Source organism: Arthrobacter gandavensis (assembly GCF_015355785.1).
GTDB lineage: Bacteria > Actinomycetota > Actinomycetes > Actinomycetales > Micrococcaceae > Arthrobacter_B > Arthrobacter_B gandavensis_A.
Map to the genome: position 1 here is coordinate 57672 of NZ_JADKYW010000006.1, position 57671 is coordinate 115342.

Sequence of the window (57671 nt, forward strand, 5' to 3'; positions counted from 1 at the left end):
CCGCCCACGTGGATTTCCTCTCCCGTGTCCGCAACCCGATCGGTGTGAAGCTTGGCCCCAACAGCACGGCCGAGGATGCGCTGGCGCTGATCGACAGGCTGGATCCGGAGCGTGAACCGGGGCGCCTGACTTTTATCACCCGCATGGGTGCGAAAAATATTCGAGAGAAGCTCCCGCCCCTCGTGGAGAAGGTCACTGCATCAGGCGCACAGGTGCTCTGGGTGACTGATCCGATGCACGGGAACACGGTAACGTCCCCTAACGGATACAAGACCCGGAACTTCGACGACGTCATGGATGAGGTCCGCGGCTTCTTCGAAGTCCACAACGAACTGGGGACCTTCCCCGGCGGCCTGCACGTGGAGATGACGGGCGATGACGTTTCCGAGTGCCTGGGCGGTGCGGACCCGGTGGACCAGGAGGCGTTCGTGGACGGCTACGAATCGGTCTGCGACCCCCGCCTGAACCACATGCAGTCCCTTGAGATGGCCTTCCTGGTAGCGGGAGCCCTCGCGGAGAAGAGCTAAACGCACCGGGACGGGGACTGCGCTGCGCCTCCCCGTCCCGGTGCCCGCGGTGCCTACACCACGGTCAGCCTGATAACCGAACCCTCCGGTGCCGTGCCGCCGGACGGGTCCTGGGCCCTGACTGTTCCGAAGAAGCCGCCGAGGATCTCGTTTACCTCGACGCGGAAGCCCAGCTGTTCAAGTTCCCGGCGTGCGGTGTCCGCCTGCTTGCCCACAAAGCTGGGCACCTGGACCATGCGGGGTCCGTCAGAAATGGTCAGCGTTACGGTTCCGCCCCGCTCCAGGAGCCCGGAGGACGGTGTCTGCACTGCCACTGATCCGCTGGGAACATCGGTGCTGTTGACGCGCTCGGGGGAGACAGCGGCTGCCAGTCCGGCTTCCTGGATCAGCCGCACGGCTTCCTGCTCGGTCTTCCCGGTCACCACAGGCACCTCTACCGGTGCCGGCCCCTTGGAGACGGTCAGGTCCACGGGGGTGCCGCGGCGGAGGTCTGCGTCAGCTGATGGGACCTGGGCGAGGACCTGCCCTGCAGGAACGTCCTCACTGAACTCTTCGGTGACGGAGCCGGCGGTTAGTCCGGCCTCAGTGATCTTCTCCTCGGCATCTGCCAGGGAACGCTGAATGACGTTGGGGACGCTGAACAGTTCCGGTCCCCGGGACACCAGCAGCGTCACCGGCTGGAACCGGCGGACCTGCTGGGCTGCCGCCGGATCGGTTCCGACGACCATTCCGGCCGCAATCACCTCGTCATACACCTCGCTGGTGGTGTAACGGAGCCCCTCCTCGCCAAGCCTGCCGCCCGCTGCCTCAACCGAGGTGTTCGACACCTCCGGGATTGACACGAGGGCTCCGGGGCCGGCTCCGAAGAACCAGCCCGCAAAGGCCGCGGCAGCGACAAGCAGGGTGAGCAGGAGCGCCACCAGGACGCCCCTCCTGCGCGGACGGCCCGGGCGCAGGGATACCTCCGGGCGCTGCGCGGCGCGGCTGGCCTCTTTCTGGCTGGCCTTGAAATCCTTCCGGGCCAGTCGCCGGCCGGCACGTGAGGACAGATCGGTATGGTCGCCGCCGTCTTCTGCGGGTCCGTCATAACCGTCGTCGTCCCGGTAGCCGTCCCCGGCCGGGGGATTCCCGAGGACGGTTGTGGCGTTGTCGGTGCGCTGCAGGACTTCCGTGGCGTTTGGCTGCGCCTGGCTGATTACTTCCGTGGCACCCGGGGGCGGGGGCGGGACCGCACTGGTCCGTGCGTCCTGGGCGGGAAGCTGCGCCGGGGGACCGCCCGGTGCGTGGAAGTCCAGCTGTTCATCGGTCAGCGACGTACGGATGTGGCGCAGCTCCCCGAGCAGGGCGCCCCCGTCCACCGGACGGTCTTCCGGGTCCTGCGAGGTGCACCAGAGAACCAGCTCGTCCAGGTCCTCGGCAAGCCCGGGGCAGGCAGCGGAGGGTGCAGGGACGGACGAGTGAACGTGGGCGAATGCCACCTGGATCGGCACTTCGCCGGTGAAGGGCTGGGATCCCGTGAGCATCTCGTAGAGCATGATGCCGGCCGAATAGATGTCGCTGCGTGCGTCAGCGCCGGCTCCCGTGACAAGTTCAGGTGCCAGGTAGGCAACCGTTCCAACCAGCGTTCCGGTGTTGGTGCTGGTGGTCACGGCCCGGGCGAGGCCGAAGTCCGCAATCTTAATGGCTCCGCTGCTTGCCAGCAAGACGTTCTCGGGTTTCACGTCGCGGTGTACCAGGCCGGCTTCGTGTGCGGCGGCGAGGCCGTCCACCACGGCATCCATCATGGCAAGGGCCAGGCGCGGGGAGAGCCTGCGCCGCTCAGTGAGGACGTCACGCAGCGTGCGGCCGGGAACGTATTCCATGACCAGGTAGGACAGAGTGTCCGTCACGCCCTGGTCCAGGACGCCGACGACGTGCGGATGGGACAGGCGCGCTGCCGACTTCGCTTCACGTTCAAACCGGTCGAGGAAGCCCCGGTCCGCCGCGAGGTGGGGGTACAGCACTTTCAGGGCGACATCGCGGTCCAGCCGGGTATCCATGGCCAGGTAGACAGTGGACATTCCGCCGCGCGCAATGCGGGAACGGACCAGGTAGCGGTTGTCTACCAAGGTGTCCAAAAGAGGGTCACTCACGGGATCATGCACCCTTTGATCCTATAAGCGGAAGGAGCCGGGAGGCGGATCGACACCCGATCCGCCTCCCGGCTCCAGTCCGCTGGCGTGCTAGAAGCCGGCCCGGTGGGCCAGGACGGATGCCACGTATGCCTTGGTATCCGCGTACATCCCCTGCGTGGTCACCGAGTACTGACCCTGGTAGTAGGACGCAATGGCCACCTCCAGGCTGGGGCTGGTGCGGACCAGTGCGCGGATGATGGCCACGCCGGCGGTGACGTTGTCCTGCGGATCCAGCAGGTTCAGCTCACGGCCCACCAGCCCGGACGCCCACTCGCCGGAGGAAGGGATGACCTGCATGGTGCCGATGGCGTTTGCCGGGGACACAGCACGCTGGTCAAAGCCGGACTCCTGCAGGGCGAAAGCCTGTGCCAGTGCCGGATCAACTCCCATGGAAGCGGCGGTGTCAGCAACCATCTGCTGCATCTGTGCCCGTGACGGCACGGCCACGGAGTTCAGTGCCTGTTTGTTCAGGTTGGCGTTGGCAACAACATGCTGCGGATAGGTGTAGTGCAGGAAAGTGCTCGGCACCAGGTCCGTGGGTGCGGCCGCGGGAGCAGCCGGCGCCGAGGAAGCCGTGGTGACGGTTGATCCGCCGGACAGGGAGATCTTCTGGCCCGGGCGGATGATGGAGTTCATGCTGAGGTTGTTGCCGTCCAGCACCGATTTCAGGCTGACGCCGTGCTTGGCGGCAATGGCACCCAGGGTGTCGCCCGGGACCACGGTGTACGTCCCGGCCGACGGAGCGGCGGGCGCGGGGGCTGCCGGAGCGGGAGCCGGAGCGGGAGCGGCGGATGAAGGGACGGTCACCGAGGTGGGGGCGCCTGCTCCAAGGGTGATCTTGTCCCCGGGGTAGATCACGGTGGTCATGCTCAGGTTGTTGGCCTGGAGGATGGAGGCCAGGCTCACGCCGTGCCTGGCAGCGATGGCGCTCAGGGTATCCCCGGCGGCCACGGTGTACGTTCCGGCGGCCTGGGCCGGTGCCTGGGCCGCGGGAGCAGCCTGGGCCGGTGCGGACCCGGTCAGCTTGAGTTCTCTGCCTGCGTAAATGATCGACGACGGTGCAAGGTTGTTGATGCGCAGCAGTTCGTTCATGTCCAGGCCGTACCGGGCGGCGATGGCGCTGACCGTGTCTCCCGGAACAATCCGGTGGGTCGCCGGAACCGAGGATTCGGCGGCCACCGTAGCCGGGACCTGTGCGGCGAGCTGGCCTGCAGGAATGACGGCGGACGGAAGGGTCTTCTTTGCCTGCAGCGGAAGCTGGGGGAACAGTGCCTTGGCCGGAGACTGGGGAGCCAGGGCATGGGCCGGTTCCGCAAGAGCCAATGAGGACATCATGACAGCCGGGATCGCTGCCGTGGTTACAGCAACGCTCAGTTTGCGGGGCAAGGCAGCGGTACGCGGCCTGGCATTGGGCTGCACTGTCATAACGGGTCGTTTCCTCATCTGTTGGCGGGCGGCCTTCTACCGCAATCCGCGGGACAAAAATAAGTAGTGATACGGGTGTTACGGGTGTGATTACTGTGACTAATGCGAATTTACACGAGAATTGCCGCATTGCGATACCCGCCGGGAAAAGTTATGCGCGCGTACCGAACGGGTGAAAGTGGCTCCGACTGGCCGGGATTGCTGCCGCCATGGCAATCTTGGAAACGTGAATGAACTCGAGGAACTGGTTTCCGACTGGCTGACCCTGCCCGATGTGGCTGAACAACTAGACGTAACAATCAGCAAGGTGCACAGCCTTGTGGAAGAACGGGCCCTGCTGGCGGTGCGGCTCGGGGAACGCAAAATCCGCAGCGTGCCCGCCGCCTTCATCAGCGACGGCGCGGTTTTGGATAGCCTAAAGGGGACTATTTCGGTCCTCGCCGACGCGGGTTTCTCTGACGAAGAGATGCTCCGCTGGCTCTTCACCGCGGACGACACCCTTCCCGGACGTCCCGTCGATGCCCTGAAGGAAGGCCGCAAGACCGAAATCCGCCGCCGGGCGCAGGCCCTGGCCTGGTAGGGCTGCCTTAGGCAGTCCGGGTCACGGCCGCATGGGCCAGTAACTCAAGCGCCGAGCGGGTCTGCTCATCCACAGCCAGTGCTGCAAGGGTGGTGAAGGCCTGCTCGGTGTGCTCGGCGATAAGCGCCTCGGTCGTGGCCAGCGCCCCGCTCTCTTCGATGGCATCCCGCAGGGAGGACACGGCGTCGTCATCCAGGTCCGGCCGGCCCAGCTTGTCCGTGATTTCCCTGCGGACAGCCGCGGATCCGGTGCTCAGCGCGTAGGCGATCAGTACCGTCCGCTTGCCCTCACGCAGGTCGTCCCCGGCCGGCTTCCCGGTCAGCTCCGGGTCACCGAAGACTCCCAGCACATCGTCCCGCAGCTGGAAGGCTTCGCCCAGCGGCAGCGCGAACTTCGAGTATGCTGCCAGCAGCTCGTCTCCGGCGCCTGCCAGCGCCCCGCCGATGGCAAGGGGATGCTCAATGCTGTACTTCGCGGATTTGTAGCGGAGGATGTTCCGGGCGCGTACAACCGCGCGTTCGGGCTCATGACCGGGTCCAACCACTTCTTCAAGAATGTCCAGGTACTGCCCGGCCATCACTTCGGTGCGCATGCGGTTGAACAGCGCCCGTGCCCGGGTGTTGTAGGCGGCACGTTCACCCACGGAGGTGAACGCCTCTTCGCTGAGGGCAAGGCAGAGGTCACCGGCGAGGATCGCCGCCGATGAACCGAAGTGCTGTCCGTCCAGGAACCATTTGGCTTCGGCATGCCGGTTGCTGAAGTGCCGGTGCACGCTCGGCGCTCCGCGGCGGGTATCGGAGCGGTCAATGATGTCGTCGTGGATCAACGCCGCACTCTGGAACAGCTCCAGCGCAACGCCCGCCCGGATGGCGGGAGCCGCAAGCTCGTCTCCGCCAGCGCCGCGCCAGCCCCAGTAGTTCAGCAGGGCACGCAGCCGCTTGCCGCCTTTCGCCAGCGAGTGGACGGCGCCAAGCAGTGGAACCGACTCGCTGGATACATCCTCCAGGACCCCGCGCTGGTAGCTGAGGAACTGCTCCAGGTCAGCTGCCAGGGAGCGGCGGTACGCCGTCTGTTCCTGCGCCGCATTCCCGGGTGTCTGTCCGGGTTCCATGTTCGCTTCCGATGCGGCGGGGGCCCGGCTCACGGAGTGTCCTGTCCAGCGGACTCGACGGTAGCGGGAAGCACGTTCGCCCCCACGGTGTAGATGGAGCTGCCGTTCCGGGTGATGACCGAAACGTTTACCGTCTCGGTCTCGGTGTCAGCAGTGCGGGCGAAGTCCTTCGCCGGGGTTGAATCCACCGCGTCGCCATCCAGGGCCGTGAAGCCAAGCTCCTCGAAGTGGGCGGTGTAGAAAGCGAGAATCTCGTCAGCGTCCGCAGAGGAGGAAGCCGTCATGGACGCAGTAACCAGTCCCGCTTCAGATTCGTAGCTGGAAGCGGCGGGCTGGGATCCCGCGAAGACGGGAACGAGCGCTTCCGGGAATCCTGCCGCGATGGCGGACGTAGGCGAGGGGGACGACATCGGGCCGGCCTCCGTGGCCGAAGGCGATGCGGGCGCCGCCGAGGTGGTGGGGGATGCGGAAGCATCGGGGGAGCTGGTCTCGGAACTGCAGCCGGCTACGGCGGCCAGGATGGCTGCGCTGCAGGCAACGGCGAGGATTTTCTTCATGGGGATCCGCATCGACGAAGGGTCAGGGCCTGCAATCCAGTCTAGGCGAGCGTAGGAGTGTCTGCTGGCTGCCTAGTATGGGGACGTGGGTACAGAAACGCAGGCGCCGGCCGAAAACCGGGACTGCACCATCATGCACGTGGACATGGATGCCTTCTATGTCGCAGTCGAGCTGCTCCGCCGTCCCGAACTGGTTGGCAGGCCGGTAATCGTCGGGGGCCTGGGCGGCAGGTCCGTTGTCCTCTCGGCGTCCTATGAGGCCCGGCGGTTTGGGGTGCGCTCCGCCATGCCCATGGCCAGTGCGCGCAGGCTGTGTCCCCAGGCGGAGATCCTGGAACCTCATCAGGGAGTGTACCGGCAGGTATCCGGGCGGCTTATGGGCATCTTCGAGTCGATAACGCCCCTGGTGGAGCCGCTGAGCGTGGATGAGGCGTTCCTGGATATTGCCGGTTCAATGCGCAGGCTTGGCCCGCCGCGGAGGATCGGGGAACTGATCCGCCGCCGGGTGTCGCAGGAACTGGGGATCACGGCGAGCGTGGGCATCGCATCCACCAAGTTCGTCGCGAAAATCGCGTCGACCCGCTCTAAGCCGAACGGGCTGCTGCTGGTCCCTAAGGAGGAGACCATTGCCTTCCTCCATACCCTGGACGTGTCCGCGCTCTGGGGGGTGGGAGCAAAAACCCGGGAGGCCCTTTCCCGGGTAGGGATCAACACTGTCTTCGATGTGGCCCATACGCCGCCCGCCGTCCTGCAGCGCCTCCTCGGCGCTACCGGAAGGCACGTCTACGACCTGTCCTGGGGCAGGGACCCGCGTGCCGTCACTCCGGTACGGGTGGAGAAGAGCCTTGGCGCGGAGGAGACGTTCGCCCGGGACGTCGATGAGGATGAGGTACTGGAGACGGAACTGCTGAGGCTGGCGCACCGAACCGCGGCCCGGCTGCGGGCGGCAGGCCTCCAGAGCCGTTCCGTGTCGCTCAAACTCCGGTACGCCGATTTTTCGACCCTGACGCGTTCCCGCACGCTCACCGAGCCGGTGGACAGTGCCCAGCTGTTGTATGAAGCTGTGCGCGGCCTGCTTGCCGGCCTGGGCAGGCGGCCCATGAGCGTCCGGCTGATCGGACTGCGGGCAGAAAAGCTTGAAACAGCCGACGGCGCCGCCCAGCAGCTGACCCTTGACGGCCGGGACGACAACTGGCGCTCGGCCGAGGATGCACTGGACCGGATTAACCGCAGGTTCGGGGAATCGGGCATCATGCCGGCACGGCTTCTTGCGCGGGACCGGAACAAGCCGCAGGGCGGGCTAGGCTGAGCTTTACCTGAGAGGTTCGGGCTGGGCCCGGCAGCCGCTTTCGCCGGACCCGATTGCAAACTATCCTTGGAACTAGTTGCAGATCAGCGTCGACACCTCCGCGGGAACAACCACCACGCCGGTTTCGTTGCTTGGATTACAGGGCACATTTGGACCGCAAGGAGACAGTAATGGCACTCTCAGAACACGAGCAGCGCTTGCTTGATCAGCTGGAGCAGCAATTACACGCTGAGGACCCGAAGTTCGCCAATTCCATGGCTTCATCGGCGGGCCGCGGCATGTCCACCCGGCGGATCGTGCTGGGCGCGCTCGTGGCAGTTGCCGGAATAGCAGTCCTCATTCTGGGGATCACCCTGGACAGTCCGCTGAACATCCTGGTGGGGATCGTCGGCTTTACGGTCATGGGCGCCGGGATGTACTACGCGACCACCAAGGGCAAGCAGGCGGAGACACGGATCCCTGCCGGCCGCAAGGAGCGTGCAGCTGCGCCCCGCGGGTTTATGTCCAACCTCGAAAATAAATGGGACGAGCGCAAGCGGGGCCAGCCCTAGCTCCGCCAGGCTCCACTCTCCTCCCCGGCGCTGCCCCGGGAGGCCGGAAAGACCCGCTAAGGCGGGTCTTCTCCTCTTTAAGGGCTCCAATCCGCCTGGAGCTTCCCCGCGGACCGTTTTTCCCTCCACCCTTCACCCCGGGCCGCCTTCCCTTGCCCGCATTGGGAAGAAGCCCAGCGACGCGCCGGAAAACGTTATCGAATTGCGTTGACTGTGGAGGGAAGTGGAGTAAAGTGGGGGGCGTAAGAGGGTAGGGCGGTGCAGGAGGGGTGTAACTCCCATATCTGACAGGTGGTGGCGATGTTCCTTGGAACTCACTCGCCGCGCCTTGACGAAAAGGGCAGGCTCATTCTTCCCGCCAAGTTCCGCGACGAACTGGCCGAAGGGCTGGTTCTGACCCGGGGCCAGGAACGCTGCATCTACGTCTTCAGCCAGAAGGAATTCGAGAAAGTCCACGAGCAGATGAGGCAGGCTCCGCTGTCTTCACGCCAGGCCCGTGACTACATTCGTGTGTTTCTGTCCGGAGCCTCTGATGAAGTCCCGGACAAGCAGGGCCGCGTCACCATTCCGCCGGCACTGCGCTCATATGCCGGGCTCGGACGTGAACTCGCCGTTATCGGTGCGGGCACCCGGGCTGAGATCTGGGATGCCGCGGCATGGCAGGAATACCTGGAAGAACAGGAAAACGCGTTTTCGGAGACTGACGAAGACACGATGCCCGGCATCTTCTAGCCGTTGCAAAGCAGGCAGTACAGCAGTATCCAGAGGAATTCGAAACCGGAAAACGGCGGGATCTTGAACGAGATCTCCAGCCGCCCCATGGAATTCACCTGGCTCACCTTCCCCGGAGCCAGGCGTACCGTGAGGCGCGGATGGGGATCTGGTCCAAGAAACCGCTGAACCGGTCAGCAGCGGAGGGAGAGACCAATGAACGAAGACCGTCCAACTGAGGACCGGCATGTACCCGTGCTGCGGGACCGCTGCATCAACCTGCTGGCGCCGGCCATCGAGGCAGCGGAGGCAGCCGGCCGGACAGCCGTCGTCGTAGACGCCACGCTTGGCATGGGCGGACATACCCAGGCCATGCTTGAGCGCTTCCCGAAGCTGCACGTCATCGGGATCGACCGCGACACCCAGGCCCTCGCCCTGGCGGGGGAGCGGCTTGCAGCCTTCGAGAACCGCACTGACCTGGTGCACGCCGTGTACGACGAAATTGCGGACGTAGTCCAGGACCTCGGATTCGAGTCCATCGACGGTGCCCTGTTCGATCTCGGTGTCTCCTCCATGCAGCTCGATGAGCGGGACCGCGGCTTCGCATACTCCTACGACGCGCCGCTGGACATGCGCATGGATACCAGCCGGGGGCGCACTGCCGCGGAAATCGTCAACAGCTATGACGAGGCCGAGCTGGTCTCCATCATCCGCCGCTGGGGCGAAGAGAAGTTCGCCGGCCGGATCGCAACGTCAATCGTTTCCACCCGTGCGCGCAAGCCGTTCACCACTACGGGCGAGCTGGTCGAAGCCATCCGCGCCGTGGTACCGGCCGCGGCGGCCCGCACGGGCGGACATCCGGCAAAGCGCACCTTCCAGGCACTGCGCATCGAAGTCAACGAGGAGCTCGATGTGCTGGAACGTGCCATTCCCTCCGCCCTTTCGGTCCTTGGCGTGGGTGGACGGATCGTCGTCATGTCCTACCACAGCCTGGAGGACCGGATCGTGAAGGATATCTTCGCGGCCGGTTCCAGGTCCTCGGCGCCCAAGGGTTTCCCGGTGGAACTGGAAGAACACAAGGCGCAGCTTAGGCGGCTGACCAAGGGAACCGAAGTTCCCACCGAGCAGGAAATCGCAGAAAACCCGCGCGCGGCATCGGCCAAGCTGCGGGCGGTCGAACGGATTCGCGCAACCATGGATGGGGCACGTCGATGACTGAACAATCACCCCGGCGCCGGCCGCAGGCGCCGCTGCGGGCCGCCCAGTCAGTCCAGGGCAACCTGGCACGGGCCCTGCCCCGGGAGGCTCCGGAACAGCCCGCACCGCGGCGCCGGACACCGCTTGCGCTGGTTCCGGCAGCAGCACGGAAGCGGCGAGTGCCCGCGACGGTTTTGTGTTTCGCCGTGCTTGCCGCCGGCCTGGCGGCCGTCCTGGGCCTGAACATCTCAGTGTCAAGCGGCCAGTACCAGCTCGTTGAGCTGCAGAATCAGCGGACCCAGCTGGTCCAGCAAAACGAGGCATTGACCCAGCAGGTGGAGCACAACCTGGCTCCCCAGGTCCTTGCCGGCGCAGCGGCTGAACTGGGCATGGTTGTTTCGCCCACGTTCGGTACGATCGACCTGCAGACCCTGGCGGTCACAGGTGAGCCTGAACCCGCCAAGGAAGGCGCAGGTCCCGGATCCCTTATTGAACTGCCCCAGGTCCTGACACAGCCGGTAACACCGGCACAGCCTGCCGCAGCGGAACCGGCTGAAAACGCACGGGCCGCACAGCAGGAGGACGCCTCTGCCGGCGCGGAACCGGAACCGGCTCCCGTTCCGGCCCCCGCCCCGGCGGAACCCGATTTGAACGGCGGCACGATTCCGGCTCCCGGCCAGAGAAGCGGCCAGTAAACCAACCAGCACCGGCGAGGACACGTTGTGGCAAAAGCAGGACAGGCTCCGGTACCGGAGGACCACAGGGTAAACCTCGTGACCGGCCGGCTGCGTGCCGGGATGCTCATTGTCCTGGTGCTCCTCACCGTCCTGGGCGTCCGGCTGTTCCAGGTGCAGGCCGTAGATCCGGAAGGGATGGCGGACGCGGCCGTGGCCAACAGGCTGGTGACCGTCAATGTTCCGGCTCTTCGCGGCGGCATCCTGGACAACGAGGGCAACTACCTGGCCCGCAGCGTAGAGCGCTTCGACATCGTCGTTGACCAGCGGCTTTCGGCGGCCTACGACGAAGATGAATACCAGCGGCGCAACGCCGAAGGCGACCTTGAGACCGTGACCTTCGATGCCGCGCTGCAGGAACTTTCCGCGGTCCTTGGCCAGGACATCCAGACGCTCCGCGGGTCGGTCCTGGGCGATAAGGGATTCAACTTTGTGGCAAAGACAGTCACACCCGAAATCCGGGACAAGGTCCTGGCCGTCAAATTCCCAGGCGTCTATGCGGACCGCACCACGCTTCGCACCTATCCTTCCGGGCCGGTTGCCGGATCCATTGTCGGTTTCCTTGGAACGGAAGGCGCACAGGAAGGCCTGGAACTGACCCAGGATTCGATCCTGGCAGGTGAAGCCGGCAGCAAGACTTATGAAATCGGCGGCGACGGCATCCGCATTCCGTACGCCACCAACGAAGACGTACCGGTGCAGGACGGCGACTCCATCCGGCTGACCATCGACCAGGACCTGCAGTGGTTTGCCCAGCAGACAATCGCCGACCAGGTCCAGGAATACAACGCGGACTGGGGCAACGTCGTCGTTGTCGAGGTGGAGACCGGCAACGTCATTGCCATGGCTGAATCCACCACTGTGGACCCGAACAACCCAGGTGCCACTGAGGCGGATTCGCGCAAGGCCCGCTCGGTGACAGACTCCTTCGAGCCGGGCTCGACCACCAAGGTCATCACCATGGCTGCTGCCATCGAAGAGGGGATCATCACCCCCACCTCCCAGTTCCAGATCGACAACACCTACTCGATTGACGGACAGACGTTCAAGGACGCGTTCGACCACGGCACGGTCCGCATGACGGCCTCCGGAGTGCTCGCAAAATCAATGAATACCGGAACGGTCATGGTTGGCCAGCAGCTCAGCCCCCAGCAGCGCTACGACTGGCTGCGGAAGTTCGGCATCGGGACTGAGCTGGGAACGGGTCTCAACGGCGAGACATCCGGGCTGCTGGCTCCGCCGGAAAACTGGGATACCAGACAGCAGTACACGGTGCTCTTTGGCCAGGGCCTGACCCAGACAGCGCTGCACACCGCCATGGTTTTCCAGACCATCGCGAACGACGGCCTGCGCCTGCAGCCGAGGCTGGTGGATGCAAGGATCGATGCCCAGGGCGTAGAGCACGCGGCCGAGCAGGAACCCGGCACCCGGGTTGTGTCCGAAAAGACTGCACTGGAAGTACAGCACATGCTGGAGACCACCACGGTTGAGGGATCAGGTGCATCGGGAGCGCTCGAGAAGTACCGTGTGGGATCCAAGACCGGCACTGCGGAGGCGCCCGGCCCCAACGGCGGGTACGACGGGTACACCGTCTCCTATGCTGGTATAGCGCCCATGGATGATCCCAAGTACGTCGCTGTGGTGACCCTTCAGCGGCCCAAGGGAGACCTCTACTACATAGAACCCGGGAAGGCCTTCCAGAAAGTCATGGAACAGGTCCTGACCACCAACAACGTAGCCCCCTCCGAAGGGGAGCCGGTTACGTACCCCATCGAGTACTAAAGCTGGAGCAGTGCAGTGCCACATACCAACCATCAGCGTGCCCAGAGCAGCATGCGCCCCGAACGGGTGCAGCCGGTCAGCGTGGCCGACGCCGCGGCATCGCTGCCCAAGGAATCTCCGGCCATCGCGGCGGCACCCGGAACCGGTGCAGGCGGCTGGGCTGTCGAGGTCACGGGGGTAAGCATTAACTCCCGCCAGGTCCTGCCCGGGGACCTCTACCTGGCGCTGCCCGGAGCACGGCACCACGGAGCAGGGTTCGCCTCTGACGCCGCGGCCGCCGGAGCCGCTGCCGTCCTGACCGATGCCGCCGGACTGGACCAGCTTCCGGACACCGGCCTGCCGGTATTCGTGGCCGAGGACATCCGCAGACTGGTGGGTCCGCTCTCTGCGGCCGTGTTCAACAGCCAGCCGCAGGACGGCAGCGCCCCGCAGCTCTTCGGTGTTACGGGAACCAACGGCAAAACCACCACCACCTACTTCATCACCTCGCTTCTTCAGGCCCTTGGCCGCACGACCGGGCTGATTGGAACAATCGAGATCCTGGCCGGCGCGGAAGCGATTCCCAGCGTGCTGACCACTCCCGAATCTCCGCAGGTGCACGGCCTGCTGGCGCTGATGCGCGAGCGTGCCCTGGACGCGGCCGCCATGGAGGTCTCCTCCCACGCCATTTCCTACCGGAGGGTGGACGGCGTGGTCTTCGACGTCGCCGGCTTCACCAACCTCACGCAGGACCACCTGGACCTGCACGGTTCCATGGAGGAATACTTCGCTGCCAAGGCAGACTTGTTCCGGCCGGACCGCAGCCGGCGCGCCGTGATCACCGTGGACGACGAGTGGGGGCGCCGCATGGCCGACGTGGCCGGTGCCCGCGGTGTCACGCTCTCCACCTCGGGTGAGTCTTCCGACGCCGACTGGCAGGTCCGATCCGTGCGCCGGGAGGGGCTTGGCCACGGCTTCGAGCTCCATGGGCCCCAGGGCGGGCGCCTCAAGGTACGGACCGGCCTCCCGGGCACCTTCAACGTGTCCAACGCAGCACTGGCACTGGCCATGGTCCTGGAATCAGGCGTAGACCCTGCCCTGGTGCAGGACGCGCTCGACCGGCAGGACCCGTTTACCGTCGAGGTTCCCGGCCGGATGCAGCTGGTCTGCGAGGCTCCGGCCGCAATCGTGGACTTCGCCCATAATCCGGACGCGCTGCAGCGCACCCTCGAGTCGGTCCGCCGTCCCGAGGGACGGGTGATCGTAGTGTTCGGTGCCACAGGAGAGCGCGACCAGACCAAGCGGCCCCTAATGGGGCAGATCGCGGCGCGCCTGGCGGACGTCGTGATTGTCACAGACGACGATCCGCACGACGAGGACGACGCCGCCATCCGGGCCGACGTGCTTCGGGGGGCCCGCAGCGTCGCAGGGGAGGACGGGAACGGTCCGCTGGTCCTGGAAGTGGCGCCGCGCGCAGCCGCGATCTACCGCGCCGCTGAACTGGCCGGACCCGGGGACACGGTCCTGGTGGCCGGCCGCGGTCACGAGGTGTGGCAGGAGGTCAGGGGAGTCAACCATGCCCTCGATGACAGGGTTGAACTCCGCGCTGCGCTGGCCAAGGCCGGATTCACGATGCCTACTTACGACGGGGTAGAGTCCTAAATCGTCATGATTGAACTTAATGCAGCCGAAATTGCGGCAATCACGGGCGGTGAGCTGGTGGGGGCAGCAGCATCAGACCCGACCATTTCAGTGACATCGGCCACCACCGACTCCCGTGAAGCGGGACCGGCGGCCCTGTTCATTGCCAAGCCCGGCGAGTTTTCCGACGGCCATCTGTTCGTGGCCCGGGCCTTCGAAGCCGGTGCGGCGCTGGCCCTGACGGAGCGCCCGGTTGCCGGTGCAGACGTAACGGCATTCCCCGGCGTCGTGGTCCCGGACACCATAGCCGCCATGGGGCAGCTCGCCGCGGAGATCGTCCGCCGGCTCCGCGCCGAGGGCCCGCTGACCGTAATCGGCATCACCGGCTCGGCCGGCAAGACGACCACAAAGGACCTGCTGGCCGGCCTGCTGGGAGCACACGGGAACACCGTAGCTCCGGTCGGCTCGTACAACGGGGAAGTCGGAGTTCCGCTGACCATCTTCAGCGCCGGGCACGGAACCCGCTACCTCGTAGTCGAGATGGGAGCCACCGGCATTGGGCACATCACGTACCTCGCGGACATGGTGCGCCCGGACATCGGCGTCGTGCTCTGCGTTGGCAGCGCCCATGCCGGCGAGTTCGGCGGCGTAGAGAATATTGCCCGCGCCAAGGGCGAGATGGTTGAAGCGCTCTCCCCGGAAGGCACGGCCGTGCTCAACGGAGACGACATCCGTGTTGCCGCCATGGACAGGCGCACCACCGCCAACGTGCTGTCCTTCACGTCCTCCACCGACGTACTCCCCGGCAACCACGCCGCGCTGCGTGCCGTTGATGCCCGCACGGACGGGCAGGGACGGCCGGTCTTCACCCTTGAATTCCCGAACGGGGAACGCCACCCGGTCGAATCGGGCCTGATCGGAGCACATCACACGGCGAACCTGCTGGCCGCCGCAGGTGCCGCCCTCGCGGCGGGCCTTTCCCCGGCAGACATCGCTGCGGGTCTCTCCGGCCAGAAAGCCGCCAGCCGCTGGCGGATGGAACGCACCGACCGTGCTGACGGCATCACCGTCATCAACGATGCCTACAACGCCAACCCCGAATCGATGCGGGCTGCGCTGCGGACCCTTGCCGAACTCGGCAGGGGCCGGCGCACCTGGGCCGTGCTGGGCGAAATGCTTGAGCTTGGCGACGAAGCCGTCACCGAGCACGACGCCATTGGCCGCTACGTGGTCCGCCTGAACATTTCCAAGCTCATTGTGGTGGGAACCGGAGCCCGTGCCCTGCACACCGGCGCCGTGATGGAGGGTTCCTGGGGAGACGAGTCGACCTTCGTCGAGACTCCCGAGGATGCTCAGGCCATCCTCGAATCTTCGCTTGAACCCGGAGACATTGTCCTGTTCAAATCTTCCAACGGGGCCGGACTGCGGTTCCTTGGTGATCGGATCGCCGTGAATTCCCTTTCGCCTGCGGGCAGCACCCAGGACGATTCGAACCGGGGTGAGGCACTGTGATTTCGCTTCTGATCGGCTGTTCGCTCGGGCTGGTCCTCGCCTTGGTGCTGACGCCGCTGTTCATCCGTTTCCTCGTGAAAAAGGGCTACGGACAGTTTGTCCGCGATGACGGACCGACGTCGCACCACACCAAGCGCGGAACGCCCACCATGGGCGGCGCCGTCATCGTGGCTTCGGTGGTGGCGTCCTACTTCATCACCCACCTGATCTCCTACGCCATCAATCCCACCACCTTCGGGCCCTCAGCGTCCGGGCTGCTGGTGCTGTTCCTGATGGTCGGCATGGGTTTCGTGGGTTTCATTGACGACTACACCAAGATCTCCCGGCAGCGGTCCCTGGGCCTGAACGCCAAGGCCAAGATCATCCTGCAGGCGATCGTTGGCATAGTCTTCGCCATCCTCGCCCTGCAGTTCCCGAACAACGCCGGCCTGACCCCGGCGTCGACCAACGTCTCCTTCGTCCGGGACACCGCCATCGATCTGGCATTCGCCGGGACAATCATCGGCGCGATCCTGTTTATTCTCTGGTCCAGCGTGATCATCACCGCCGCGACCAACGGCGTGAACCTGGCGGACGGGCTCGATGGCCTGGCAGCCGGTGCCTCCATCCTGGTGTTCGGTGCGTATTTCCTGATTGGCATCTGGCAGTTCAACCAGTCCTGCCTGGCCAACCCGGGCGAAACCGGAGTCTGCTACGAAGTGCGCGACCCCATGGACCTGGCCCTGCTGGCCGGGGCCATGGCCGGCGCCCTGGTCGGCTTCCTCTGGTGGAACACCTCCCCGGCAAAGATTTTTATGGGTGACACCGGGTCGCTGGCCATCGGCGGCGCCATCGCAGCCTTCGCGATCCTCTCCCGCACCGAGATCCTGCTGGTCATCCTGGCCGGACTGTTCGTGATTATCTCCGCCTCGGTCATCATCCAGGTGGGCTACTTCAAGCTCAGCGGCGGCAAGCGCGTGTTCAAGATGGCGCCGCTGCAGCACCACTTCGAACTCAAGGGCTGGGCCGAAGTGACGGTGGTGGTCCGCTTCTGGATCATCGGCGGGCTCTGCGTCGCCCTCGGCCTGGGACTCTTCTACGCTGATTGGGTGGCCGGACAGTGAGCATTTCCTCCGCATCAAACGCTTCGAATCCCCGCCTTGACGAACTGACGACGTGGGATTCCAACTGGAAGGGCCTGCGGGTCCTGGTAGCGGGAATCGGCCTTTCCGGATTCTCCGCCGCAGACACGCTCATTGAGCTGGGTGCCCGCGTCGTCGTCGTGGACGGTGTCGACTCCGAGGAGAACCGGGGCAAGGCGGACACGCTGAAGATTGTCGGCGCTGCAGACGTCCACCTGGGTGCCCAAGCCATGACGGGGCTCTCTGCAGTCGACGGCGAACCGGCTGAACTGGTGGTCACGTCGCCGGGCCTGCGGCCCGCACATCCCGTCCTCGCGGCAGCGGCGGAAGCCGGGATTCCGGTCTGGGGCGACGTTGAGCTCGCCTGGCGGGTGCGCATCCGCGAAGGCCGCCCCACGGCGCCCTGGCTTGCCATTACCGGTACCAACGGCAAGACCACCACCGTGGGCATGACCGAGTCCATGCTGCGCGCAGCCGGACTCCGGGCCATTGCCGCGGGCAACGTCGGCACACCGATCCTGGACGCCATCCGGGACCCGCAGGGCTGGGACGCGATCGCCGTCGAACTCTCCAGCTTCCAGCTGCACTGGACCTATTCGATGTCGCCGCTGGCCAGCGTCTGCCTGAACATAGCCGAGGACCACGTGGACTGGCACGGCAGCTACGAGGCATACCGGTCTGACAAGGCGAAGGTCTACGCCAACACGCAGGTTGCCTGCATCTACAACGCCGAGCAGGCGGAGACCGAATGTATGGTCGAAGAGGCCGACGTGGTGGAGGGCTGCCGCGCGGTTGGCTTCACCACGGGCACACCGGCGATCAGCATGGTGGGAATCGTCGAGGGGCTCCTGGTGGACCGTGCCTTTATCGAGGAACGCCGCAACGCCGCCGCCGAATTGGCGTCCCTGGACGACCTGGGCGACAGCGCACCGCGCCACCTGGCCGCGGATGCCCTCGCCGCCGCAGCGCTGGTGCGCGCCCTTGGCGTTGAGCCGGTCGCCGTGCGGGACGGCCTGCGCGACTATGCCCCCGGAGGGCACCGGATCGAACCGTTAGCCAAGCTTAATGACGTCCTCTGGGTCAACGACTCAAAGGCCACCAACCCCCATGCCGCAGCAGCTTCGCTGGCGGCTTTTGGAAGCGTCGTCTGGATTGCCGGCGGCCTGTCCAAGGGCGTCACCTACGACGAGCTGGTGGCCGCCAACGCCGATCGGCTGCGTGCCGTGGTGCTGATTGGTGCAGATTCGTCGCAGCTGCGCTCCGCGTTGGCCCGACACGCTTCCGATGTGCCGGTAATTGAAGCCTCGCAGGCGGACACTGGAGAAGAAGGAACGCCCACCGGCGACGCCGTCATGGCCCAGGCCGTGGCCGCAGCTGCCGGCGTGGCACAGGCAGGGGACACGGTCCTCATGGCGCCGGCTTCGGCGTCCATGGACCAGTTCCGCTCCTACGCACACAGGGGCGAGGCCTTCATTGATGCTGTCCGCGGATACGTGGAAGGGCAGGAGCAGACCACCAAGGAGCCGTAGATGGTGACCACGTCCACGGGCAATGGCCGCAAGCCAACGGCGCGCAGGCGCCCTGCGGGCACACGGCCCGGACCGGCAGCTGCAGGACCGGCCGGCCGAGCCGGCACCGCCGGAGGTTCCGCCACCGTCGGATCGTCTGCCGGGGAGGCAGTTCCGCCGAGGAAACGGGGACTGCGGCTCGGGGAACGGTTCACCGCCTTCATGGTCCTGCTGGAGGGCAGCGGTGCCAAGGCCACCGGATCCAGTTACTACATGATCCTGGGCACCACGCTCGCGCTGACCGCTATCGGACTCATGATGGTGCTCTCGGCTTCCTCCGTTGAGGCCATCGCCGCCGTTGCGGGCACATCCGCCGGAGCCGCCAGCACCTTCGACCTGTTCATCAAGCAGCTCATGTTCGCAGCTGCGGGCGTCACCCTGATGCTTCTCCTGTCCCGTTTTGGTCCGCGTTTCTACCGGGCCATCGCGTGGCTGGCACTCGGTGCGGCAGTCGTCCTGCTGGTCCTGGTGCTCTTCATCGGCGTCGAGGTGAACGGCAACAAGAACTGGCTGGCGTTTGGTCCGGTCACGGGCCAGCCCTCGGAGGCCGCGAAGCTTGCCATGGCCATCTGGTTCGCCGCCGTCCTCTCCCGCAAGGGAGCCCTCATTGCTGACTGGAAACATGCCCTGATCCCCGTCCTCCCGGGCGGCGGCCTGCTCGTCGGGCTGGTGCTGCTTGGCCATGACCTCGGGACGGTAATCATCATGGGCCTGATCATGCTTGCGGCACTGTTCTTTGCCGGCGCCCGGCTGAAGCTGCTGGGCCTGCTCAGCCTGGCCGCGGCCGCTGCCGCGCTGATCTCCTCCGTCGCCAGCGGCAACCGGACCAGCCGGATCAGTGCCTGGCTGCAGCTGGACTGTTCGGCCGGCCTCTGCGACCAGGCCAACGCCGGCATGTACGCCCTGGCTTCCGGGGGCTGGTTCGGCGTCGGAATCGGCCAGAGCCGGCAGAAATGGAACTGGATCCCCGAGGCCCACAATGACTTCATCTTCGCCATCATCGGCGAAGAGTTCGGACTCCTCGGCACCCTGGTGGTGCTGGTGCTGTTCGGTATCCTTGCAGTGGCCACGGTACGGGTGACCATGCGCCACACCCAGCCGTTCATCCGGATTGTCTGCGGCTGCATCCTGGTCTGGATCATTGGCCAGGCCGCCGTGAACATCGCGATGGTCACCGGCCTGCTGCCGGTGATCGGCGTCCCGCTGCCATTCATCTCCTACGGCGGTTCGTCGCTGACGTTCACCCTGGCGGCCGTCGGCGTCCTTCTGTCCTTTGCACGCACCATCCCCGAAAGAGAACCAGCAGCTCCATGACGCAGTCCCCACTTTCAGTAGTACTCGCCGGCGGCGGCACAGCAGGGCACATCAGCCCGCTGCTTGCCATAGCGAACGCCGTGAGACAGCTGCGGCCCGACGCCCGCATCAAAGTGGTGGGCACCTCTGCCGGCATGGAAACCCGCCTGGTTCCGGCGGCGGGCTATGAGCTCGCCGTGATCGACCGGGTGCCCATGCCGCGCAGGCCCAGCGGTGACTTGGCCCGGCTTCCGGCGCGCCTGGCGCGTGCCGTGCGGCAGGCAGGGGACGTACTCGACGACGCCGCTGCCGACGTCGTCGTGGGAGTTGGCGGCTATGTTTCCACTCCCGTCTACCTGGCGGCCCGCAAGCGGCGGATCCCGGTGGTTGTGCACGAGGCCAATGCCCGCCCAGGGCTGGCCAACCGGGTAGGGGCAAAGAACGCGGCCGTCGTGGGTGTGGCGTTCGAGGAGACCAGGCTGCCCCGCGCGCGCTGGGTTGGAATGCCCATGCGCACAGAAATCTCCGGACTGAACCGGGAAGCGGCCCGGCATGACGCCCGGGCAGCCCTGGGCCTGAAACAGGACCTGCCCACCCTGGTGGTGACCGGAGGTTCCTCCGGAGCCGCGAGCATCAACGCCGCGGTTACCGCTGCCCTGCCCGAACTGGCTGCTGCCGGCATCCAGACCCTGCACGTCACCGGCCGCGGAAAAGCAGCCGCGGACGCCGAAGGGAAGGCCCTCACCGCCCCGCTGTACCGGCAGGTTGAGTACGTGGACGGCATGGAACTGGCCTACGCCGCTGCTGACCTGCTGCTGGCCCGTTCAGGTGCCGGAACGGTCTGCGAGATCTCCGCCGTCGGGCTTCCGGCCGTGCTGGTGCCGCTGCCCCACGGCAACGGTGAGCAGGCGCTGAACGCGGCCGGACTGGTCGAGGCCGGCGGGGCCCTGCTGGTGCGGGACTCACAGTTCACGCCGGAATGGATCAGCGCGAACATCATCCCGCTGCTGAAGGACCCACAGGCACTGAAGACCATGGCGGAGGCATCCGCCGGACGCGGCATCCGCGATGCGGATGCCCAAATGGCTGGACTCATTGTTGGGGCAGCGGAACGGAAAGACGCATGAGCGCCCTGTTGCTGGAAGACCTGGGCCGGGTCCACTTCATTGGCCTCGGCGGTGCCGGCATGTCCGCCGTCGCCCGCGTCATGCTCGGCCGCGGCATTCGGGTTTCGGGATCCGACGCCCGCGACTCGGCAGGCCTGCGGGCCCTCGAAGCGCTGGGAGCCCAGGTATACGTGGGCCACAGCGCAGCCAATATCGAGGGAGCGGGCACCGTGGTTGTTTCCACGGCCATCCGGGCCGACAACCCCGAACTCGCTGCGGCCGAAGCCGCCGGCCTGCGCGTGATCCACCGCTCTGAGGCATTGGCTGCGGCCATGGAGGGCCGCGACGTCGTTGCCGTTGCAGGTACCCACGGCAAAACCACCACGACGGCGATGATCACCGTGCTGCTGCGCGAGGCCGGACTGGATCCTTCCTTCGCGATCGGCGGTGACGTCGCGGCGCTCGGCGTCAACGCTGCCGCCGGTACGGGGCAGGTGTTCGTTGCCGAAGCCGACGAGTCGGACGGTTCGTTCCTGAACTACTCACCCCGCATCTCCGTCATCACCAACGTCGAAGCGGACCACCTGGACCATTACGGAACAGCCGAGGCGGTTTTTGCGTCGTTCGACCGGTTCGTTGAGCTGCTGCCTGCAGACGGCGTCCTGGTGGCCTGCGCGGATGATCCCGGCGTGCGCGACCTGCTGGCGCGAAACGGCGGATCGCCGGTTCGCACCTACGGGTACTCGGAGAATGCGGACGTCCGGATCTCCGAAACCGAGGCGGACGGCCGCCGGAGCACCAGTACACTGCACTTCCGGGACGATTCGGGGGACCGGCAGCAGCGCCTGCCGCTGCAGGTTCCCGGCCGGCACAACGTGCTAAACGCCGCTGCTGCCTTCACCGTGGCGCTGGCTCTTGGTGTGGGGCCGGAGACGGCGGCACACGGCCTGGGGACGTTCTCCGGAGCAGCGCGCCGCTTCGAACCCAAGGGCGAAGCCCGCGGCGTGCGGGTCTTCGACGACTATGCCCACCACCCGACCGAAGTGGCCGCCGCCCTGCAGGCGGCGCGTGCGGTCGCCGGCAGCAATGCCGTGCATGTGCTTTTCCAGCCGCATCTGTTCAGCCGCACCCGCAACTTCGCTGCAGAATTCGCGCAGGCACTGGATTTGGCAGATTCAGTCACCGTCCTGCCGATCTATCCCGCGCGGGAGGATCCCATTCCGGGTGTCACCTCGGAGCTGATTACGTCTCGCCTGAAGACGCCCTCAGCCGTGGCGGCGGACGCCGGCAGCGCCGTGATGGACATCTCCGCGCGGGCATCCTCAGGCGATATTGTCCTGACGGTCGGCGCGGGCGACGTGACCCAGTACGGTCCCGCACTGGTAGCGGCGCTGGCTGCGTCAGAGCCCGGCGGGAGCAGCGCGGATGCCGGGTAGGAAACCCCGCCGGCCGCCGGCGTCAGCCACCGGCCCCCGGGGCCCGGGTATGCACCCGGACCGGGCACAGCCTGTGCGGAGCACGGCCAACTCAGCCAAGGTTGAAGTCCTGGGCGCCCAGGACGCACAGATCCGTGAGATCCGTCCGGGTGCCGCGGCACCTTCGGACACAGTCATCTCGGCGACGCGGGATGCCGGCGGCCCCGGGGCCCTGGATTCGGACGCCGAAGGGGCGTCCGGCGGCGGTGCCGAACACCAGGACGCCAGAGTGCTGGCTTTTCCGGAACCTCCGGTCCGCCGGCGCAGGCGCTATGCCCTGGCAGGTACCGGAATCGCCGCGGCGCTGCTGGCGGTGTTGTTCTTTGTCGTGTTCTTTTCCCCGGCGCTGGTCCTGAAGAACCTCCGGGTGGAAGGCAACACGCTGATGACCACCCCGGAAGCCGAAGCGGCACTGGCCCCGCTGCTGGGAACGCCGCTGGCCCTTGTTTCGGACTCGGATGCCGGGGCGCTGCTGGCAGACCGTCCGGAAGTGGAGTCTGTAAAGGTGACGGCGGTGCCGCCGTCGGACCTGGTGGTCACGGTCACCGAGCGCGTCCCTGTAGCCGTGCTGCAGAACGGCAGCGAGTTCCTGCTCATCGACGAGGAGGGCCGCCAGCTCAAATCGGTGGGGGAGCGGGGCCAGGCGGCGCTGCCGCTGATAGACGGCGGCACCGAAGCGGTCAACAGTTCAGTCTTCCCGACCGTTACCGCCGTGCTGGCAGCCTTGCCGCCCAATGTGCTGGGGATGCTCGACCATGCATCGGCGCAGACCGTGGACTCGGTGGAACTCAAGCTCACCGGCGGCCAGACGGTATTCTGGGGAAGCGCGGAAGCCAACGCCGCGAAGGCGCGGGCGCTGGAAGCGCTGCTGCTGATGCCTCCCGCTGATCCGCCGGTTTCGGTGTTCGACGTGAGCACTCCGAACCGGCCGGTGACCCGGTGAGCTTTCTGCCGCAAAAGACCCGCGAAGTTTCTCTCCGACACGCGCGGAACGGTAATTGCGGAAGCATCCGGCGCCCCATAGCGTCGGGAGTAGAGCATTACTTGACATAACTATAACCCTCAAGTCGAGGGTTAAGGTTGTTCGGTTGAAGGTTTTGCCGGGGCAGACCCGGCCACATTGATCAGTTGCACAGATTCGAACAAGGGACACAGGACGTGGCAGCACCGCAGAATTACTTGGCCGTCATCAAGGTCGTCGGCATCGGCGGCGGCGGCGTGAATGCCGTAAACCGAATGATCGACGTCGGACTCCGCGGAGTCGAATTCATTGCCATCAACACAGATGCCCAGGCGCTGCTGATGAGTGATGCCGACGTGAAGCTCGACGTCGGACGTGAACTGACCCGCGGCCTGGGCGCCGGTGCGGATCCCGAGGTGGGCCGCAAGGCCGCTGAGGACCACGCCGAGGAAATCGAAGAGGTGCTGCGTGGAGCAGACATGGTCTTCGTGACTGCAGGCGAGGGCGGCGGAACCGGTACCGGCGGTGCGCCGGTCGTCGCCCGGATCGCGCGATCACTTGGCGCCCTGACCATCGGCGTCGTCACCCGCCCGTTCACCTTCGAAGGCCGGCGCCGTTCCAACCAGGCCGAGTCCGGCATCGACACGCTGCGGGACGAAGTCGACACGCTGATCGTCATCCCGAATGACCGGCTGCTCTCCATCAGCGACCGCAATGTCTCGATGCTGGATGCGTTCCGTTCAGCCGACCAGGTGTTGCTTTCCGGTGTGCAGGGCATCACCGACCTGATCACCACCCCGGGACTGATCAACCTGGACTTCGCCGACGTGAAGTCCGTGATGCAGGGAGCGGGCTCGGCACTGATGGGCATCGGTTCAGCCCGCGGCGAGGACCGTGCAGTGAAGGCGGCGGAACTGGCCATCGCCTCTCCGCTGCTCGAAGCTTCCATCGACGGTGCCCACGGCGTCCTGCTGTCCATCCAGGGCGGCTCGGACCTCGGCCTGTTCGAGATCAATGAAGCCGCACGCCTGGTTCAGGAAGTTGCCCACCCGGAGGCCAACATCATCTTCGGTGCCGTGATTGACGACGCCCTGGGAGACGAAGCGCGCGTTACCGTGATTGCTGCCGGCTTCGACCAGGTGGACGTGACCTCGCAGCCCGCCTCGGCCAAGCCTGCCGAACAGCCGGTGTCCTCTCCGGCCGCAGCAGCCGCTTCCGCCGGCGCAGGAAACTCGGCCTGGGCCCAGCGCCCGCAGGCCGTGCCCGCGGACGCCGGTTTCGACGTTGACCTCCCCGCCGTGGTTGAGCCTGACCTCAGCGCAGGACGCCAGGACGACCTGGACGTTCCTGATTTCCTCAAGTAAGACCAGCACCGGCGCGGGGTTGTTCGATCGCATGTTTTGGTGGGAAGGGCAGGGCCCGGCAGGGTTCCGGGTAGCTTTCACTGACACGGCGGCGGGCAACCTCGCGCTGCATGTAGGGGACGACCCCGCGGAAGTCCGCCGGCGCAGGTCCCTGCTGGAGCAGCGGATGGACGTGCAGCCAGGATCGCTCCGGTTCATGGAACAGGTCCACTCAGCAGACGTCGTCCCGGTGCAGGGCCTTCCCCTGCCGGGGGAGGTCCCGGTGGCAGATGCACTCCTCAGTCCGGACGGATCCGCCCCGCTGGCTGTCATGGTAGCCGACTGCCTGCCGGTGGTCCTGGCCGGGACGGGCCCGGACGGCGTCGTCAGCGCGGCAGCACACGCGGGCAGGCGCGGCCTGCTGGATGGCATCCTTGCGAACACGGTTACGGCGCTCCGCGAAGCAGGTGCCACCGGAATCCAGGCGTGGATTGGTCCTGGGGCGTGCGGAAAATGCTACGAGGTTCCGGAAGAAATGCTCGGACAGGCGGCCCATCTCCCCGGCGCGTCCTCCAGGACCAGCTGGGGGACACCGGCACTGGACCTGCCCGCCGCAGCCCAAAACCAGCTGCTGTCGCTGGATGCAGCCGTGGAGATGGTCCCCGGATGCACCTTGGAAGAACCGCGGCTCTTTTCCCATCGCCGGGACGCCCCCACGGGCCGGTTCGCCGGACTCATCTGGCAGCCCCGGTAACCCGGCCGCGGCCCAAACGGAATACAGCACCAACGAGGAACCAATGAGCACCACCACTGACCGTACAGCAGACCTGCAGGCCCGCCTGGAACGGGTCCGGCACCGCATGGCCGCAGCCGCCGAGGGCCGCGGTGAAGCGGAACTCATCGTCGTCACCAAGTACTTTCCCGCTTCGGACGTTGCCCTGCTGGCCGGGCTCGGAGTGCGGAACGTGGGTGAGAACAAGGCCCAGGAAGCCGAAGCCAAGGCAGCCGCACTGGCCGGAAGCGACCTGCGCTGGCACTTCATTGGGCAGCTGCAGACCAACAAAGCCAAGTCAGTAGTCCGGTACGCCTCGGCAGTGCACTCGGTGGACCGTCTCGGCCTGGTAGCAGCGCTGGGCAAGGCAGTCGCCGCGGAGAACCGACGGCGCACCGAGGCCGGCGACGCGCAGAGGGGCCCGCTTGACTGCTTCCTCCAGCTCGACTTGCGCCGCGGGGAAGACCTTGATCCCGGACGCGGCGGAGCCCGCCCTGCGGAGATGCTCGAACTCGCGGATGCGGTAGCCGCGGATCCCGGCCTGTCCCTGTCGGGACTCATGGCTGTCGCGCCCCTTGGTGAGGATCCGGCTGCCGCCTTCGCACGCCTGCAGGATCTCTCCGCTGAACTCACCTCCCGCTATCCCCGGGCGGCGGGCATTTCCGCAGGCATGAGCCGGGACCTGGAAGCAGCCATGGCGCACGGCGCGACACACCTGCGGATTGGCTCGGATGTTCTCGGTCCCCGCCCCGCTGTGGGGTAGCGTCAAAGACGGCAGGGGTAACACTGCAAAACACCGGGTACCACTGGATAACGCGGGACGCTGAAGGACTGAAGGAGCAACCATGGCTGGCGCAATGCGCAGGACGATGATCTACCTTGGGCTCGCCGATGGCGATGAGCTGTACGAGGACGAGCAGAAGCCTGTCCGCGAGGCACCCGCCAGGGAAGAGGAACGGGCACCGGAAAGCGAGCGGCAGGACCGCGAGCCTGCTGCGCCGTCCCAGCCGGAGCGCAAGACCGCGGTGGAGGAATACCGTGCTCCGGTAACTCCAATCAAGCGTGCCCCCTCATCGGCAAAGGAAGACGTGGCAGGTTTGCGGCAAATCACTACCGTCCATCCCCGTTCCTACAACGACGCGAAGATCATCGGCGAGAGCTTCCGTGACGGGATTCCGGTCATCATGAACGTCACAGACATGGGAGAAGCGGACGCCAAGCGCCTAGTCGACTTTTCCGCGGGACTTGTGTTCGGGTTGCGCGGTACCATCGAACGCGTGACCAACAAGGTCTTCCTGCTCTCGCCGTCCTACGTCGAGGTGCTCGGAGATGACAAGAAGGTCAGCGAGTCCCAGTCCACTTTCTTCAACCAGAGCTAGCCGCCGCCCCTCGGGGGCGGAGCGGGCAGCCGTTCTCCTACGGCGGAAACGACAACAAGCGTGAGTATTATTTTTGCCCTGCTGTACCTGGTGCTGATGCTCTTTCAGCTCGCCCTGATCCTGCGCATCGTATATGACGCGGTGCAGATGTTTGCCCGTCAGTGGCGTCCCAGGGGGCCCGCACTGGTCCTGGCTACCGCAGTTTACGGGGCCACAGACCCGCCCATCCGGGCACTGCGGCGGATCATTCCGCCGCTGCGCCTGGGAGGTATCTCCCTTGACCTGGCGTTCCTGCTGCTGTTCATCGTGGTAAGTATCGCCATGCAAATTGTGTGGGCAGCTGCCGTTCGCTAGGGGGAGACGGGGTTGGTTCGATATCGGTTCGCAAAAGATATAATGTGAAAATTATATTGAAATGATCCCTGATTTTATGTTCGAGATTCTGTAACTAGGCTTACTGCCCCAGGGCAGGCCGGCCTGATAACCAGTATGAGGTGACCAGATGGCCCTGACGCCAGAAGATGTAGTCAATAAGCGGTTCCAGCCCACTAAGTTCCGTGAAGGCTACGACCAGGATGAGGTGGATGACTTCCTCGACGAAATCGTCGTGGAGCTCCGCCGGCTGAATGCCGAGAACGAGGACCTGCGCCGGCAGCTCGCCGAGGCAGTGGCTGACGCTCCTGCTGGCAACCAGGTTCCCGCGCCGGTTTCTGCCGCAGCAAAGACCGAGCAGGTATCCCAGCCTGTCAAGGAAGAGAAGAAGCCCGAGCCGGCTCCGGCACCGAAGGTCGAAGAACCCAAGGCCGAAGCCCCCCGCGCTGCCGAGCCTGCCGCACCTGCCAACACGGCCGAATCTGCCGCCGGCATTCTGGCAATGGCCCAGAAGATGCACGACGATTACGTCAGTGCCGGTGTTGAACAGCGCGACAAGATCATTGCCGAGGCACAGATCGAGGCAAGTGGACTGGTCACCGAAGCACAGGAGAAGAGCCGCAAGATCCTCAGCTCCCTCGAGCAGCAGAAGGCGCTGCTGGAGCGCAAGGTGGAGCAGCTGCGCGGCTTCGAGCGCGATTACCGATCACGCCTCAAGGCATACATCGAAGGCCAGCTGCGTGACCTCGACTCGCGCGGCTCGGTAGCCTCGGAGACCGCAGACGCATAGAGCGTATGCAGCTAGTCGTTTCCGCCTGGACGGATATGAATCAGGATTAGACTGGTGACAGAGACATGGGCCGGTGGCCGGGATCTCCCGGCTGCCGGCCTCTGCTGTTGCACCGTCCGTTCCTAACCTGCCCCAGGCATCTGTTCCTCTGCTGTCCGACTCCCGAAAGCACCATGACTGACTCAACTCCGGCTCCGGCCCCGCAGCCACAGCCGCCCGCGCGGCCCAAAGCAGCCCTGACCCGCTATGCCCTGGTCATGGCGCTCGTCGCGCTGGCTGCCTGGATATTCGACCAGCTGACCAAAATCTGGGTCGTCGCAACGATGACCGAGGGCCAGGTAACGGATGTCCTGCCGCCGCTGCTGCGCTGGCACTTCATCCGAAACCCCGGAGCAGCATTCTCAATCGGGACCGACTACACCTGGATCTTCACCATCATCATGGTCCTGGTCTCCGGATTCCTCATTTACCTGATGTTCAGGCTGCGTTCGGCCGCCTGGTCCGTCGCGTTGGGCCTCGTGCTCGGCGGTGCAGTTGGAAACCTCACCGACCGTCTTTTCCGCGAACCCTCCTTTGGCCAGGGCCACGTGGTGGATTTCATCGCGTTTCCCAACTTCGCCATCTTCAACATCGCCGACTCCTGCGTTGTCTCCGGTGTCATCCTGGTCTGCCTGCTGACGCTTCGCGGAATCAACATGGACGGCACCCGGGCTTCCGCGGGCAAGGACAGCACCGATGCCTGAGATCCACGAACGCTTCACTATCGGCGAGGAGCACCAGGGGGCCCGGGCAGATGCCGCACTGGCCGAACTGCTGGAGGTCTCCCGCTCCACTGCCGCAGGCTGGTGCGCCGAAGGCTGGCTCACCCGCGGCGGACGTCCGCTCGCGAAGTCGGACCGGCTGCATGCCGGTGACCGCGTCGCCGCAGACGTTCCGGAACAGCCGGATCCGCTGGCCGTCGTCGTCGAGCCTGTTGAGGACCTTGGGATCCTGGGCGACGACGAACATTTCGTCGTGATCGACAAGCCGGTTGGCGTTGCTGCCCATCCCTCGCCGGGATGGGTAGGACCCACCGTTGTGGGTGCCCTCGCAGCCGCAGGCTACCGGATCTCCACTTCCGGCGCGGGGGAGCGGCAGGGCATTGTCCACCGGCTCGACGTCGGAACCTCCGGTGTCATGGTGGTCGCCAAGACCGAACACGCCTACACCCTCCTGAAGCAGGCCTTCCGGGACCGGACCGTGGAGAAGGAGTACCACGCGCTTGTGCAGGGCCTCCCGGACCCCCTGGAGGGCACCATTGATGCTCCGATCGGACGGCACCCGGGGCACGACTGGCGGTTCGCCGTCGTTGATGAGGGACGCGATTCAGTGACGCACTACAAGGTGCTGGAGGCGTTCGGCCGCGCCTCGCTGGTGGAAGTCCACCTGGAGACGGGCCGGACCCACCAGATCCGCGTGCACTTCTCAGCCCTGCGCCACCCGTGCGCCGGCGACCTGACCTACGGTGCGGATCCGCGCCTGGCTGCGGAACTGGGACTGACCCGGCAATGGCTGCACGCCCGGAAACTTGGATTCAGCCATCCCGGGACCGGAGAGTGGGTGGAGTACACCTCCGCCTATCCGCAGGATCTGCAGTACGCGCTCGACGCGCTGGGCCGGGGCGACGTCTAGTCTCCCGCGGCGCCTAGAATGGTTAGGTGGCTTCAGCAACTGGTACGTCTAAATCGTTTGTCCACCTTCACAATCACACCGAATACTCGATGCTGGACGGGGCAGCACGCCTGACCGACCTGTTCAGCCACGCCGATGAGCTGGGGATGAATGCCCTGGCCACTACGGACCACGGGTTCGTCTTCGGTGCGTTCGACTTCTGGAACAAGGCGCGGAACTCCGGCATCAAGCCGATCATCGGCGTGGAGGCCTACCTCACTCCGGGCACTGCCCGGCAGGACAAAACGCGTGTGAAGTGGGGCGGCGGCGGCCGCGACGACGTCTCCGGTGCCGGTGCGTACACCCACATGACCATGTGGGCGGAAAACACCGAAGGCATGCACAACCTGTTCCGCATGTCTTCCCTGGCCTCGCTGGAAGGCTACCTGTACAAGCCGCGCATGGACCGGGACCTGCTCCAGACCTACGGCAAGGGCCTGATTGCCACCACGGGCTGCCCGTCCGGCGAAGTCCAGACCAAGCTGCGCCTGGGCCTCTACAACGAAGCCAAGCAGGCGGCGTCGGACTTCCGGGACATCTTCGGGGCGGACAACTTCTTCTGCGAACTGATGGACCACGGGCTGGACATCGAACGCAGCGTCCAGGCGGACCTGATCAAGCTGGCCCGCGAACTGGACCTGCCGCTGGTAGCCACCAACGACCTCCATTACACGCACGCAGAGGATGCCAAGGCGCATGCCGCGCTGCTGTGTGTGCAGTCCGGCTCCACCCTGGCGGACCCCAAGCGGTTCAAGTTCGACGCCGACGAGTTCTACCTCAAATCCCCGGCGGAAATGCGGGCCATGTTCCGCGACTACCCGGACGCCTGCGACAACACGCTGCTCATTGCCGAACGCTGCGACGTCGAGTTCAACACCAAGGCCAGCTACATGCCGCGCTTCCCCTGCCCTCCGGGGGAGAACGAGGAATCCTGGTTCGTCAAGGAAGTCGAGACCGGACTGCAGTACCGGTTCCCCAACGGCATCCCCGACGACGTCCGCAAGCAGGCTGAATACGAGATCGGCATCATCACCCAGATGGGCTTCCCGGGCTACTTCCTGGTGGTTGCCGACTTCATCAACTGGGCCAAGAACAACGGCATCCGCGTTGGCCCCGGCCGCGGCTCCGGTGCCGGTTCAATGGTCGCGTACGCCATGCGCATTACGGACCTGAACCCGCTGGCCCACGGACTGATCTTCGAACGGTTCCTCAACCCGGACCGTGTGTCGATGCCCGACTTCGATGTCGACTTCGATGATCGGCGCCGCTCCGAGGTGATCCACTACGTCACGGAGAAGTACGGTGCGGACCGCGTGTCTATGATCGTGACCTACGGCACGATCAAGGCCAAGCAGGCGTTGAAGGATTCTTCCCGCGTCATGGGGTACCCCTTCTCCGTTGGTGAGCGCCTCACCAAGGCCATGCCGCCGGACGTCATGGGCAAGGGCATCTCCCTGACCGACGTCCACAACAAGGAAGCCAAGCGCTACGGCGAGGCCGACGAGCTGCGCGAGCTGCTGGCCACGGACCCGGATTCCCAGCGCGTCTTCGAGACGGCGATCGGCCTGGAAGGGCTGAAACGCCAGTGGGGCGTGCACGCTGCCGGCGTCATCATGTCTTCGGACCCGCTGATCGACATCATCCCGATTATGAAGCGGGAGCAGGACGGCCAGATCATCACGCAGTTCGATTACCCCACCTGCGAAGGCCTCGGCCTGATCAAGATGGACTTCCTCGGCCTGCGCAACCTGACCATCATTTCGGACGCGATCGAGAACATTAAGCTCAACAAGGACGTAGACCTCGACCTTGAGAAGCTTGAACTCGAGGACAAGGAGTCCTACGAGCTCCTGGCCCGCGGTGACACCCTGGGCCTGTTCCAGCTCGACGGCGGGCCCATGCGGTCCCTGCTGAAACTGATGCGTCCGGATAACTTCGAAGACATTTCCGCTGTCATCGCGCTGTACCGGCCGGGCCCCATGGGGGCGAACTCGCACACCAACTACGCCCTCCGCAAGACCGGCGTCCAGGAGATCACCCCGATCCACCCCGAGCTCGAAGAGCCGTTGAAGGAAATCCTCGACACCACCTACGGCCTGATCGTCTACCAGGAACAGGTTATGGCGATCGCCCAGAAGGTGGCCGGCTTCTCGCTCGGCCAGGCGGATATCCTCCGCCGTGCCATGGGCAAGAAGAAGAAATCGGAGCTGGACAAACAGTACGCGGGCTTCCACGGCGGCATGGTGGAGCGCGGTTACTCGGAGGCCGCCATCAAGGCGCTCTGGGACATCCTGCTGCCCTTCTCCGACTACGCGTTCAACAAGGCGCACTCCGCAGCGTACGGACTGGTCTCCTACTGGACGGCGTTCCTCAAGGCGCACTATCCCACCGAATACATGGCAGCGCTGCTCACCTCCGTGGGAGATGACAAGGACAAGCTGGCCATGTACCTGAACGAATGCCGCAAGATGGGCATCACGGTGCTGCCGCCGGACGTCAATGAGTCCTCCGTGAACTTCACCCCGGTGGGCAAGGACATCCGCTTCGGCATGGGAGCCATCCGCAATGTGGGCACCAACGTGGTCCAGGCAATGGTGGGCGCCCGCGAGGAAAAGGGCGCCTACACCAACTTCAAGGACTTCCTGATGAAGGTCCCTGCCGTAGTCTGCAATAAGCGCACCATCGAATCACTGATCAAGGCCGGTGCCTTCGACTCAATGGGCCACGCCCGGCGTCCGCTGGCAATGATCCACGAAGAAGCGATCGACTCCGTGGTGGTGCTCAAGCGCAACGAGGCGGTCGGCCAGTTCGACCTGTTCGCGGGCATGGGGGAGTCCGAGCCCGAAGATTCAATCTCCATTGACATCCCGGACCTGCCTGAGTGGGAGAAGAAGGACAAGCTCTCCTTCGAGCGGGACATGCTGGGCCTGTACGTTTCCGACCACCCGCTCCAGGGCCTCGAAGGCATCCTCAGCCAGCATGCGGATTCCTCCATCACCTCGATCGTCAGCGAGGAAGGGCCGGCGGACGGATCGATCGTGACGATCGCCGGCATGATCACCTCACTGCAGCGGCGCATCGCGAAGAACAGCGGCAACGCCTACGCCCGCTGCGAGATCGAGGACCTTGCCGGTTCAATGGAAGTCATGTTCTTCGGGCAGGTCTACGGCCCGATTGCCGCGGTGCTGGCAGAGGACCTCATAGTGGTGGTGCGCGGTCGCCTGCAGCGGCGCGATGACGGCGCGGTGACGCTCAACGCCCAGGAACTTACCGTCCCGGACCTCAGCGAGGGCCATTCCGGGCCCGTGGTGATTTCGATGGCCACTTACAAGGCCACCGAAACCGTGGTGACCCAGCTCGGCGACGTGCTGCGGACCCATCCCGGAACCTCCGAGGTGCAGATCCGGCTCAACGGCAACCGCACGGTGGAAGTCATGAAACTGGGTGTGGACCTCCGGGTGAACCCCACGCCTTCCCTCTTTGGCGACCTGAAGGTACTGCTGGGACCGGCGTGCCTGGATGCCTAGGTAGAATGGCGTTGTGACTTTCTCCGCAGCTGAACCAGCCGGCCAGCCCTTCCCCTCCCTGCGTACTCTCGACCTGCGCGGCAGGACCCATACCCCTGCCCAGCTGAAGGCAGTGATGCCGCGCGCGGAAACCACCACCGATGTGGCTTCCAACGCCGTTGCCGCCATTATTGCGGACGTCCGCTCCCGTGGGTTCGCCGCGCTGTCGGAGCTGGCAGAAAAGTTCGACGGCGTCCGGCAGGATCATCCGCTGGTTCCGCGCCGGGCGCTCGTCGAGGCCCTGGAGAACCTGGATCCGGCCGTCCGCGCCGGCCTGGAGGAATCGATCCGGCGGGCCCGGATGTTTGCCGCAGCCCAGCGTCCGGCCGACGTGGAGGTGGACATCGCCGACGGCGCGAAAGTCACCCACCGCTGGGTTCCGGTGAACCGGGTTGGCCTCTACGTTCCCGGAGGCCTGGCCGTTTACCCGTCCTCCGTGGTCATGAACGTGGTGCCGGCCCAGGCTGCCGGCGTGGCTTCCCTGGCCCTGACCTCCCCGCCGCAGAAGGAATTCGGCGGACTGCCGCACCCCACCATCCTCGCCGCTGCCGAGCTGCTGGGAATCGAAGAGGTGTACGCAATGGGAGGTGCCCAGGCGATCGCCGCCTTTGCCTACGGCATTCCCGGGAGCGATTCAGCTCCCGCGCTGGAACCCGTGGACGTGGTCACCGGCCCCGGCAACGTCTTTGTGGCCACGGCCAAGCGCCTTGTCAAGGGCGTCGTCGGAATTGACGCGGAAGCCGGCCCTACCGAGATCGCAGTTCTTGCCGATGCGACAGCCGAGCCGAAGTTCGTGGCCGCCGACCTGATCAGCCAGGCCGAGCACGACCCCAATGCAGCCTCTGTGCTGGTGACGGACTCGCCGGAAGTCGCCGAAGCTGTCCGGGGCGAGCTGGACGTCCAGGTTCCTGCTACGAAGCACGCCGAGCGTGTCCGCACGGCACTGGCCGGAGCCCAGTCTGCCGTCGTCCTGGTGGACACGCTGACGGACGGCATCGCCGTCTGCAACGCCTACGGGGCCGAGCACCTTGAAATCCATACCGCGGACGCAAGCGCAGTGGCCGGACGGGTCACCAATGCCGGGGCGATTTTCGTGGGCGGCTACAGCCCGGTAAGCCTGGGCGACTACTGTTCCGGTTCCAACCACGTGCTTCCCACCGCGGGAACTTCGGCATTTTCCTCCGGACTCAACGTCACCACCTTCATGCGTGCCATCCAGGTGATCGACTACGGCCGGAACGCACTGGAAGAAGTGAGCGGGCACGTCGTCGCGCTTTCCCGCGCTGAGGACCTGCCGGCCCACGGGGATGCCGTAAGCATCCGCTTCGCCGAATAGCAGCGCCCGGCTCCGCCTGGCTGCGAGCCGGCGAGCAGGGACCTAGAATGAGGGCGCCAAGCCCGCCGCCCGCGTGTGAAAGGACCGAGGAATGTACTGTCCGTATTGCCGGAACGCCGATTCGCGGGTTGTGGACAGCCGGCTGGCTGACGACGGGTCAGCAATCCGCCGCCGTCGGCAGTGTCCCGAATGCGGGCGCCGCTTCAGCACCGTGGAGACAACCAGCCTGAGCGTCATCAAGCGCTCCGGCGTGGCCGAGCCGTTCAGCCGCAGCAAGGTCATCAACGGCGCACGGAAGGCCTGTCAGGGCCGTCCCGTCAGCGAGGACGACCTGGCGCTGCTCGCCCAGGAAGTGGAAGAAAGCATCCGGGCGTCCGGCGTCGCCGAGATCCAGGCACATGAGGTGGGCCTGGCCATCCTGCAGCCGCTGCAGAAGCTGGACCAGGTGGCGTACCTGCGCTTCGCCAGCGTCTACCAGTCCTTCGACTCGCTCGAGGACTTCGAAACGGCGATAGCCGCGCTCCGCGCCGAATCCGCACGTGCCGGCGGTGTACCCGCGGGCGCCCAGCGTCCGCTGACCGCCCAGTAGGCTCACGCCCCCTCCCCGTCGAGATTACGGAAAGTGCCCGTTAGAACGCTCTAACGGGCACTTTCTGTCATCTCGATGATTGGGGGAGGGCTACTTGATGTACTTGAAGTGCAGGGCGGCCTGCAGCGCGGCGCCGACGATGCCCGCGTTGTTCTTCAGGTTGGCGGTGACCATGGGGGTGCGCAGGTCCAGCAGAGGGAGGAAGTCCTCGCTGCGCTTGGAGATGCCGCCGCCGATCACGAACAGGTCGGGGGAGAAGAGGAACTCGACGTGGGAGAAGTACCGCTGCAGGCGCTTGGCGTATTCTTCCCAGCTGATGTCGTCGCGTTCACGGGCCGACGCTGACGCCTTGCTCTCGGCGTCGTTGCCGTCGATCTCCAGGTGTCCCAGTTCCGCGTTGGGGACCAGCGCACCGTTGGAGATCAGCGCGGAGCCGATGCCGGTGCCCAGGGTGATGACCAGCACCGTTCCGTCCACACCGCGTCCCGCGCCGTAGCGCGCTTCGGCAAGGCCGGCGGCGTCGGCGTCGTTCATGACCTGCACTTCACGGTTCAGGGCCTTGGTGAGCAGGGCGTCGACGTCGGTGTCCACCCAGCTCTTATCCACGTTGGCTGCCGAACGCGCCACACCGTGCTGGATGATGGCCGGGAAGGTCACGCCAACGGGAACCTCGGCGCCGGGTCCCTCCGGGCGGGCGGAAAGCTCGGCGACGATCTGTCCCACGACGCCGGCAACTGCCTCCGGGGTGGCAGGCTGCGGCGTCGGGATGCGGAAGCGGTCGCCGATGAGCTTCCCCTTGGCGAGGTCGACGATGCCGCCCTTGATGCCCGTGCCGCCGATGTCGATGCCAATGACGGCGTCGTGCTTGTTCTTATGCTTCTTGGCCATGGTTCTCCAGTGCTAGGCGGTGCCCTAGGGCAGGGTCAGGATTTCGGCGCCGTCATCGGTGACGAGCAGGGTGTGTTCAAACTGGGCGGTTCGCTTGCGGTCCTTGGTGACCACGGTCCAGTTGTCTTCCCACATGTCCCACTCAATGGTCCCGAGAGTGAGCATAGGCTCAATGGTAAACACCATTCCGGTTTCGATGAGGCGGCTGTAGGCCGGGGCGGCGTCGTAATGCGGGATGATCAGCCCGGTGTGGAATGCCTCGCCCACCCCGTGCCCGGTGAAGTCACGGACCACACCGTAGCCGAAACGCCGGGCATATGACTCGATGGCGCGGCCGATGACGTTGATTTCCCGTCCGGGCATTACGACTTTGATGGCGCGCCGGAGCGATTCGGCGGTGCGTTCCACCAGCAGCCGCGACTCGTCGTCCACGTTGCCGGCAAGGAAGGTGTAGTTGGTGTCGCCGTGCACGCCGTTGATGTAGGCGGTGATGTCCACGTTGACGATGTCCCCGTCCTGGATGACCGTCGTATCCGGGATGCCGTGGCAGATAACCTCATTGATCGAGGTGCAGATCGACTTGGGGAAGTGCCGGTACCCCAGAGTGGAGGGGTAGGCCCGGTGGTCCAGCAGGAATTCGTGGGCAACCCGGTCCAGCTCATCGGTGGTGACGCCGGGCTCAATGCGGCGGCCCACCTCCGCGATGGCCTGGGCCGCGATCCGGCTGGCGATGCGGATTTTCTCGATGGTTTCCGCGGACTTCACTTCCGAGCCGGTGAATTTTGCGGGCGCATCCCTGTCCACGTATTCGGGACGAGCGATCGACGCCGGCACGTGCCGGCGGGGAGAGACCGTTCCCGGCTGCAGGCGGCCAAGGGGTGCGGTGGCAATATTCTGGGGCATAGTATCGATCTTATCGCCAGCGTTACGTGCAGCTGCATGGAACGCCGGCCGAGTATCCCCGGGTGGCCGCACGTGATCCGGGGCCGAGACTGAGGAGGGCCGATGGCAGAGTACTGGTTCAACGTACAGACCCATGAAGTCGAGGTGGGCCCGCAGTCGGACTGGACGAAGCTGCTGGGGCCGTACCAGACCCGCGAGGAGGCCGCTGCCGCACTGCAGAAGGTTCAGGCGCGCAACGAGGCCTGGGACAAGCAGGACGACGACTAGGCTTTCCGGGACGGGCGGCTGCGGCAGCCCGTCCCGGGAAGACGCCTAGAAGCTGTGCTCCGGGCCCGGGAACGTCCCGCTGCGAACCTCGTCAGCGTATTCGCGGGCAGCCTGTGAGAGTACCGACCGGACATCCGCGAAGGCCTTGACGAACCTGGGTGCCTTGCCGCCGCGCATACCCGCCATGTCCTGCCACACGAGGACCTGCCCGGTCGTGGCATTTCCGGCGCCGATGCCGATGGTGGGGACACGGACGGCGGCGTCGACAGCTGCCGCGACGTCCGCGGGAACCATTTCCATCAGCACGCAGAACGCGCCCGCTTCGGCCAGCGCCGCGGCGGCGTCGATGACCGCCTGCGCTGCCTCGCCCCGTCCCTGGACTTTGTAGCCGCCCAGAACGTGCTCGCTCTGGGGGGTGAAACCGATGTGAGCCATCACGGGGATGCCGGCGGCGGTCATTGCCCGGACGTGGTCAGCGTAGTGCGCGCCGCCTTCCATCTTCACGGCCTGGACGCCGGCCTCCTTCATCAGCCGCACGGAGGACTCGATGGCCTGGGCGGGTGAGACCTCGTAGGAACCGAACGGGAGGTCGCAGACGATCAGTGCGCGCTTTGCCCCGGCCGAAACCGACTTGGCGAAGACAATCATCTCGTCCAGCGTGATGGGCAGAGTCGTTTCGTGTCCCATGACGTTGTTGGCAGCAGAGTCACCGATCAGCAGGGTTTCGATGCCCGCCTCGTCGAAGACCTGCGCGGTGTACTGGTCATAGGCAGTCAGCATGGCGAACCTGCCGCCGGTGTCCTTGAGCTGCTGGAGGTAGGAGGTACGTACCCGCCGCGGCGGCACCGGCGCCGCGCTCTGCTCGGTGCCGTACGGTTTGGGCTGTTCAGCGCTGGTCATCCTTCGAGACTACTAAACCTTGGGCCCGCCGGGCCGGACAGCGTTTATGTCCTGCGCGTAATGTGCACAAGGCACGCCCGCTTCCGGGCCGTAAATGGGCCGTTGGCTGGGTAGAGTTATTGCAGGTTGCGCGCATCGCCGAGCGAGCCTGCCCGGCAGCACGGCTCCAGTTGCCGGATGCCGCGTCCGGGAGCCCGAGGGACCCTGGATCCGGAACCGCCACGCCAAGTACAGCGAAAGAGGTTAAGCATGAACCGCCAGCAGGAATTCGTTCTGCGTACGATCGAAGAACGCGACGTGCGGTTCGTACGGCTGTGGTTTACGGACGTCGTCGGTTCAATGAAGTCCGTAGCCCTGGCACCGGCCGAAGTTGAAGGCGCCTTTGACGAGGGCCTCGGCTTTGACGGTTCCTCGATCGAGGGACTGGCCCGGATTTTTGAGTCGGACATGCTGGCCCAGCCGGACCCTTCAACCTTCCAGATTCTGCCGTGGCGCGGTGACGAGGAGCAGACCTCCCGGATGTTCTGCGACATCCTCACCCCGGACGGCCAGCCCTCGGCGGCCGATCCCCGCTACGTGCTCAAGCGGCAGCTGGCCAAGGCCGCGGACATGGGCTTCACCTGCTATACGCACCCGGAGATCGAGTTCTACCTGCTGAAGTCGGACCAGCCCGGCCCCGACGGCGAGCCGGTTCCGGTGGACCGTGCCGGCTACTTCGACCACGTTCCGGGCGGGGTGGCCCAGGACTTCCGCCGCACGGCGGTGTCAATGCTGGAAGCAGTTGGCATCTCCGTGGAATTCAGCCACCATGAGGCCGGCCCCGGCCAGAACGAAATCGACCTGCGCTACGCGGACGCACTGCAGACGGCGGACAACATCATGACGTTCCGCACCGTGGTCAAGGAAGTCGCCCTGATGACCGACTGCTACGCGACTTTCATGCCCAAGCCGTTTTCCGACCACCCCGGTTCGGGCATGCACACGCATTTCTCCCTCTTCGAGGGCGACACCAATGCGTTCTTCGAGGCCGGCGCCGAGTTCCAGCTCTCCACCACTGCGCGCCAGTTCATGGCCGGAATCCTGCGCCACGCGCCGGAATTCACCGCCGTGACGAACCAGTTCGTGAACTCCTACAAGCGGCTTTGGGGCGGGGGAGAGGCCCCCAGCTACCTGTCCTGGGGCCACAACAACCGTTCTGCCCTGCTGCGCGTCCCGCTGTACAAGCCCGGCAAGGGACAGTCCGCGCGGATCGAATACCGCGGCATTGATTCAGCAGCCAACCCGTACCTCTCCTACGCAGTCCTCCTGGGCGCCGGCCTGAAGGGCATCGAGGAGGGCTACGAACTCCCGCCGGGAGCCGAGGACGACATCGAGTCGCTGAGCGCCGCCGAACGCCGGGCCATGGGGCACGCGCCGCTTCCCTCGAGCCTGCACGATGCCATCCGCGTCATGGAGGACTCCGAGCTGGTCGCAGAGATCCTGGGCGAACAGGTTTTCGAGAACTTCCTGCGCAACAAGCAGGCAGACTGGAACGAATACCGCCAGCAGGTCACGGCCTTCGAGCTGAAGAAGAACCTGAGCATCCTCTAGCGGAAGCCGATTGCCGATGAGCCTGACCAGACGCCTGATCGCCGCCGGATTCACTGACCTGGAGAAAAGCGAACGGTTCCTGGCCGCTGGGGAACTCGCCGGAATAGACCAGGAACTGCTCTTCTCCGGGTTCGTCCGGTCAGCGAACCCGGACATGGCGCTGCAGTCCCTGGTTCGGCTGCTCTCCCGCATTCCCTCGCTCGCCGACCTGGTGGGCGGAGAGCAGGAAGAAGGCGAAGCGCTGTTCCGGGTGCTCGGGGCTTCCGAGGCGCTTGCCGAATTCGTCATGCGTCATCCGGAGAACGCGGACCTGTTCCGCACCGGACTGCGTGCCGAACCCGGCCAGGTTCCCGCCCGCACGCTGCGTGCTTCCCTGCTGGAGTCCGTCCAGGCCGGAACCGGTCCGAGCCCCGTGGCGCGCCTGACCGGGCCGGAAGCGTACGTCCAGCTGCGCACCAGGTACCGGCGGCACCTTCTTGACCTGGCGATCCGGGACCTGGGAGCCGCGTCGCCGGAGGACACCATGCCCGCCGTCGGACGCGAACTCGCAGACCTGGCCGGCGCGGCGCTGGAGGCGGCGCTGGCGGTGTCCCGCGCTGAACTGGCGGACGGTGCCTTCAACGCAGCCGACGTCGCTGCGGTGCGCCTGGCCGTGATTGGCATGGGCAAGTGCGGTGCCAGCGAGCTCAACTACATTTCCGACGTCGACGTCATTTATGTGATGGACGCCCCGGACCTGGACGAGATCCTCGCCGGACGGATCGGCACTGCCATGGCGGCCGGCATTTCCCGCGTCATTAACGCCTCGGCCCCCGAGCCGGGATTGTGGGAAGTGGACGCCAACCTGCGGCCTGAGGGAAAGGACGGCCCACTGGTGCGCACGCTGGACTCACACCTGAATTACTACCAGCGCTGGGCGCAGACCTGGGAGTTCCAGGCACTGCTCAAAGCCCGTGCCGTGGCCGGGGATCCGGCGCTGGGCAGGCGTTACGAAGACGCCGTCGCACCGCTGATCTGGTCGAGCTCGGAGCGCGACGGTTTCGTCGAGTCGGTGCAGGCCATGCGGCGACGGGTCACGGACCACATTCCTTCCCACGAGGAAGCCCGGCAGATCAAACTTGGCAAGGGCGGATTGCGGGACGTGGAGTTCACGGTGCAGCTGCTCCAGCTGGTCCACGGCAGGATCGATGATTCGCTGCGCGTCCGCACCACCACCGCCGCCATCGCGGCGCTGAGCGCCGGCGGCTACATCGGCCGCGGCGACGCCGCGGACCTGGATGCGGCCTACCGGTACCTGCGGGTGCTGGAACACCGGATCCAAATGGTGCACATGCGCCGGACGCACCTCTTGCCCGAATCCGAGGCGGCCCTGCGTGCGCTTTCGAAGTCCTCTGCGGGAGCACTGGCGCTGGTCCGTCCCAGCGCCGAGCGGCTGCTTGAGACCTGGCAGCGGACCAAGCGGCTGGTGCGGCGCCTGCATGAGGCCATCTTCTACCGTCCCCTGCTGGCCACCGCGGCGAACCTTTCGGAGGCGGAAGTACGGCTCAGTCCGGAAGCCGCCCAGGCACGGCTTGCGGCGCTGGGCTACGCTGACCCGCGCGGCGCGATGAAGCACATCGAAGCGCTCACCAACGGCATTAGCCGCCGTGCGGCCCTGCAGCGCCAGCTCCTCCCGGTGCTCCTGGGCTGGCTGGGCGACGGCGTGGACCCCGACGCCGGACTGCTGGGCTTCCGCCGGCTCAGCGAATCGCTCGGTGACAGTCACTGGTTCCTGGGGATGATCCGCGACTCTTCCGCGGCAGGTGAGCGGCTCTGCCAGATCCTCACCTCCTCCCGGTTCATCAGCGAACTGCTGGAGGTTTCACCCGAGTCCACCGCCTGGCTGGGAACGGACAAGGACCTGCAGCCTTCCAGCTTCGATTCCCTCTGGCAGGAAATGCGCGCAAAAATGTCCCGGCACCCGAGGCCTGCCGAAGCCGTCCGGCTGATCCGGCTGATCCGCCGCAGGGAAATGCTTCGTATTGCCCTGGCGGACAGTGCAGGACTGCTGAGCCAGGAAGAAGTTGGCAGGGCCTTGTCAGACAATGACCGTGCCGCAGTCCTTGGAGCTTTGCATGTTGCAGAGAACGAGGTCTACGCCGGCGAGGAGCAGCTTACGGACGTTCTGGTGGTGGCCATGGGGCGGCAGGGCGGACGGGAGATCGGCTACGGGTCTGACGCCGACGTGCTGTACGTGCACCGGCCCCTGGCCGGTGCCGACGCGCAGGCTGCCCAGGGGCAGGCAGAGAAGATCGTGCAGCTGGTGTCTTCGCTGCTGCAGCAACCATGCCGTCCGGCCGTCCAGGCCGAGAGGGTCCTGGAGCTCGACGCCGCGCTGAGGCCGGAGGGCCGCCAGGGTCCGCTGGTGCGCAGCCTCGATTCCTACGCGGGGTACTACGAGCGCTGGTCGCTCGCCTGGGAAGCGCAGGCACTGCTCCGCGCCCGCCCCATGGCCGGGGACGACGGGCTGGGGGAAGACTTCATTGCCCTGGTTGATCCAATCCGGTATCCGGAGGAGTTTGCCGAGTCCGACGTTCGGGAAATCCGCCGGGTCAAGGCCCGGGTCGAAGCCGAAAGACTGCCGCGCGGGGCCGATCCCTCCCGCCAGCTGAAACTGGGCCGCGGCGGGCTCAGCGACGTTGAATGGCTCGTCCAGCTCCTGCAGCTGCAGCATGCCCGTGAATACCCGGCACTGCGCACCACAGCCACCCTCCCTGCCCTGGACACGATAGCCGATGCCGGGTTCCTTCCGGAGCAGGATACGGACGTCCTGAGGGAAAGCTGGCTGCTGGCCAGCCGGATCCGTTGCGCAAATGTGATTCGGGGCGGGAGGAACCCGGATGTGCTTCCCTCCTCACGCAGGGAACTGGAGGCTGTGGCCCGCTGGTGCGGCTACGCCGCAGGTCAGGGCGCTGTTCTCGAGGAGGATTACCTGCGGGTCACCCGGCGCGCAAGGGGAGTCTTTGAACGCTGGTTCTACGGCTACGGGGTGGGCTGAGGCCCTCCCGGAGCCCCCGCGGTAATTTCGGTGCCCGCATTCCTAGTAGGCTTTTTGGTGGCGTTTGCTGCGCAGCGCCGCGAACCATTAGCTAGGAGATGTTTACTTTGCACAGTGGCAAACGGGTGCCCAAGGGCCCCGCCTCACTCGCGGTTCCCCTCACTTCCCTGTTGGCCGCTTTGGCGCTGCTGCTGGGGATTCCCGCATCCGGGGCCTACGCGGCCACCACTCCGGACGCTGGCGGGGCGGCCGGCAAGAGCTACACCATCGGTACGGACACGACCTTCGCTCCCTTCGAGTTCCGGGAGAACGGCGAACTGGTCGGTATCGACATCGACCTGATGAACGCGATTGCCGAAGACCAGGGTTTCTCGGTGGAAATCCGTTCCCTCGGCTTCGATGCTGCCCTTCAGGCACTGCAGTCCAACCAGGTGGACGGCGTGATCGCCGGGATGTCCATCACCGAAGAACGCCAGAAGGTCTTTGACTTCTCCGACCCGTACTTCGAGTCCGGCATCCAGATGGCCGTGGCGGAGAACAACAACGACGTCTCCGGCTATGAAGACCTTGAGGGCAAGCGGGTCGCCGTCAAGACGGGCACCGAAGGCCAGGCCTTCGCCGACTCCATCAAGGACGAGTACGGTTTCGACGTCATCGCGTTCGCCCAGTCGGCGCAGATGTACGACGACGTCAAGGCCGGCTCCTCCGTTGCCGTCTTCGACGATTATCCCGTCCTCGCCTACGGCATCAAGTCCGGCAACGGACTGAAGACCGTCACCGAGAAGGAAGTTGGTTCCTCCTACGGTTTTGCCGTCAATGCGGACACGAACCCCGAACTGCTTGAGGCGTTCAACGCCGGGCTCGCTGACCTGCGCGAATCGGGCGAATACGACGAGATCCTTGACCGCTACCTGGACGCCGGCGCAGCCGATTCAAGCTTCTGGTCCCTGGTCACCGACAACGCGCCCGCCTTCGCCAAGGGCCTTGGCCTGACGCTGCTGGCTACCGCCCTGTCCCTGTTCTTCGCACTGATCCTCGGCGTAATCTTCGGCTTCTTCAAGGTCAGCTCCAAGGTGGTGCTGCGCGGCATTGCCACTACCTACGTGTCGATCTTCCGCGGCACCCCGGTGCTCGTACAGGCGTTCTTCTTCTACTTCGGCCTGCCGCAGATCATCGGCCAGCCGGTTGACGTGCTGACCGCAGGCGTCCTGACGCTGAGCCTCAACGCCGGTGCCTACATGACCGAGATCGTTCGCGGCGGCATCCAGTCGGTGGATCCGGGCCAGATGGAGGCAGCCCGCAGCCTGGGCCTTGGCTACGGCAAGACCATGCAGAAGATCATCATTCCGCAGGCAGTGAAGATCATGACGCCGTCCTTTATCAACCAGTTCGTCATCACCCTGAAGGACACGTCGCTGCTGGCCGTCATCGGCTTCGCTGAACTGACATACCAGGCGCAGCAGGTCTACGCGGTGAACTTCCGTACCGCAGAGGTACTGATTATCGTCGCCGCCCTGTACTTCATCGTCATCACGCTGCTTACCAAGCTGGCGGACGTCCTGGATAAGAGGTTCAACAAGTGAGCAAGATCCAAACCATCGGCCTGCGCAAGTCTTACGGCCCGGTCGAGGTCCTGAGAGGCCTGGACGTCGCCGTAGCCGAGGGCGAAGTGGTCTGTGTAATCGGCCCGTCCGGTTCCGGCAAGTCGACCTTCCTGCGCTGCCTGAACAAGCTTGAGGAAATCACCGCCGGAAAGGTCGTCATCGACGGCTTCGACCTCACCGATCCCAAGGTCGACCTGAATAAGGTCCGCCAGCACATCGGCATGGTCTTCCAGCACTTCAACCTCTTCCCGCACATGTCCGTGCTGGAGAACATCATGCTGGCACCGGTTGAACTGAAGAAGGGCTCCAAAGCGGAGGTGCGCAAGAACGCACTGTCGCTGCTGGAGCGGGTGGGACTGGCGGATAAGGCCGATGCACGCCCCGCGCAGCTCTCCGGAGGCCAGAAGCAGCGTGTGGCGATTGCCCGCGCGCTGGCCATGAAGCCGGACGTCATGCTCTTCGATGAGGCAACATCAGCCCTGGACCCGGAAATGGTCGGCGAGGTGCTTCAGGTGATCCGCGACCTGGCCAGGGAAGGCATGACCATGGTCGTGGTCACGCATGAGATGGGCTTCGCCCGCGAAGTCGCCGACCGCGTGGTCTTCATGGCTGACGGCCACATCGTGGAGGAAAACGCTCCTGAGGAGCTCTTCGGCAACCCGCAGTCCCCGCGGCTGCAGGACTTCCTGGCAAAGGTTCTCTAGCGTCCGAGCCGATGACGACGGCGGTGCGGTGCCTGGTTTGGAACGGTCAGGCGCGGCGCCGCCGTCGTGCGTTAAGCGCCGGCGGTCCCGGGCATGCCGCGTGCCGCGGACCGGGCAGCCCCGAAGGGTCCCCAGAACCAGTCGAAGCTGTCCTGTGGGCCGGACATAAAGCGCTGCGTGAAGACCACTCCGATGTCCCCGTTCGGATAGACAGCGGCGCTGGTGCCGGACCCTCCCGCCCAACCCCACATTCCGGGCTCGGACCAGGAAGCGCCGGGTTTGGTCCGGACCGCCGTCATGTAACCCCAGCTTTCTCCCGGCCCGGCCATTTCGGTGAAGCCGGCACGCTGGCCCGAGGTCAGCTGGTCCGTTGCCATCGAGGCTGCCGTGCCTGCCGGAAGCAGCACATCGTCTGCCAGCGCGGACAGGAAGGCTGCATAGTCCGGAACGGTGGAGACCATGCCGCCGCCGAGGGATTCGAACTGCGGCGAAGCGCCGAAGGCGTCCCTGTAGGACACGGCCTCCACCAGCTCACCGTCCTCCTCCTGGTATGCAGCCGGGAACTCTTCCGTTCCGGTGGGGAACCCGGTTCCGGCCAGGCCGAACGGGCCGGTGATCCGCTCTGCCAGCAGCTGGGACAGCGGTTTGCCGGCGATCCTGGACAGCAGTACCGAGAGCAGGTCCGCACCTGAGTGGTACATCCAGCGCTGGCCCGGCTGGGCGGCCAGCGGCAGCTGCGCCAGGCGGTCCAAATAGGTGTCAGGGTCCATGTCCGGGGGATTGGGGCCCCAGAGCAGTTCGCGGGTGGCCTTGGAATAGGGTGTCTCGCCGAAATCTATGCCAAAGCCCGCAGTGAGGGTCAGCAGGTGGCGCAGCGTCACCGGCCCGCGTGCCGGAACGGTCACGGAGAGCGGGGCGTCCGGTGACGCCAGCACGCGAAGGTCTCCCAGCCCGGGCAGCCAGCGTGAGATGTCATCGTCCAGGGTCAGCCTCCCTTCGGCCACCTGGTCAAGGGCCAGTGCTCCGCCGATCAGCTTGCTCAGCGACGCGATTCGGAACGGCGTGCCGGGCTGCACCGGGGCGGTCCCCCGCAGATCCAGCGTTCCAAAGGCCCTGACTTCGGTCTGCCCGCCGATGCGGACCCCCGCAACGAGTCCCGGGCACCACCCGGATTGCACCTGAGAGGCGAGGCTGTCCCACAACGGCTGCAATGATCCGGGCATGCGTCCACCGTCTACCTGATTGCCTGCCGGGTCAATGCCATTCGGCGACGAAAACAAAGACCCGCACGGCTGCCGGAGCAGCGGTGCGGGCCTTGTCGGCCGCGGCTGAGTTTGCCGCGGGGAATGCTAGACGCCGTAGTAGAGCTCGAACTCGAAGGGGTTCGGGCGCAGGGAGAGCGGGAAGATCTCGTTCTCACGCTTGTAGGTGATCCAGGCATCGATCATGTCCTGGGTGAACACGCCGCCTGCCTGCAGGAATTCGTTGTCCGCCTCGAGGGCATCCAGTGCTTCCTCGAGGGATCCCGGAGCCTTCTGGATGTCCTTGGCTTCCTCGGCCGGGAGCTCGTAGAGGTCCTTGTCGATCGGGTCTGCCGGCTCAATGCGGTTCTTGATACCGTCCAGGCCTGCCATCAGCTGGGCTGCGAAGGCGAGGTACGGGTTGGACGAGGGGTCCGGAGCGCGGAACTCGATGCGCTTGGCCTTCGGGTTGGAACCAGTGATCGGGATGCGGATACCGGCGGAGCGGTTGCCCTGGGAGTAGACCATGTTCACCGGCGCCTCGAAGCCCTTGACCAGGCGGCGGTAGGAGTTCACCGTCGGGTTGGTGAAGGCCAGGACAGCGGAAGCGTGCTTCAGGAGGCCGCCGATGTACCAGCGTGCGACGTCCGAAAGGCCCGCATAGCCCTTCTCGTCGTAGAACAGGGGCTCGCCGCCGTTCCAGAGCGACTGGTGGCAGTGCATGCCCGAACCGTTGTCGTTGAAGACCGGCTTCGGCATAAAGGTTGCGGACTTGCCCCAGGCATCGGCGACGTTCTTGACGATGTACTTGAACTTCATCAGGTCATCGGCCGCGTGGGTCAGCGTGGTGAACTTGTAGTTGATCTCGGCCTGGCCGGCGCCGCCGACCTCGTGGTGGGAGCGCTCGACCTCAAGGCCCGCGTTGTCCAGTTCGACGCAGATGGCGTCGCGGAGATCAGCCTGCTTGTCCACCGGCGCAACGGGGAAGTAGCCGCCCTTGAACGGGGTCTTGTTACCCAGGTTGCCGCCTTCTTCCTCGCGGCCGCTGTTCCAGGGAGCTTCGATCGAGTCGACCTTGTAGAAGCTGCCCTGCGGGGCGGATTCGTACTGAACGTTGTCGAAGATGAAGAATTCTGCCTCGGGGGCGAAGAACGCGGTGTCGGCGATGCCGGTGGAAGCCAGGTAGGCTTCAGCACGCTCAGCTACGCCGCGGGGATCGCGGTGGTAGGGCTCACCGGTGCGGGGGTTCACGATGGAGAAGTTCAGGGCGAGCGTCTTCTCGATGCGGAACGGGTCCAGGAACGCGGTGGTGACGTCGGGAATCAGCTGCATGTCCGACTCTGCGATTCCCTGGAAACCGCGGATGGAGGAACCGTCGAAGAGCTGGCCGTTGATGAAGAAGTCGGCATCCACGGACTTGGCCGGAACGTTGAAGTGCTGCTGCACGCCGGGAAGGTCGGTGAACCGGATGTCAACGAACTTCACATCTTCGTCAGCGATGAACTTGAGGACCTCGTCCGCATTCTTGAACATCGTGTCTATGCTCCTTATACATGTTTGGTTGGAAGGCCTCGGGCGGTGGGCCTGTCCTTGCGCCAGCTGGGAATTCCCGCGGGATCCAACAACTGGAAATAGTCTAGGAGCACCCCATTACCCGCCCGTGTCACCGATGTTTCGGCAACGTTACGTGCACCGTGCTCCTGTAACCACCCTAGCCTGTGCGCGCGGCCACAGGCATAATTGTCCGCTTCACGAAGCGCCCGCCGTGCCTTGGGCAACCCGGTAGTCTTAAACGGTGGTTGACAGAAGAAGCTTAGGTTCATGGCTCGAAGGCCCCCCGTCGGACGAAGGCAACTGGCCCGGCCGGCGCCTGGGCAGGCCGCCTCGCGGGCCGGGTTCGATTGCCCGCGTCGGTCCCCGTCTCGGGGCGCTGGTTATCGACTGGGCGATCGCCTCGGACATTGCCTACGCGTTCTTCGGCGGCACAGAAGTTTCGATCCTGGCGGTCTTCGCCGCTGAGCAGATCGTGCTGGTGGGTCTGCTGGGCTACAGCATCGGCCACCGCGTCTTCAGCCTGCAGGTCCAGAAACTGGACGGCAGCGCAGCGGGCCCCCTCGCCGGCGTCGTCCGCACCCTGCTCCTCTGCCTGGTGATCCCGGCCCTGGTGTTCGACGCGGACCAGCGCGGCCTGCACGACCGGGCCATGAAAACCGTCCTGGTCAAGGTCAAGCACGGACGCTGACCCCGCACTCGAACGAAACATGCCAATAAGGAACGCCCCCGGCAGCTTGCCGGGGGCGTTCCTTATTGGCTGGGCTTAGCGGCCGCGCGCGGCCTTGCGATCCGGACGAGCCTTGTACGGATCGATTCCCTTGGGGATGGGCAGGCGCTGGCCAATGGCGGAGAGCCGCTTGTTGACTGCCTGGACTTCCTGCTTGGTGAGGGACTTCTTCATCTTCTTGACCTTTTTGGCCACCTGCTGCAGCGGTACCTGTCCTTCACCGCGGCCGGTCTGGATGACATGGACCGGAACGTTGGGAACAATGCGGTTCATCTTGCGGCGTTCGCCGTCGACCAGTGCCTTGACACGGTTTGAGGGTCCTTCGGTCACCAGCACGATGCCGGGACGGCCAATCGCGCGGAACACTGCGTCCTGGGTCCGCGGGCTTACAGCCACTGGCTGCTCTTCGAGGATCCAGCCGCGGCGCAGGACGGAGAGCGCAGCACCGGAAGCTCCGGGCTGGCCTTCAATCTGGGAAAAGGCGGCACGCTCGGCCCGGCGGGAGAGGATGAACATGGCGGCCAGCAGACCGAGCGGGATCGCGATGATGAGCATCGTCACCCAGTTGTCGATCAGGAACCCGATGATCAGGCCGATGGCGATGATGCCGAAGAAGGCACCTGCCATCCGCCAGATAACGCTGGGGTCGTTGCGCCGGGTCATCTTGAAGACATCGGCGATCTGTTTCATGCGGCCGGGCTGCTTGTTCTTCTTTTCCGCCTTCGGCTTGCGGGAGAAGAGGCCGCGGCGGGCGCCCTTGGATGCGTCGGAATCAGTGCTGTTGGCCATAATGCGTCAATTCTACGTGATGACGGCCCGGCGCTTTCTCCCTGTGACTACAGGGTGCGCCGGGCCGCCGAGGAGTGGCGGGAACCCCGGGTTACTGCCGGGCCAGTACTGCGGAGGCTTCCTGCGCTGCGGTTCCTGAATCCTCGATATGCGCCAGGGCCGGCGGCAGGACCCGGCCCTTTTTCCGCATGGCGCCGGCCCACAGGCGGCCCGCGCGGTAGGAGGACCGGACCAGCGGCCCGCTCATGACGCCCAGGAAACCGAGTTCCTCCGCTTCGGCGCTCAGTTCCACGAACTCCTCGGGCTTGACCCAGCGGTCAACCGGCAGGTGGCGTTCGCTGGGGCGCAGGTACTGGGTGATGGTCAGCAGGTCGCAGCCGGCCCCGCGGAGGTCACGCAGCGCACCGGAAATCTCCTCCCGGGTCTCACCCATGCCCAGGATCAGGTTTGACTTGGTCACCATGCCCAGCGCCTGGCCCTGGGTAATGACGTCCAGGGAGCGCTCGTAGCGGAACGCCGGGCGGATCCGCTTGAACAGCCGCGGCACTGTCTCCACATTGTGCGCAAAGACCTCCGGCGCTGCTTCGCAGATCGCCTGGATGTGCTCGGGCTTGCCGGAGAAGTCCGGAATCAGGATTTCGACGCCGGTACCCGGGTTTACGGCGTGGATCTGCCGGATCGTTTCCGCATACAGCCAGGTACCCTCATCCGCCAGGTCATCGCGTGCCACGCCGGTAACAGTCGCGTAGCGCAGGTTCATCGACTGGACCGAGCGGGCAACCTTCATGGGTTCCATGCGGTCCAGGGGAGAGGGCTTGCCGGTGTCGATCTGGCAGAAGTCGCAGCGCCGGGTACAGTCCGAGCCGCCGATGAGGAAGGTGGCCTCCTTGTCTTCCCAGCACTCGAAGATGTTGGGGCACCCGGCTTCCTCGCAGACCGTATGGAGGCCTTCCTTTTTCACCTGGCCCTTGAGGTGCACGTACTCGGGGCCGATGTTTACCTTGGCCTTGATCCAGTCGGGCTTGCGTTCCACCGGAACGGCGACGTTTCGCTGCTCGATGCGCAGCAGGCGGCGGCCTTCGGGGGCAAGTGTCACGTCACGGCTCCTTGTGTTTCTTGGACTGTGCCGGCGGCCGCTGGTGCGGACGCGGCGGCTCCCGGACGGCTGGCGAGCCTCCCGAGGGTACGCATGAGTTCCTCCTCGACACGCTGCACGACCGCAGCGGGGGTCACCAGGGTTCCCGTCTCCCGGGTGAGCGAGGTAGTTCCGGCATCCGTGATGCCGCAGGCGATGATCTGGGAGTAAGGCGCCAGGTCATTGCTGCAGTTCAACGAGAAGCCGTGCATGGTGACGCCGTGGTCCACGCGGATTCCCACGGCGGCAATCTTGCGGTCCTGGGCGCTGTCCGTGCCGGTGATCCACACGCCGGAGCGGCCTTGGACACGGCTGCCTTCGACGCCGTAGCCGGCCAGCACTGCGATGAGTGCATCTTCGAGTGCCGCCACGTAGTCCACTACCAGGACAGGGTCCGGCAGCTTGATGATGGGATACCCCACGAGCTGCCCCGGTCCGTGCCAGGTGAGCTTGCCTCCGCGGTCAACGCTGACAACCTCCGTGCCGTCGAAGGGTCGCTCGTGAGGTTCGGTGCGGCGCCCCGCGGTGTAGACAGGCGTGTGCTCAAGCAGGAAAACGGTGTTCGGACGGCTGCCGTCCCTCACCTCCGAGTGGGCACTGCGCTGAAGGTCCCACCCCTCCCGGTAATCAAGGTAGTCCGGTGCAAGGCCCACGCGCAGAAACTGCAAATCCATACGGTTACCCTAGCCGGGATTGTGATGGAAAGCTGGCATGATTCACGTCACGTTTGGACCGGACCTGTGGATAACTTCTGCGGGACTGCGCCGGAAGAGCTAGAAAGGTGGGCATGCAGATGGCCCAGGACCCGGACGTGCCCGGACCGGTCGACGCGGATTCCCCGCTCAGGCCGGTACTCCCTGACGCCGAATGGCGCGTCGGACGATGCCTGGGGCGGGGGAGCAGCTCCTCCGTGTGGCTGGTGGAACGGCCCGGGGAACAGAAGCGGTACGCCTTGAAGGTGCCGCTTGGGCTGGACGCCGAGGCTGACGGTTTTGAAATGCGCAGGGAGCTTGCCATCCTGTCCAGGTACCGGCATGAGAACCTGCTGGGCATTGAGGGGTTCCTTGCCACTTCCCGGGGTAACGGGCTGCTGCTGGAGTACGCGCCCGGCGACAGCCTGGCCCGGCTGGTGGCTGCCCGCGGCGCCCTCAGCGCCGGGGAAACGGTCACTGTGCTCGTGGCGGTGGGGCGCGCCCTGGACTGCCTCCACGCTGAGGGCGCCGTCCACGGAGATGTGTCACCGGGCAATGTCCTGTTCACGGCAAACGGGAAACCGCTGCTGGCTGATTTCGGCACGGGCAGGCTCCTGGCCGAACCCTCGACAGGCGGCACGGGAACACCTGGATTCACCGCACCCCGTACAGCTGGTTCGGCGGCGGAGCACGGCGCCGGTGCAGCCGGAGACGTGTTTGCGCTGGGTGCGCTGGCATGGTTCATGCTCACCGGAAGACCCCTGGTTCCGGGACTTCGCCTGCCGCTCAGCGTCCTGCTGCCGGAGCTTCCGGCGGCACTGCGGGACCTGGTGGATTCGGCGCTGGAAGACGCCCCGCATTCACGCCCCGGGGCCGGTGACTTCGCCGCTCGAGTGCTGCGGTCCTGCCCGGCGGAACCGCTGGACCTGCTCCCGTCTGTCCACCCGAGCGTTGCCGCGGAACTGCGCACCCGCCGCACCTCGCATCCAGTCCGGTCCCGGCGCGCCCGCACCCCGCGGTGGCGGAAGGGGCGCCGCTCCCGGCGGGCCCCGTGGGAAGAGCCGCGGCGGAAGGCGCGGACCACGGTCCCGGGGACCGGGGCACGGAAGAACCGCGGCCGTGCAGGGGAGAGGCGCGGATTGTTGGCTGCGGCCGCCCTGCTGGTGGGGGCAATTGCCGTGCTGGGAGCCATCGCGGCTTTTGCCCCTCAACTGCTCCGCCCGGACGCCGTCAATCCGGTCCCCGCCGCGGGAGAGGCGCTGGACACCTCGGGTCCCGAATCCGGACCGACGCCACGTGAGCTGGCGGTACTGGCCGGGGATGACCCGCTGGCTGCCGCAAAGGTGCTCACCGCACTTCGCGCCCGCGCGTTCGCAGTGGGAAACCCGGTGCTTCTTGAGCAGGTCAACCATCCAGGCTCGGCGGCGGAAGCAGCGGACCTGGTAGCAGTCCAGGCACTGCAGGAGCGTGGTGAACGGCTTGAGGGCCTCACCGCGGCAGTACTGGATGCTTCCGCCGAGGGCATCTCTTCCGCGGAGCGAGTCCGAGTAGCGGTCTCCGCCGAGCTCTCAGCCTGGAAGCAGGTGCGCAGCGACGGAACCCTGGCAGCGGAACCCGGCACGGCGCAGCGCCAGGACGTGGTCCTTGAACTGCAGCGGACCGGAGGGAATTGGCGGATCGCTTCGGTGCTGCCTGCGGCGGCACGCCTTCAGGAGCCCGCAGCAGGCAAAAGATAGGATCGGAGGTATGAGTTCAACTCCGTATCTTCGCTACCCCGACCTGCACGGCGACCGAGTGACCTTCGTGGCCGAGGACGATGTGTGGGTGGCACCGGTCTCCGGGGGCCGTGCCTGGCGGGTTTCGTCCCTGCAGCTGCCGGCAAGGAACCCCAAATTCTCACCGGATGGTTCGAGAATTGCGTGGAGCGTCACGCAGGGCTCCGCCCCTGAAGTCGTAACTGCTGATACCGACGGCGGCGACTTCCGCCAGCTCACGTTCTGGGGCAACCAGAGCACCACGGTCCGCGGGTTTACGCCGAGAGGTGCCGTCATTGCGACGAGCCCCTTTGAGTTCGAGGACTTCCGGCTGCGCTGGGCCTATGAGGTGCCGCTGGACGGGTCCGCGCCGCAGCGGCTTCCCTACGGTCCGGTGGATACGCTGGCCCACGGCCCCGTGCTGGGGGACGAACGGCCCCTGGTTATCGGCTCGGTGCTCAGCCGCGAGCCGGCCCGCTGGAAGCGGTACCGCGGGGGTACCGCAGGGAAACTGTGGATCGACGCGGACGGCAACGGCGAGTTCGTCCGCCTCGTGCCGGAACTCGAGGGTAACCTTGCCTACCCCATGTGGGTCGGGGGCAGGATCGCTTTCTTCTCCGACCACGAGGGCTACGGCAACATCTACTCTGTAACGCCTGCCGGGACCGACCTCCGGCGGCACACCGATTTCCAGGAATTCTACGTCCGGCATCCTTCATCGGACGGCACTCGGATCGTCTTCGAATCGGCCGGCTCGCTGTGGATCCTGTCGTCCCTGGACGCCGAGGCGGAACGCCTGGACATTACCCTGGGATCCGCCGGGACCAACCGGCGGCCGCGTCCGCTCGACGCGGCCCGGCACCTCCGGGCGGCATTCCCGGATGCCGCAGGCAAGGCCAGCGTCGTGGAAACCCACGGCACTCTGCACTGGCTCACCCATCAGGACGGCCCGTCCCGCGTCATTGAGGCTACTCCGGGCGTACGTGCCCGGCTTGGACGTCCGCTGCCGGATGGCCGGGCCGTATACGCCGCGGACCCGGGCAATGAAGAGGCACTGTTCATCAAGGACGTCTTCGCCTCGCTGCCGGCCGCCGGGTATCTGCGCCCGGCCCCGGTTCCCGCCCCTGCCCCATCCTCCACCGAGCCCGGCGCGACCGAACTGCCGCGTCCGGTCTCGGCAATCGGCCGCCCCGCGGCAGGCAGCACGGACACGTCCGTCAAGGCCGATACCCGTACCGAAGGCCAGGACAGCACCGACGAACCAGCCCAGGGTGCGTCCGAGGCAGTCCTCGCCTCCCAGGAAAAGGCGGCTGAGGCCGGCTTGGTACGGATTCCCTTCCCGTCGCTCTCCCGCACATCGCAGCTGGTACCCAGCCCGGACGGCAGTCTCGTGGCCGTCGCCACCGAGTTCGGCAAGGTCTACCTCCTGGATGCGGGTACCGCAAAGCTTGCCGAGATAGCCGATAGTGGCCACGGAGCCGTGACGGACCTGGCATTCAGCCCTGACTCACGCTGGCTGGCCTGGGCCGAACCCGTCACGGTCCACGGAGCCCGCAGCCGGATCCGGCTCCGGGAAGTCTCAGGGACGGAGACGGCGATCACGGACGTGACCGACGGCCGGTTCCATGACCACAGCCCCTCATTCACCCCGGACGGAAAGTTCCTCGCGTTCCTGTCCGAGCGCAGCTTCGACCCGGTCTATGACACGCACGGGTTCGACCTGGGATTCCCCACTTCTACGAAGCCGTTTCTCGTGGCGCTTGCCGCAGGCACCGAATCGCCGTTCGGCCCTTCCGCCCACGTAGTGGAAGGGACCCCGGCTGAAAAGACGTCATCCGACGATCCGCAGGACGCCGATGTTCCCGGAACCTCCGTGGACCTGGACCGTCTGGCAGAGCGGATCATCGCGGTTCCGGTTCCGCAGGGCAGCTACACCAAGCTGCGCGCCGCGGAAAGTGCGCTGCTGTGGCTGGCCGAAGACGTGTACGGCGTCACCGGCGACGGGCGGGCCAGTTCCTCGGACCGTGCGCCGGGCAAGAGGCTTGAGCGTTTCGATATGGCGGCCAGGGAAGTCTCCGTGCTCGTACCCGTCCTGGAGGACTACGAACTCGCTCGGGACGCAGGCACGGTGGTGGTGCGCAACGAACACCGCCTGCGGGCGGTTCCCGCAGGTGCCCGGACGGACGAGGATTCCCCGGAGAACGTCACCGTCGACCTGGCAAGGATTCGGATCCTCCTTGAGCCGCTGAAGATCTGGGGACAGGCCTTCGATGAAGCCTGGCGGCTGCAGCGTGAGTTCTTTTGGACCCCGGACATGGGCGGACTGGACTGGGAAGAAGTCCATGCGCGTTACCGTCCCCTGGTGCAGAACCTGGGCTCCCACGATGACCTGGTTGACCTGCTGTGGGAGCTGCACGGTGAACTGGGCACCTCCCACGCGTACGTCACCGCTGCCGGCACTGCGGAAACGGGCGGGGGAGCGCAGGGATTCCTTGGCGCTGATCTCCGGCCGGGTGCAGGCGGCTGGGAAGTTGTGCGCATCCTTGACCCGGAGTCTTCAGACCCCAAGGCAATTTCACCGCTCAGCGCTCCGGGTGCGGACGTTCGTCCCGGGGACCTCATTACTGCCGTGGACGGCCTGCCGGTTCCGCCCGACAAGGGACCTGCCGCACTGCTGGTGGGCGCCGGCGGCCGCGTCGTGGAACTGACAGTTGTCCGCAGTTCAGGCGAAGACGGCCCGCAGCAGCGGCGGATCGCCGTCGTTCCCCTGCGCAGCGAGGAGAGGCTTCGCTACCAGAACCGGGTGAACGCGAACCGCCGGGCCGTTCGCGCGGCATCCGACGGGAGTTTCGGATACCTCCACATTCCGGATATGGTCGCCAGCGGCTGGGCGCAGCTTCACCGTGACCTGGACAGCGAGGCGGCCAAAGACGGACTGGTCATTGACGTCCGCCATAACCGCGGCGGCCACACTTCCCAGCTCGTCGCGGAACTGATCGGGCGGAAGGTCACGGCGTGGATGCTTCCGCGCGGAGAACAGGCCGGTACCTACCCGGACCAGGCACCTCGGGGCCCGGTTGTGATCCTCACCGACGAGTTCGCCGGTTCTGACGGTGACATCGTGACGCAGGTGGCCAAGCTGCGGGGAATCGGACCGGTAGTCGGCACCCGGACCTGGGGCGGCGTCGTTGGCGTTGACGGCCGATTCGATTTGGCGGACGGCACGTCCGTGACCCAGCCGCGCTACGCTTTCTGGTTTACCAAGGGCGTGGGCTTCGGCGTCGAGAACAGGGGAGTCGAGCCGGACATTGAGGTTCCGTACCCGCCGCACGCCTATGCCGCCGGCGTCGACCCCCAGTTGGAGCAGGGGGTGGCGATCCTGAAGGAAATGCTCGCGGAGATCCCCACTGATGTGCCGCCGGCCCGGGAAGGCTATCCCAGCCTTCGCCCGGCACCGCTGCCTCCGAGGCCGCAGGCTGCGCACGTCAGCGGTAACGAAGAACGGGAGTAAGGTCACGCGATGGACAGTCACGATGGGGCGCAGCCGGGGCATCCCGTAGTGGTGGGGGTCGCTCCGGGCCAGTCACCGCGGGTCGTCCGGGAAGCCGCACGCTTCGCAGCGCAATTCGGTTCGGAACTGATTTGTGCCTGTGCCAACCCCGCCCGTTTCGCTACCGGCGAGTCTCCGGACGGATCTGTGACCAGCTCTCCCCTCGACCCTGATTTCGCGGACGAGAGTGAGGCCGATTTTGATCCGAAGCTGGCGGAGGACCTGGCCGTCATCCTCAGCGGCAGGACCATTCGGTGGCGCACCCTGGCCATACCCGGCGAGGCTGCCACGGCCCTGGGCCATCTGGCGGAAACCGTTGACGCCGCAATGATCGTGGTGGGGGCACGCCAGCGTGCCATGGGCGGGGGAATCCAGGAGTTGCTCAGCCACTCCGTAGCCGCGAAGCTCGCCCGCCGGCAGCATCGGCCGGTGGTGGTGGTTCCGGCCGCTTCGAGGAGGAACGAAAGCGCATCGGACCGGCCGGCGGAATGAGCGGCGGCGTACGCCCTCCGCACCTGCGCTGGCGGCTGATCGGGTTGGTTGCCCTGGGAGGCGGGGCCGGAGCAGCGTGCAGGGAGGCTCTTTCACTGCTGCTGCCGAGCATCGGCGCGGTGCCGCTGGCCATCCCGGCGGTCAACGTCACGGGGGCCTTCCTGCTCGGCTGTCTCTACGCGGCCCTCACCGGGAAAGGTTCCAGGCACACTTCCGGAATGAACCTTCGGCTCCTTCTGGGAACGGGCTTCTGCGGCGGTTTCACGACCTACAGCGCCCTTGCAAGGGATACATCAGTGCTGCTGCAGGACGGGCTGGTGCCGGCAGCCCTGGCGTACGCGTTTGGAACGGTTGTGCTTGGCGCTTGTGCGACGTGGGCAGGGATAGCCCTTTCCACCGCGGTCAGCGGCCGAACCGCGGACCGGCCGCGCGGGAAGAAGGATCGGGGGCGGCGTCTGTGACTCCCTGGCTTTTCCTGCTGCTTTCGCTGTCCGGCGGTGCGGGTGCGGCACTGCGGTTCGTTATTGACGGGTTGATCCGCTCCCGCCTCAAGACCGCGTTTCAGTGGGCCACAACCCTCATCAATGTGTCCGGTTCCGCCATCCTGGGCGTGCTTACCGGGCTGACCGTTGACCGCATGCTTCCCAGCGAACTCGGCATCGCCGTCGGCACC

50 protein-coding genes (2 of these 50 cut by a window edge) are annotated in these 57671 nt (G+C 65.8%); 38 read left to right on the forward strand and 12 right to left on the reverse strand.

Annotation, left to right across the window (positions count from 1 at the left end; all coding sequences use genetic code 11):
* A protein-coding gene (locus tag ITX31_RS12065; protein WP_323745667.1) for a class II 3-deoxy-7-phosphoheptulonate synthase crosses the window boundary here: on the forward strand, positions 1-527 show its 3' end. It extends 862 nt beyond the left edge of the window; the window shows 527 of its 1389 coding nt (coding positions 863-1389); the start codon falls outside the window, past its left edge; it ends in the stop codon at positions 525-527.
* A 53-nt stretch (positions 528-580) separates the two neighbouring features.
* Here the strand turns inward: ITX31_RS12065 and pknB are convergent, their stop codons facing one another.
* Together pknB and ITX31_RS12075 are read right to left on the reverse strand one after the other, a co-directional pair.
* Positions 581-2659, reverse strand: coding sequence for a Stk1 family PASTA domain-containing Ser/Thr kinase (pknB, locus tag ITX31_RS12070; protein WP_323745668.1), 2079 nt, complete (start codon positions 2657-2659; stop codon positions 581-583).
* Positions 2660-2749: 90 nt separating this feature from the next.
* Positions 2750-4126, reverse strand: coding sequence for a lytic transglycosylase domain-containing protein (locus ITX31_RS12075; RefSeq protein WP_194783696.1), 1377 nt, complete (start codon positions 4124-4126; stop codon positions 2750-2752).
* A 226-nt stretch (positions 4127-4352) separates the two neighbouring features.
* On the opposite strand from ITX31_RS12075, the gene ITX31_RS12080 reads away from it, so the two are divergent.
* A complete protein-coding gene (locus ITX31_RS12080) occupies positions 4353-4706 on the forward strand; it encodes an Rv2175c family DNA-binding protein (RefSeq protein WP_194783697.1) in 354 nt (117 codons plus the stop codon).
* Positions 4707-4713: 7 nt separating this feature from the next.
* Here the strand turns inward: ITX31_RS12080 and ITX31_RS12085 are convergent, their stop codons facing one another.
* Together ITX31_RS12085 and ITX31_RS12090 are read right to left on the reverse strand one after the other, a co-directional pair.
* Positions 4714-5817 (reverse strand): polyprenyl synthetase family protein, encoded by a 1104-nt coding sequence (locus tag ITX31_RS12085; RefSeq protein ID WP_194784277.1) that lies wholly within the window; start codon positions 5815-5817, stop codon positions 4714-4716.
* A gap of 29 nt (positions 5818-5846) precedes the next feature.
* Positions 5847-6386 carry a hypothetical protein gene (locus tag ITX31_RS12090; RefSeq protein ID WP_194783698.1) on the reverse strand — a complete coding sequence of 180 codons (540 nt, stop codon included), beginning with the start codon at positions 6384-6386 and terminating at the stop codon, positions 5847-5849.
* A 73-nt stretch (positions 6387-6459) separates the two neighbouring features.
* Here ITX31_RS12090 and dinB point away from each other — a divergent pair, with 73 nt between their 5' ends.
* From dinB to nrdR, 25 genes are all read left to right on the forward strand, one after another.
* A complete protein-coding gene (gene dinB / locus ITX31_RS12095; protein ID WP_323745669.1) occupies positions 6460-7683 on the forward strand; it encodes a DNA polymerase IV in 1224 nt (407 codons plus the stop codon).
* A gap of 170 nt (positions 7684-7853) precedes the next feature.
* Entirely contained in the window at positions 7854-8234 is a 381-nt protein-coding gene (locus ITX31_RS12100) for a DUF3040 domain-containing protein (protein ID WP_194783699.1), read from the forward strand.
* A gap of 300 nt (positions 8235-8534) precedes the next feature.
* Positions 8535-8966, forward strand: a complete 432-nt coding sequence (gene mraZ / locus ITX31_RS12105) for a division/cell wall cluster transcriptional repressor MraZ (RefSeq protein ID WP_194783700.1) — start codon at positions 8535-8537, stop codon at positions 8964-8966.
* A gap of 195 nt (positions 8967-9161) precedes the next feature.
* Positions 9162-10160, forward strand: coding sequence for a 16S rRNA (cytosine(1402)-N(4))-methyltransferase RsmH (gene rsmH, locus ITX31_RS12110; RefSeq protein ID WP_194783701.1), 999 nt, complete (start codon positions 9162-9164; stop codon positions 10158-10160).
* Positions 10157-10837, forward strand: a complete 681-nt coding sequence (locus ITX31_RS12115; RefSeq protein WP_228529326.1) for a hypothetical protein — start codon at positions 10157-10159, stop codon at positions 10835-10837. Before rsmH ends, ITX31_RS12115 begins: the two co-directional genes overlap by 4 nt.
* Before the next feature lie 27 nt (positions 10838-10864).
* Positions 10865-12658, forward strand: a complete 1794-nt coding sequence (locus ITX31_RS12120; RefSeq protein WP_323745670.1) for a penicillin-binding protein 2 — start codon at positions 10865-10867, stop codon at positions 12656-12658.
* 51 nt (positions 12659-12709) lie between these two features.
* Complete coding sequence (locus ITX31_RS12125; protein ID WP_194784281.1) at positions 12710-14299, forward strand: UDP-N-acetylmuramoyl-L-alanyl-D-glutamate--2,6-diaminopimelate ligase; 1590 nt, start codon at positions 12710-12712, stop codon at positions 14297-14299.
* A 6-nt stretch (positions 14300-14305) separates the two neighbouring features.
* A complete protein-coding gene (locus ITX31_RS12130) occupies positions 14306-15790 on the forward strand; it encodes a UDP-N-acetylmuramoyl-tripeptide--D-alanyl-D-alanine ligase (protein WP_194783702.1) in 1485 nt (494 codons plus the stop codon).
* The gene (gene mraY, locus ITX31_RS12135) at positions 15787-16893 is read left to right on the forward strand and encodes a phospho-N-acetylmuramoyl-pentapeptide-transferase (protein ID WP_194783703.1); all 1107 of its coding nucleotides are present in this window, start codon (positions 15787-15789) and stop codon (positions 16891-16893) included. The genes ITX31_RS12130 and mraY overlap by 4 nt, the downstream gene beginning before the upstream one ends.
* A gap of 2 nt (positions 16894-16895) precedes the next feature.
* Positions 16896-18440 (forward strand): UDP-N-acetylmuramoyl-L-alanine--D-glutamate ligase, encoded by a 1545-nt coding sequence (murD, locus tag ITX31_RS12140; protein ID WP_323745711.1) that lies wholly within the window; start codon positions 16896-16898, stop codon positions 18438-18440.
* A complete protein-coding gene (locus ITX31_RS12145) occupies positions 18441-19793 on the forward strand; it encodes an FtsW/RodA/SpoVE family cell cycle protein (protein ID WP_228529327.1) in 1353 nt (450 codons plus the stop codon). It abuts the gene before it with no gap.
* Positions 19790-20899: an undecaprenyldiphospho-muramoylpentapeptide beta-N-acetylglucosaminyltransferase gene (murG, locus tag ITX31_RS12150; RefSeq protein WP_194783705.1), complete on the forward strand. Its 1110-nt coding sequence runs from the start codon at positions 19790-19792 to the stop codon at positions 20897-20899. The genes ITX31_RS12145 and murG overlap by 4 nt, the downstream gene beginning before the upstream one ends.
* The gene (gene murC, locus ITX31_RS12155) at positions 20896-22314 is read left to right on the forward strand and encodes a UDP-N-acetylmuramate--L-alanine ligase (protein WP_194783706.1); all 1419 of its coding nucleotides are present in this window, start codon (positions 20896-20898) and stop codon (positions 22312-22314) included. The genes murG and murC overlap by 4 nt, the downstream gene beginning before the upstream one ends.
* Positions 22315-22387: 73 nt before the next feature.
* Positions 22388-23296: a cell division protein FtsQ/DivIB gene (locus tag ITX31_RS12160; protein ID WP_194783707.1), complete on the forward strand. Its 909-nt coding sequence runs from the start codon at positions 22388-22390 to the stop codon at positions 23294-23296.
* A gap of 215 nt (positions 23297-23511) precedes the next feature.
* The gene (gene ftsZ, locus ITX31_RS12165; protein ID WP_194783708.1) at positions 23512-24678 is read left to right on the forward strand and encodes a cell division protein FtsZ; all 1167 of its coding nucleotides are present in this window, start codon (positions 23512-23514) and stop codon (positions 24676-24678) included.
* Positions 24679-24709: 31 nt separating this feature from the next.
* The gene (locus tag ITX31_RS12170) at positions 24710-25411 is read left to right on the forward strand and encodes a polyphenol oxidase family protein (protein WP_194783709.1); all 702 of its coding nucleotides are present in this window, start codon (positions 24710-24712) and stop codon (positions 25409-25411) included.
* A 43-nt stretch (positions 25412-25454) separates the two neighbouring features.
* Complete coding sequence (locus tag ITX31_RS12175) at positions 25455-26192, forward strand: YggS family pyridoxal phosphate-dependent enzyme (protein ID WP_194783710.1); 738 nt, start codon at positions 25455-25457, stop codon at positions 26190-26192.
* Positions 26193-26274: 82 nt separating this feature from the next.
* On the forward strand, positions 26275-26808 hold the full coding sequence (locus tag ITX31_RS12180; RefSeq protein WP_194783711.1) for a cell division protein SepF: 534 nt from the start codon (positions 26275-26277) through the stop codon (positions 26806-26808).
* Positions 26809-26868: 60 nt separating this feature from the next.
* Positions 26869-27162 carry a YggT family protein gene (locus ITX31_RS12185; protein WP_194783712.1) on the forward strand — a complete coding sequence of 98 codons (294 nt, stop codon included), beginning with the start codon at positions 26869-26871 and terminating at the stop codon, positions 27160-27162.
* Positions 27163-27310: 148 nt separating this feature from the next.
* Positions 27311-27970 (forward strand): DivIVA domain-containing protein, encoded by a 660-nt coding sequence (locus tag ITX31_RS12190; RefSeq protein WP_194783713.1) that lies wholly within the window; start codon positions 27311-27313, stop codon positions 27968-27970.
* A gap of 173 nt (positions 27971-28143) precedes the next feature.
* Entirely contained in the window at positions 28144-28713 is a 570-nt protein-coding gene (gene lspA / locus ITX31_RS12195; RefSeq protein ID WP_194783714.1) for a signal peptidase II, read from the forward strand.
* The gene (locus ITX31_RS12200) at positions 28706-29641 is read left to right on the forward strand and encodes an RluA family pseudouridine synthase (protein WP_194783715.1); all 936 of its coding nucleotides are present in this window, start codon (positions 28706-28708) and stop codon (positions 29639-29641) included. The genes lspA and ITX31_RS12200 overlap by 8 nt, the downstream gene beginning before the upstream one ends.
* Positions 29642-29667: 26 nt before the next feature.
* Positions 29668-33207 (forward strand): DNA polymerase III subunit alpha, encoded by a 3540-nt coding sequence (dnaE, locus tag ITX31_RS12205; RefSeq protein WP_194783716.1) that lies wholly within the window; start codon positions 29668-29670, stop codon positions 33205-33207.
* A 13-nt stretch (positions 33208-33220) separates the two neighbouring features.
* Positions 33221-34582: a histidinol dehydrogenase gene (hisD, locus tag ITX31_RS12210; protein ID WP_323745671.1), complete on the forward strand. Its 1362-nt coding sequence runs from the start codon at positions 33221-33223 to the stop codon at positions 34580-34582.
* A 91-nt stretch (positions 34583-34673) separates the two neighbouring features.
* Entirely contained in the window at positions 34674-35171 is a 498-nt protein-coding gene (gene nrdR, locus ITX31_RS12215) for a transcriptional regulator NrdR (RefSeq protein ID WP_194783717.1), read from the forward strand.
* Between the two features lie 90 nt (positions 35172-35261).
* Here the strand turns inward: nrdR and ppgK are convergent, their stop codons facing one another.
* Positions 35262-36059: a polyphosphate--glucose phosphotransferase gene (gene ppgK / locus ITX31_RS12220; RefSeq protein WP_194783718.1), complete on the reverse strand. Its 798-nt coding sequence runs from the start codon at positions 36057-36059 to the stop codon at positions 35262-35264.
* Between the two features lie 24 nt (positions 36060-36083).
* Positions 36084-36962 carry a type I methionyl aminopeptidase gene (gene map / locus ITX31_RS12225; protein WP_194783719.1) on the reverse strand — a complete coding sequence of 293 codons (879 nt, stop codon included), beginning with the start codon at positions 36960-36962 and terminating at the stop codon, positions 36084-36086.
* Positions 36963-37064: 102 nt separating this feature from the next.
* On the opposite strand from map, the gene ITX31_RS12230 reads away from it, so the two are divergent.
* Positions 37065-37229: an SPOR domain-containing protein gene (locus ITX31_RS12230; protein ID WP_141653674.1), complete on the forward strand. Its 165-nt coding sequence runs from the start codon at positions 37065-37067 to the stop codon at positions 37227-37229.
* Between the two features lie 45 nt (positions 37230-37274).
* Here ITX31_RS12230 and panB read toward each other — a convergent pair whose 3' ends face one another.
* Positions 37275-38129 (reverse strand): 3-methyl-2-oxobutanoate hydroxymethyltransferase, encoded by an 855-nt coding sequence (gene panB, locus ITX31_RS12235; protein WP_194783720.1) that lies wholly within the window; start codon positions 38127-38129, stop codon positions 37275-37277.
* Between the two features lie 249 nt (positions 38130-38378).
* On the opposite strand from panB, the gene ITX31_RS12240 reads away from it, so the two are divergent.
* The 4 genes from ITX31_RS12240 (at position 38379) to ITX31_RS12255 (ending at position 45064) form a co-directional block, all read left to right on the forward strand.
* The gene (locus ITX31_RS12240) at positions 38379-39719 is read left to right on the forward strand and encodes a glutamine synthetase family protein (protein WP_152229160.1); all 1341 of its coding nucleotides are present in this window, start codon (positions 38379-38381) and stop codon (positions 39717-39719) included.
* 16 nt (positions 39720-39735) lie between these two features.
* Positions 39736-42756: a bifunctional [glutamine synthetase] adenylyltransferase/[glutamine synthetase]-adenylyl-L-tyrosine phosphorylase gene (locus tag ITX31_RS12245; protein WP_194783721.1), complete on the forward strand. Its 3021-nt coding sequence runs from the start codon at positions 39736-39738 to the stop codon at positions 42754-42756.
* Positions 42757-42863: 107 nt separating this feature from the next.
* On the forward strand, positions 42864-44339 hold the full coding sequence (locus ITX31_RS12250) for an amino acid ABC transporter substrate-binding protein/permease (protein WP_416354819.1): 1476 nt from the start codon (positions 42864-42866) through the stop codon (positions 44337-44339).
* On the forward strand, positions 44336-45064 hold the full coding sequence (locus ITX31_RS12255) for an amino acid ABC transporter ATP-binding protein (RefSeq protein ID WP_323745672.1): 729 nt from the start codon (positions 44336-44338) through the stop codon (positions 45062-45064). The genes ITX31_RS12250 and ITX31_RS12255 overlap by 4 nt, the downstream gene beginning before the upstream one ends.
* A 71-nt stretch (positions 45065-45135) precedes the next feature.
* On the opposite strand, the gene ITX31_RS12260 is transcribed toward ITX31_RS12255, so the two are convergent.
* Positions 45136-46287, reverse strand: coding sequence for a serine hydrolase domain-containing protein (locus tag ITX31_RS12260; protein WP_194783723.1), 1152 nt, complete (start codon positions 46285-46287; stop codon positions 45136-45138).
* 126 nt (positions 46288-46413) lie between these two features.
* Positions 46414-47838, reverse strand: coding sequence for a type I glutamate--ammonia ligase (glnA, locus tag ITX31_RS12265; RefSeq protein WP_091605594.1), 1425 nt, complete (start codon positions 47836-47838; stop codon positions 46414-46416).
* A gap of 262 nt (positions 47839-48100) precedes the next feature.
* Here glnA and ITX31_RS12270 point away from each other — a divergent pair, with 262 nt between their 5' ends.
* The gene (locus ITX31_RS12270) at positions 48101-48547 is read left to right on the forward strand and encodes an RDD family protein (RefSeq protein ID WP_194783724.1); all 447 of its coding nucleotides are present in this window, start codon (positions 48101-48103) and stop codon (positions 48545-48547) included.
* Positions 48548-48622: 75 nt separating this feature from the next.
* On the opposite strand, the gene ITX31_RS12275 is transcribed toward ITX31_RS12270, so the two are convergent.
* From ITX31_RS12275 to lipB, 3 genes are all read right to left on the reverse strand, one after another.
* A complete protein-coding gene (locus ITX31_RS12275) occupies positions 48623-49375 on the reverse strand; it encodes a DUF4191 domain-containing protein (RefSeq protein ID WP_194783725.1) in 753 nt (250 codons plus the stop codon).
* 91 nt (positions 49376-49466) lie between these two features.
* Positions 49467-50471, reverse strand: coding sequence for a lipoyl synthase (gene lipA, locus ITX31_RS12280; RefSeq protein WP_194783726.1), 1005 nt, complete (start codon positions 50469-50471; stop codon positions 49467-49469).
* On the reverse strand, positions 50468-51184 hold the full coding sequence (lipB, locus tag ITX31_RS12285) for a lipoyl(octanoyl) transferase LipB (RefSeq protein WP_194783727.1): 717 nt from the start codon (positions 51182-51184) through the stop codon (positions 50468-50470). Before lipB ends, lipA begins: the two co-directional genes overlap by 4 nt.
* Positions 51185-51297: 113 nt before the next feature.
* Here lipB and ITX31_RS12290 point away from each other — a divergent pair, with 113 nt between their 5' ends.
* The 5 genes in view from ITX31_RS12290 to ITX31_RS12310 are tightly spaced (at most 10 nt apart) and all read left to right on the forward strand, a layout consistent with a single transcriptional unit that may run on beyond the window.
* Entirely contained in the window at positions 51298-52938 is a 1641-nt protein-coding gene (locus ITX31_RS12290; RefSeq protein WP_194783728.1) for a serine/threonine protein kinase, read from the forward strand.
* A gap of 10 nt (positions 52939-52948) precedes the next feature.
* Entirely contained in the window at positions 52949-56467 is a 3519-nt protein-coding gene (locus ITX31_RS12295; RefSeq protein ID WP_194783729.1) for a S41 family peptidase, read from the forward strand.
* A 9-nt stretch (positions 56468-56476) separates the two neighbouring features.
* The gene (locus ITX31_RS12300; RefSeq protein WP_194783730.1) at positions 56477-56998 is read left to right on the forward strand and encodes a universal stress protein; all 522 of its coding nucleotides are present in this window, start codon (positions 56477-56479) and stop codon (positions 56996-56998) included.
* Positions 56995-57459, forward strand: coding sequence for a fluoride efflux transporter FluC (locus ITX31_RS12305; RefSeq protein WP_194783731.1), 465 nt, complete (start codon positions 56995-56997; stop codon positions 57457-57459). The genes ITX31_RS12300 and ITX31_RS12305 overlap by 4 nt, the downstream gene beginning before the upstream one ends.
* On the forward strand, positions 57456-57671 hold the 5' portion of the coding sequence (locus ITX31_RS12310; protein ID WP_194783732.1) for a fluoride efflux transporter FluC. The gene runs 162 nt beyond the window's last position; only the first 216 of its 378 coding nucleotides appear in the window; the start codon lies at positions 57456-57458; its stop codon lies off the right edge, out of view. Before ITX31_RS12305 ends, ITX31_RS12310 begins: the two co-directional genes overlap by 4 nt.

Coding starts and splice junctions, on each gene's coding strand:
- rsmH (WP_194783701.1), top strand. CDS start 9,162: ATGAACGAAGACCGTCCAACTGAGGACCGGCATGTACCCGTGCTGCGG.
- ITX31_RS12085 (WP_194784277.1), bottom strand. CDS start 5,817: ATGGAACCCGGACAGACACCCGGGAATGCGGCGCAGGAACAGACGGCG.
- ITX31_RS12115 (WP_228529326.1), top strand. CDS start 10,157: ATGACTGAACAATCACCCCGGCGCCGGCCGCAGGCGCCGCTGCGGGCC.
- ITX31_RS12305 (WP_194783731.1), top strand. CDS start 56,995: ATGAGCGGCGGCGTACGCCCTCCGCACCTGCGCTGGCGGCTGATCGGG.
- ITX31_RS12075 (WP_194783696.1), bottom strand. CDS start 4,126: ATGACAGTGCAGCCCAATGCCAGGCCGCGTACCGCTGCCTTGCCCCGC.
- lspA (WP_194783714.1), top strand. CDS start 28,144: ATGACTGACTCAACTCCGGCTCCGGCCCCGCAGCCACAGCCGCCCGCG.
- murC (WP_194783706.1), top strand. CDS start 20,896: ATGAGCGCCCTGTTGCTGGAAGACCTGGGCCGGGTCCACTTCATTGGC.
- ITX31_RS12295 (WP_194783729.1), top strand. CDS start 52,949: ATGAGTTCAACTCCGTATCTTCGCTACCCCGACCTGCACGGCGACCGA.
- ppgK (WP_194783718.1), bottom strand. CDS start 36,059: ATGGCCAAGAAGCATAAGAACAAGCACGACGCCGTCATTGGCATCGAC.
- glnA (WP_091605594.1), bottom strand. CDS start 47,838: ATGTTCAAGAATGCGGACGAGGTCCTCAAGTTCATCGCTGACGAAGAT.
- ITX31_RS12180 (WP_194783711.1), top strand. CDS start 26,275: ATGGCTGGCGCAATGCGCAGGACGATGATCTACCTTGGGCTCGCCGAT.
- nrdR (WP_194783717.1), top strand. CDS start 34,674: ATGTACTGTCCGTATTGCCGGAACGCCGATTCGCGGGTTGTGGACAGC.
- murG (WP_194783705.1), top strand. CDS start 19,790: ATGACGCAGTCCCCACTTTCAGTAGTACTCGCCGGCGGCGGCACAGCA.
- ITX31_RS12130 (WP_194783702.1), top strand. CDS start 14,306: ATGATTGAACTTAATGCAGCCGAAATTGCGGCAATCACGGGCGGTGAG.
- ITX31_RS12145 (WP_228529327.1), top strand. CDS start 18,441: ATGGTGACCACGTCCACGGGCAATGGCCGCAAGCCAACGGCGCGCAGG.
- ITX31_RS12190 (WP_194783713.1), top strand. CDS start 27,311: ATGGCCCTGACGCCAGAAGATGTAGTCAATAAGCGGTTCCAGCCCACT.
- ITX31_RS12090 (WP_194783698.1), bottom strand. CDS start 6,386: ATGCGGATCCCCATGAAGAAAATCCTCGCCGTTGCCTGCAGCGCAGCC.
- map (WP_194783719.1), bottom strand. CDS start 36,962: ATGCCCCAGAATATTGCCACCGCACCCCTTGGCCGCCTGCAGCCGGGA.
- ITX31_RS12170 (WP_194783709.1), top strand. CDS start 24,710: ATGTTTTGGTGGGAAGGGCAGGGCCCGGCAGGGTTCCGGGTAGCTTTC.
- ITX31_RS12200 (WP_194783715.1), top strand. CDS start 28,706: ATGCCTGAGATCCACGAACGCTTCACTATCGGCGAGGAGCACCAGGGG.
- ITX31_RS12290 (WP_194783728.1), top strand. CDS start 51,298: ATGCAGATGGCCCAGGACCCGGACGTGCCCGGACCGGTCGACGCGGAT.
- mraZ (WP_194783700.1), top strand. CDS start 8,535: ATGTTCCTTGGAACTCACTCGCCGCGCCTTGACGAAAAGGGCAGGCTC.
- ITX31_RS12175 (WP_194783710.1), top strand. CDS start 25,455: ATGAGCACCACCACTGACCGTACAGCAGACCTGCAGGCCCGCCTGGAA.
- ITX31_RS12240 (WP_152229160.1), top strand. CDS start 38,379: ATGAACCGCCAGCAGGAATTCGTTCTGCGTACGATCGAAGAACGCGAC.
- ITX31_RS12300 (WP_194783730.1), top strand. CDS start 56,477: ATGGACAGTCACGATGGGGCGCAGCCGGGGCATCCCGTAGTGGTGGGG.
- ITX31_RS12100 (WP_194783699.1), top strand. CDS start 7,854: ATGGCACTCTCAGAACACGAGCAGCGCTTGCTTGATCAGCTGGAGCAG.
- ITX31_RS12245 (WP_194783721.1), top strand. CDS start 39,736: ATGAGCCTGACCAGACGCCTGATCGCCGCCGGATTCACTGACCTGGAG.
- panB (WP_194783720.1), bottom strand. CDS start 38,129: ATGACCAGCGCTGAACAGCCCAAACCGTACGGCACCGAGCAGAGCGCG.
- ITX31_RS12230 (WP_141653674.1), top strand. CDS start 37,065: ATGGCAGAGTACTGGTTCAACGTACAGACCCATGAAGTCGAGGTGGGC.
- ITX31_RS12260 (WP_194783723.1), bottom strand. CDS start 46,287: ATGCCCGGATCATTGCAGCCGTTGTGGGACAGCCTCGCCTCTCAGGTG.
- ITX31_RS12275 (WP_194783725.1), bottom strand. CDS start 49,375: ATGGCCAACAGCACTGATTCCGACGCATCCAAGGGCGCCCGCCGCGGC.
- ITX31_RS12125 (WP_194784281.1), top strand. CDS start 12,710: ATGCGCCCCGAACGGGTGCAGCCGGTCAGCGTGGCCGACGCCGCGGCA.
- lipB (WP_194783727.1), bottom strand. CDS start 51,184: ATGGATTTGCAGTTTCTGCGCGTGGGCCTTGCACCGGACTACCTTGAT.